This window comes from Salinarimonas sp. (assembly GCF_046292825.1).
Lineage (GTDB): Bacteria > Pseudomonadota > Alphaproteobacteria > Rhizobiales > Beijerinckiaceae > Salinarimonas.
This window is the reverse complement of sequence record NZ_JBKBQG010000027.1, coordinates 1-55307: the sequence shown is the minus strand read 5'-3', so window position 1 is coordinate 55307 and position 55307 is coordinate 1. Positions and strand designations below refer to the sequence as shown.

Here is a 55307-nt window from a genome sequence, read left to right as displayed (position 1 = left end):
CCCGCGAGAGCACGTAGAGCACCATGCCGACTGGTGGCGTGAGGAGCCCGATCATCAGGTTGAGCACCATGATCACCCCGAAATGCACCGGATCGACCCCGACCTGCACCGCGATCGGCAGGAGCACGGGCACCAGGATCGTGATCGCCGCGACCGTCTCGAGGAAGCAGCCGACGATGATGAGGATCAGGTTGATCAGGAGGAGGACGAGGATCGGGTTGTCGCTGATGACGAGGATGAGCGCGGCGAAGGCTTCTGCCGTGCGCGTCGAGGTGAGGATCCAGGAGAAGATCGAGGCGCCGGCGACGATGAACAGGATCACGGCGGTCGTCTCGATCGTGTCGATCGTCACCCGCACGAAGCGCTGCCAGCTGAGCGTCCGGTAGACGACGAGGCCGAGGACGAGCGCGTAGGCGCAGGCCGCGATCGCCGCCTCCGTCGGCGTGAAGATGCCGAACAGGATGCCGCCGACGATGATCACCGGCGTCATCAGGGAAAGGAAGGCGCCCTTGAAGGCGCGCGCCAGCACGAGCCAGCGGAAGGCCTGGTCGCGCGGATAGCCGCGCACGCGCGCGTAGTACGCGACCATGATCATGAGCGCGACCGCCATCAGGATGCCGGGGATGAGCCCCGCCGCGAAGAGCTGGCCGATCGAGGCACCGGCGACGACGCCGTAGATCACCATCGGCAGCGAGGGCGGGATGATGGGGCCGATCGTGGAGGAGGCCGCCGTGACGCCGACCGCGAAATCGGCGTCGTATTTGGCGTCCTTCATCGCCTTGATCTCGATCGCGCCGAGCCCGCCCGCATCCGCCACCGCCGCGCCCGACATGCCCGCGAAGATCACGGAGGCGCCGACATTGACGTGGCCGAGCCCGCCGCGCATCCAGCCGACGAGCGCGTTGGCGAAGGCGAAGATGCGGTTCGTGATGCCGGCCGAGTTCATCAGATTGCCGGCGAGGATGAAGAACGGCACCGCGAGGAGCGGGAAGGAATCGATGCCGTTGACCATCCGGTGGATGACGACGACGTCCGGCAGATTGCCCGCGAGCAGGATGTAGAGGAGCGAGGAGCCCGCGAGCGCGATGCCCACCGGCACGCCCAGGACGATCATGCCGAAGAGGGAGATGAACAGGATCGCGATCAGCACGAGGCTCTACTCCATGCCCGGTCGTTGCGGGGCCTGCAGCGGCTCGCCCATGCGGATCAGCGGGCTCGAGCCGGTGCGCCAATGTCGGATGGCGACGAGGATCGCGTAGAGCGTGCAGACCGCGAGCGCGGCCGTGATGCCCCAATAGATCCAGGATTTCGGCCAATCGATCGCCGTCATCGATTGGCGGGTGCGCTGGGAGAGCTGCACGCACAGATAGGTCATGTAGCCGTAGAAGGCGATTGACAGGAGATCGACGCCGACCGACAACCCGCGCCGCAGCCAGACTGGCATCCAGCGATAGAAGATCTCCACCGCGATGTTCGATTCCTTGCGCACCACCATGACGAGACCGATGAAGCCCGTCCACATCAGGAGATAGCGGGCGATCTCCTCCGTCCAGGCGAGCGAATCGTTGAGCACGTAGCGGGTGAAGAATTGCAGGAAGACGACGATCGCGAGCCCCCAGAAGACGAGGAAGACCGGCGCGTCGACGAGGCTCACGTCCGACAGATCGACTCGCTCGTCGCCTTCGTCGAAATGGATCGCGCTGTGCGGCTCGTCGTCTCGGGTGGGTTCGGACATTTCCGGGCTCGGTCGCGGGGGAGGGGGGAGATCCCTCCCCGTAGGGGAGGGTGGACCGGCGAGCGTCAGCGAGACGGGCCGGGTGGGGCCCGGCCGGGGGAGATCGTCTCCGAATCGTCGAGCCCCACCCGACCCCCGTCGCTCTCGCTCCGGGGGCCACCCTCCCCTATGGGGAGGGACTTGGGCGGGCGCGATCGCCCCTCAATCCGCCAGAGCCTGCAGACGATCGTAGGTCGCTTGGTCCCAGGTCGCGGCGGGGCCGAGATGGGCCTTGACGACGGCCTCGCGGAAGGGCGTGCGATCGACCTCGATCACCTCCTTGCCGCGATTGGGGAACTCCGCGACGAGGTCCTGCTCCAGGCGCACGATGTCGTTCGTGCAATTCTCCGCCGCTTCGCGGATGAGGGAGACGAGCGTGTCGCGATCCTCCTCGGCCATGGCGTCCCAGGTCGGACCACCGATGATCGTGAGGAGCGCGTCGGTGATGTGGCCCGTGAGGACGATGTAGTCCTGCACCTCGTAGAACTTCTTCGCGTCGATCGTCGGCAGCGGGTTCTCCTGCGCGTCGACGACGCCCTGCTGCAGCGCGAGATAGACCTCCGCGAAGGCGATCGGCGCGGGATTGGCGCCCACTTCGCGCGGGAACATCATGTAGAGCGGCGCGTCCGGCACGCGGATCTTGAGGCCGCGCATGTCCTCGGGCGTCTCGATGCGGCGGTTCGAGGTGACGTGGCGTTCGCCGTAATAGGTCAGCGAAACGACGTGGTTGCCGCTCGCGTCGCGATAGCCGTCCGCGAGCTCCTGGAAGAGGTCGCTGTCGCGGAAGGCCTGCCAATGGTCGAAATCGCGGAACATGAACGGCGCGCCGCCGATCGCGATGCGGCCATAGGAGCGCCCGGCGAAGAGCTGGCCCGTATAGATGATGTCGACCGTGCCGAGCCCGAGGCCCTCGTTGATGTCGGTCTCCTTGCCGAGCGAGGAGGCGGGGAAGACCTCGATTGTGTAGCGGCCGTCCGTCGCCTGCGCGAATTGCTCGCCGACCCACACCGCCCAGGTGTGGTACGGCTCGTTCGCCTCGTAGACGTGGGCCCATTTGAGCTGCTGTTGCGCGGCGGCGGGGCCGCCCATGGCGAGCGCGAGCAAAACCGCTCCGCTCGCCGCCAGCACGTGGCGTCGAGTCCCGGAAAGCATGGCGATTTCCTCCCATGACCCCGATATTGCCGGGGTTCTTCTATGTGGAGGTCGAGTGTCGGGACAGCACTCGCGCCTGTCAAGCGTCCGTCGTCGCGCGAAGGCCAACTTCTGCTTTCGCGTTCTGCTCGGGGACGGCGCCGATCGCCTCACATCTCCAGACGGACGCTGACGGGCACGTGGTCTGAGGGCTTTTCGAGGCCGCGCATGTGCTTGTGGATCGTCGTGCCCGCGAGCCGGTCGGCGGCCTCCGGCGAGAGCAGGAGATGATCGATGCGGATGCCCTTGTTGCGCTGCCAGGCGCCGGCCTGATAATCCCAGAACGTGTAGCGGCCCGCCGCCTCGTCGCAGGCGCGCAGCGCGTCGGTGAAGCCCAAGGCGAGGAGCGTGCGGAATTCGGCGCGGGTCTGCGGCAGGTAGAGCGCATCGCCCTCCCAGGCTGCCGGATCGGCGGCGTCGCGCGGCTCGGGAATGACGTTGTAGTCGCCCGCGAGCACGAGCGGCTCTTCGAGCGCGAGGAGATCGCGGGCGTGGCGCGCGAGGCGTCCCATCCAGGCGAGCTTGTAGGGATATTTGGCGCTGTCGACCGGGTTCCCGTTGGGAAGGTAGATCGAGGCGACGCGCACCACGCCCGCGTCGACGGAGATCACGCCCTCGATATAGCGCGACTGCTCGTCGTCGTCGGCCCCGGGCAGGCCGCGGCGCACGTCCTCGAGCGGGCGCTTGGAGAGGATCGCGACCCCGTTGAAGCCCTTCTGCCCGTGCACCGCGCAGGAATAGCCGACCGCCTCGATCTCGCCGCGCGGGAACAGATCGTCGGTCGTCTTCAGCTCCTGCAGGCACAGAACGTCCGGCGCCTCCTCGCGCAGGAAGAGGAGGAGATGCTCGAGCCGTTGGCGGACCGAGTTGACGTTCCACGTCGTGATGCGCATCGGCGACCTTCCAGGCAGACGAGGAGGGCAGGGGGCTCCTGTTTCCGGCAGGACGGGGCGGAAGGCAAGGGGGAGGGTGGGGGGAGGCCTAGCGGCGGAGCGCGCGACGCGTCTCCTCGACTTCGGCCAGAGCGCGATCGACTGCCGCCGCCACTTGCCTGTTGCTGTCCGCGAGCGCCGTTGCGAGGGCGGCGAGTTCGGCTTCCTGGGCTGGGTCGTAGGCTGCAATCGAACGACGGACGAAATCCTCGACCGAAATACCGGCCCGGCGTGCGCGCGAGGCGAGCTGCGCCCTCTCGGCCGCCGTGAGCACCGTGGAGACCTGCTCGGACGACCCCGCCGCCTTCAACCTCCTGGATGTCGACATTCGACATAAGCTCTAGCGCGCGGGCGCAACCGAGCCAAGCCCCGCAATGCGAACCCCGCCACTCCCCCCGCCGCGCGCGCGCGCTACAATCGGCTCGTCGCAATTCGACGAGGCCCCGTCATGGAACCGCGCGGCTGGTGCACGCCGATCGATCTCTATTGCGAGCGCGCGGACGCCTCGTTTTGGGCGGAGCCGGTGAACGCGCTCTCGAACGGCGCCTTCCTGGTGGCCGCCGGGCTCGCCTTCGTCGCCTGGCGCCGGCTGCCGGAGCGGGACTGGCCGGCGGCTTCCCTGATCGGGGTGACGGCGAGCGTCGGGATCGGCTCGTTCCTGTTCCACACGTTTGCCAATCGCTGGTCGTTGCTCGCCGACGTGATCCCGATCGCGATCTTCATCTACGGCTTCTTCCTCCTCGCGATGCGCCGCTTCCTGGGGCTCGGCCTCGTCGGGGGGATCGTCGCGACGGGCGCCTTCCTCGCGGCCTCGGCCGGTTTTCCGCGCCTTTGGGCGGCCCTGTTCGGGCCGGAGGCGACGCTGAACGGGTCGGTCGGCTATTTTCCGGCGGCGCTCGCGCTGATCGGCGTCGGCGGGCTCCTCGTGCTGATGGCCGGGCGCGAGGAGCGGGTGCTCGCCAACCGGAAGAACCGGAGCTGGGGCGGGCTCGACGAGACGGCGCGGGCGGCGCGGCACGAGACGGGCGTCGCGCTCCCGCATGCCCGCGGCACGCTGCTCCTCGTCGCGGCGGCCGTCTTCGCGACCTCCCTCGTCTTCCGCTCGGTCGATCAGGCCGTGTGCGACCTCGTGCCGATCGGAACGCACTTTCTCTGGCACGCGCTCAACGCGCTCGTGCTCTTCTTATGCCTGCGCGCGGCGCTGCTGCGGGAGGGCGACGCCGCGCGCGCGGCCCTCACGCCTTCGCCGCGCGCTGGCGCGCCCGGTCCTGCCGCAGGTTCCAGATGAAGATCGCGATCACGCCGATGCCGCCGATCACCTCGACGACGGGCGTGTTCGGCCAGATCAGCGCGACGCCCGCCGCGAAGAGGAGGATGCGCACGGGCCAATTGAGCGGCGCCTCCATGTGGCCCTCGATCGCCGCGCCGAGCGCGTAGACCGCGATCACGGCGATCACGAAGATCGTCGCGACCTCGAGCGGCGGGCCGCCCAGGAAGGCCGTGTAGGCGAAGAGGATCGGCATCAGATAGAGGCCCTTCGCCACCTTCCAGGAGACGATGCCCGTCGCCATCGGCGGCGTCTTGGCGATCGCCGCCGCGGCGAAGGCGGTGAGGCAGACGGGCGGCGTGACGTTCGAATCCTGGCTCAGCCAGAAGATGATCATGTGCGCGGAGAGGAGCGCGAGCTTGATCGTCGTGGGGTCGAGCACCTGCGGATAGACGACCGACAGGAGCTCCGGCGGCGTCGCCTCGAGGAGCGCCCAGGCCGCGTCGCGCGTCATCGGCGCGGCGAGCGCCATCATCGCGGCGGGGTCGGCGAGCATGAAGGTCGCGCGCGCCATCTCGGGCACCGTGCCGGCGACCATCGCGTCGACGAGCGCGTTGTTCTGGATGAGCGCGTGCAGCGCCGGCGCCGAGAGCGTCGCGAGCACGATGTAGGACGCCGTCACCGGCAGGCCCATGCCCAGCACGAGCGAGGCGAGCGCGATCAGCGAGAGCGCGATGAACAGGCTGTTGCCCGACCAGGCATTGATCATCAGGGAGAAGGTGTTGCCGATGCCGGTCATGGCGATGACGTTGACGACGAGGCCGACCGAGACGAGCAGCACCGCCGTCATGATCATGTTCTGCGCGCCGAGCGCGAGGGCGTCGAGGATCGCGCGCGGCCCCATCGGATTGGGCGTCAGCCAGGATGCGACGATGCAGGACGCGATGGCGAAGCCCGCGGCGTAGGTCGGCGTGTAGCCGGCGACCAGCAGGCCGATCAGCACGCCGATCGGGATGAGAAAGGACGGTCCGCCGCGCTTGAGTACCTGCCAGGCGGTCGGCGCGTCGGGGTCGGAGGCGACGAGGTTGAGCTTCTTGGCCTGGATGCGCACGAAGAACGCGACGGAGAGGAAGTAGACCAAAGCCGGCAGGAAGGCGACGGCGACGATCTCGAGATAGGAGATCTGGGTGTAGGTCGCCATCACGAAGGCGCCCGCGCCCATGATCGGCGGCATCAGCCCGCCGCCCGTCGACGCCGCCGCCTCGACGCCCGCGGCGAAGCGGGGCGGGAAGCCCGCGCGCTTCATGAGCGGAATGGTGATGACGCCGGTCGACACGGTATTCGCCACCGCCGAGCCCGAGATCGTGCCCGTCAGCCCCGAGGACATCACCGCGACGTAGCCCGGCCCGCCGATGAAGCGCCCCGCGATGGCGCGCGCGAGATCGATGATGAACTCGCCCGCCCCCGAGCGCACGAGGAAGGCGCCGAAGATGATGAACAGGAAGACGAAGGTCGCCGAGATGAGCGCGATCGAGCCGAACATGCCGTCGTCGGAGAAGATCGAGCGGAACATCAAGGTCTCGAAGGTGAGCCCCGCGAAGCGGAACACGCCCGGCGCCATCGGGCCCCACCAGAACACGTAGGTCAGCGAGACGACGATCAGGATCGGGATGATGATGCCCGTCGCGCGCCGCGTCAGCTCGATCGCGGAGGCGACCACCACGACCGAGAGCGCGATGTCGAGCGGCGAGAGGCGCACGCCGCGCGCGAAGATCGCGCCCTGGTTCGAGATCAGCCAGATCGTGGCGCCCGCCGCGACGAGCCCGAACAGGACGTCGAAGGCGAGGACCGCGCGCGTCGCGGCCGGGCCATGCGTGCGGATCAAGGGGTAGCGCAGCGCGCACAGGAAGGCGAAGCCGGCGAAATGGATCGCGGTCAGCCAGACCTGGTCGAAGCGCCCGAAGGTGTTCGCCCAGACGTGGTAGAGCGCGAGCGCGATCCCGACGCTCCACGCGATCCAGCCGACGATGCCATGGTCGAAGGGCCGCACATAGGCCTCGTACTCCCCGGCCTCCTCGGGAGCCTTCGTGCGATCGTCGCCGGCGGGATCGAGGCGCGGACCTGTGGTCATCGTGGTGTCTCGGCTCGTGTGTGTGGGTGCGGGCATGCGCGTGCAGCGAGTTGTCATCCCGGACGCTTGAGGGCGATCCGGGACTCATACGCTCAACGATCGGGTCGCAGCCTATAGGCTGCGTTTCTCCGATGACCGCTTCTCCGACGGTGCGACGCGAGCGCGGCATGCGCGCTCGGACTAGTCGTCGGAGCGTATGGGTCCCGGGTCCGTTTCGCGGCCTGGGATGACAGCGTAGAGGAAAATCACAAGAGGGGAGCGAAAACGCCCCCCCTTTCGCGACGACCCGTCGCCTTGCGACGACGGGTCGTGCGGGGCCCGGTGGACGGGCGCTTATCAGGCGCTCGCGCGCGGCATCAGGGGCGCAGGCGATCGGGGATCGTCAGGCCCGCTTCCTCGAAATAGCGCAGCGCGCCCGGATGCAGCGGGAGCGGCAGGCCGTCGAGCGCCGTCTCGAGGTTCATCTCGTTTGTCGCCGGGTGGATCGCCTGCAGGAAGGGCAGGTTCTCGAACATCGCCTGCGTGATCAGGTAGACCGTCTCCTCCGGCACGTCCGCGTTCACGGCGAGGAAGTTCGGCTGGCCGATCGTGACGATCTCCTGCGTCTGGCCCGGATAGGTGCCGGCCGGGATCGGATAGGCGACCCACAGATCGCCGAATTCGCCGTTCGCCTGCGCGATCTGCTCCTCGGTGAAGCCGAGGAGGCGCACGCCGTCGCCCATCGCCGCGAAGACGCGGGTGACGGCCGAGACGGGAACGCCCGCGGGCATCGAGGCCGCGGCGATCTGGTTGTTCTGCAGCGCGTCCGCCGAGGGGTTGTAGCCCATGAAGGCGAGCTCGAACTCGCTCAGCGGCATGCCGAGATTGGCCATCAGCACCTCGTTCGAGCCGAGGGTGCCGGAATTCTGAAGGCCCATCGAGACCGTCTGCCCGCGGGCATTCGCCATGTCCTCGATCGTGCCCGTGGGCGCGAGGTCGGCGCGCAGCACGAAATGCTCGACGTTGGGCCACAGCTGCGCGATGGAGCGCAGGTTCTCCTGCGGGCCGGCGTCCGCCAGATCGCCCGTGCCGGTGGCGGCATAGGCGCCGAACAGGCCCTGGAGAATCGAGAACTGGGCCTCGTTGTCGCGCATCAGGCGGATGTTCTCGCCCGAGCCCGCCGACGAGATCGCCGACATGTTGATGCCGTGCTGGTTCTGCAGGCGGACCTTGACCAGCGTCGCGATGGCGACGCCGACGGGGTAGTAGGTGCCGCCGGTCGAGGCGGTGGCGAGGAGGTAGTCCTCCTGGGCGCTCGCGCTCGCGGGCGCCATCGCGAGCATCGTGCCGGCCATCGCGGCGGCGAGAAGCGAGCGTCTGATCGTGTCGGCCATCGAAATCCTCCCGTACTTGCGACTTGTGTCGCAGCCAGGCCTCTTTTGATAAAGGCTCGACGCTTCCGGTCAACCGCGTATGCGGCAAAAGCGCGGCGGTTCTGCGACGTTTCCCTCGCGCGCGCGGCCCGTTGCGCTCAGCGGTTGCGCAAGAGCAGCTCCATCAGGCCGCGCGCCGCGTCGAGCGCGGGATCGCCGGTCGGCGCCGCGGCGGGGGAGGGGGCCGGCGGCGGAGGCGGTGCGGCGAGGTCCAGCGGGGCGCCCTCGACAGGAGGTTGCGACGCCGGCTCGGTGATGCTCTCCGGGACCGGCGGCGGGGCCACGAGCGGCACGCCGAGGAGGTCGCCGATGCTCTGCGCGGCCTCCCGCCCGATCGCGCGTTCGATCGCCGGCTGCGCGCTCGGCAGATCGCGCCCGAACAGGCCGCGGCCGGCGGCTCGCAGCTGTTCGTACGCGCCGATCGGATCCTGGAGGATTCCTGCGACGTCCGGATAGATGCGCGGACGATCCCACGGCCCGGCGATCAGGATCGGCGCGCCGAAGCCGACGAGCTCGACCGAATCGCCGCGGCGGCGCTCGAGCGCGACCCGCGGCTCGACGCGCAGATCGAGCCGCCGCGCGCCGATGTCGATCACGCCGCGCCCGGTCGTGTCGATCGAGGGGCCGACGAGGCGCAGGTCCGACGTCGTCGCGGCGCCGCCGGCGATGCCGAACTGCGTCTCGAAGGCGAAGAACTCGGTCGCCGACCCGTCCGCGAGGCGCCAGCCGTCGACGATGCCGGTCGCGAGCAGCCCCGCGACCTGCGTCGCGTCGAAGCCGCGGATCGCGCCGTCCCGCACCGAGAAGCGCGCGCTGCCCGAGAGCCCGCGCATCAGGGCGGCCTCGCTGGCGAGCGGCGCCGTCACGTCGAGGACGAGGCTGCCGCGTCCCTCGATCCGGCGGAAATCGACGGCGTCGGAGAGGAAGGGCCGCGCGTCGACGTTCTCGATCGTGAGCGCGGCGGCGAGGCTCGGCGCGCCGGCATCGAGGCCGATGCGGCCCGCTCCGTTGCCGCCATAGAGCGCCATCGCGTGCAGATCGACGTCGAGCCGGCCGGCGGCGAGCCGGGCCGAGAGCCGGGTCGGACCGGTGCGGATGTCGCGTACGACGAGGCTGCCGAGCGCGAGCTCGAGCTCGGCGTCGAAGGCGCGAAGTGCGGAGAGGTCGATCGGCGCCTCGCTCCAGCCGTCCGCGCCCGACGCCTGCGCCGTCGCGGCGCCGCGTGGCGTCAGGCCGAGATAGGGGTTCACGTCGAGCCGGTCGGCCTCGAGGCGCGCCTCGATGCGCGGCCGCGGACCGGTCGCGAGGCGGCCCGATCCGGCGGCGCTCGCGCCGTCGAGAGAGAGCCGGGCGTCGGTGAAGGCGAGGCTGCCGGGGCTCGCGGCGACGCGGCCGACGAAGGCGAAGGGGCCGAGCCCGTCGGGCGCCGCCACCGGCCGGCCGAGCCAGGCGAGCAGCGCGCGCAGCGACTCCGTCTCGAGCGAGACCTCCCCCGCCATCCGCCCCGCCGCGGAGACGTCGCCGCGAAGCCCCAGCGCGAAGCGCGGCGCCGTCAGACGCGCGTCGATCCGGCCGCTGTCGCCGAGCAGGATCGGGCGCGCCGCGACCGAGGCCGCGAGCGAGACCGGGTCGCCCCGCCAGCGCGCCGTGCCCGAGAGCGAGACGGCCGAGACGAGATCCGGGATCTCGATCTCGAGCGCGATCGCCTCGAGCCGGTCCGCCGCGGGATCGCCGATCGCCTCGGCGAGACCCGATCCGACGAGCGTGCCCTCCCGCCAGGAGACGCGGCCGGCGGCGTTCAGGCTCTCGACGAGCGCCGCGCGGGTCTCGCCGGCCATGGCGAAGCGCAGATCCGCGCCGATGCGTCCGCTCGCCGGGAGCGACGGCGCCAGCGCCCCGAGCGCGAGGTCGTGACCGCGCAGGCTCCCGTCGAGGCGCGCGCGCGAGCCGTCGAGCCCGAGCCGCAGATCGCCCGCGAGGCTGCCGCCGAGGAGCCCCGCCTGCGCGATCGCGATCTCGAGCGTGTCCTCGTCGAGCGCCGCCCGCGCGGCGAGCGGGGCGATCTCGCGCCTATCGACCACGAGCCGCGCGAGCGCGAGATCGAGATCGCCGACGAGGAGACCGAAGAGCGGCGTCAGCGCGCCGAAGGGGCGCGCATCGTCTTGCGGCGCGGCCTGCGAGGCGACGAGGAGCGCGTCGAGATCGAGGAGATCGCCCGCAAGGCGCGCGTCGAGCGCGGGGAGGGGACCCGCGACGAACACGTCCGCCTCGCCGCGCACCCGGCTCGCGCCGCTCTCGAGGGCGAGATCGCGCAGGGCGACGAGGCTCGGCGCGAGGCGCGCGCTCGCGCGCGCGGAGACGGGCGCGGCGAGGAGGCCGGGCGCCTCGATCCGGGCGGTCAGCGCCGCCGCCTCGCCGCCGACGAGCGCGAGCGGGCTCTCCACCTGCGCGTCGATCGCGAGCGGCAGAGCGCCGACGCGCCAGGCGGCGGAGAGCCGCGTCGGGCCGCCGGGATCGGGCATGGAGAGGGCGAGCTCGAGATCCTCGATGCGCGTCTCCCCGCCCTCGCCGCGCAGGACGACGAGCCCGCGGGCGATCGCGAGCCTGTCGATCGCCACGCCGGCGAGCCGTCCGAGCCCGCTCTCCCCCGCCTCGTCCGCGGGCGCGCGCGTCGCCGCCCCGCGCACGATGCGCATGACGGGGCGATCGAGCGCGATCTCGGTGATCCGCACCTCGCCCGACAGGAGCGGCGCCAGCGCGAGGCCGAATCGCACGGCCTCGATGTCGGCGGCGAAATCGTCGGCGCCGTCGCCCGGCCCCTCGATCCGCAGCCGCTCGGCGGCGAGCGCGATCGCGGGGAAGACCGAGAGCGAGACCGGCCCTTCGAAGGCGACGCGGAACCCCGTCCGCTGCGCGATCTCGGCCTCGATGCGCGCACGCACGGCATCGGCGGGCAGGAAGAACGGGAGGAGAAGGAGCGCGGCGCCGACGGCGAGGAGGGCGACGAGCGTGAGGCCCGTGCCGCGCAGCACACCCCGGCGCATGTCGCCCTCCCGTCCGCTCGCATCTCCGACGAAGACCTTAGCCGATTCGCGCGCTCTGGCGACCTGCCGCCACGCGTCGTCCACGGCGGAAGCGCGGGCGCTTGCATCGGGGTCGGATTGCGATATGCTTGCAAAGTGCAATCATATCGATGGAGCGCAGGATGACCGCCCTGATGTTCGCCGCCACCGCCTTCTTCTGGGGCTCGAGCGCCATCGTGACGACGAGTCAGGCGGTCGTCCTGCCGGCCGCGCTCTCGGTGGCGTATCGGATGCTCGCCGTGTTCGTGGTGATGCTCGCGGTCGCGGCGATCCTGCGCCGGCCGATCGGGGTCGCGCGCGGGGACCGGGCGATGGTGGCGGCGCAGGGCGTCCTCTTCTTCGGCCTGAGCTTCGTCGCCTTCTACGAGGCCACGCGGCTCGTCGAGAGCGGCGTGGCGGCGGTCGTCCTCTCGGCTTCGGCGATCGTCGCGGCGCTGCTCGCGCGGGTCTTCCTGAAGACGTCGCTCTCTGGGGCCGCGCTCGCGGGGCTCGGGCTCGGCGTGGCGGGGCTCGCGACGATCTTCTCGCCGCAGATCGCCGCGCTCGCGACGGGAGACGCGGGGGCGCTCGCGGGGCTCGCCTACGCCGCTCTCGCCGCGATCGCGGCGGCGGGCGGCACGGTGATCGGCGCGCGCAACCAGAAGCGGGGCGTGCCCGCGCTCGCGACGATGGTCTGGGGCGCGCTCGCCGGTGCCGCCTTCTGCCTCGCCTGGACCTTCGCGCCCCTAGTCGGTCCGCTGCTTGCAGGCGGTGAGCTCGCCTCGGCCCTGCCGCCGCTGTGGGACCCTGCGCCGGCCTATCTCGCGGGGCTCGCCTATCTCGCGATCGCCGCCTCCTGCGTGACCTTCCTCATGTATTTCGCCCTCGTCGCGCGGCTCGGGCCGGGGCGCGCGGCCTATACGCTGGCTACGATCCCGCTCGTCGCGCTCGCCTTCTCCGTCGCGTTTGAGGGGCTCGCGCTCGGGCCGAGCCTGCTCGCCGGGGCGGGCGCGATCCTCCTCGGCAACGTCCTCGTCCTCGGCGGCGGCGTGAGACTTCCCGAACGGCGGCTCGAACGGCGGCTCGCCACGAATCCGGCATCCTGATCGACGGCGCCTGCGTCGAAAGTCTGCGCCGCATCGAGCGCCATGCGACGCTTGCCGCTTTGCGAGAGGGCGCGCCATCCGCTATGACGCGGGTCATGACCCCGATCACCACCACCGCCGCGCTCGCCGAGATCTGCTCCCGCCTCGCCCGACATCCGTTCGTCACCATCGACACGGAGTTCATGCGGGAGACGACCTATTACCCCAAGCTCTGCCTCGTCCAGATGGCGAGCCCGGAGGAGGCGGTCCTGGTCGATCCCCTGGCGGAGGGCCTCGACCTCGCCCCCTTCGTCGCCTTGATGGCGGACGAGCGGGTGGTCAAGGTGTTCCATTCCGCGCGGCAGGATCTCGAGATCATCTGGATCCTCGGCGGGCTGATCCCGAAGCCGCTCTTCGACACGCAGGTCGCCGCGATGGTCTGCGGCTACGGCGATTCGGTGTCCTACGAGCAGCTCGCCAACGATCTGGCCAAGGCGCGCATCGACAAGTCGTCGCGCTTCACGGATTGGTCGCGCCGCCCGCTCAGCGAGGCGCAGCTCGCCTACGCGCTGTCGGACGTGACGCATCTCATCCCGGTCTACGAGGCGCTCTCCGCGCGGCTCGAGGCCACCGGGCGCCTCTCCTGGCTCGAGGAGGAGATGGCGATCCTCACCTCGCCCGAGACCTACGCCGCCGAGCCGGAGACCGCCTGGAAGCGGCTGTCGGGGCGCGTGCGCAAGGCGCGCGAGCTCGGGGTCCTCATGGAGATCGCCGCCTGGCGCGAGCGCGAGGCGCAGACCCGCGACGTCCCGCGCCAGCGCGTGATGAAGGACGACGCCGTCGTCGAGATCGCGATCTCCGCCCCGCGCGACGCGGACGGGCTCAAGCGCCTGCGCGCGGTGCCCTCCGGCTTCGAGCGCTCGCGGGCGGCGGATGCCGTCCTCGCCGCGGTGAAGGCCGGCCTCGCCCGCGATCCCGCGAGCATCGTCATGCCCGAGCGCAATCGCGGCCGCGGCGGCTCGGGGGCGACGGTGGAGCTCCTGAAGGTGCTGCTGAAGGCGGTCTGCGAAGCGGAGGGCGTCGCGCCCAAGATCGTCGCGACCGTCGACGACCTCGAGGCCATCGCCGAGGACGACGCGGCCGACGTGCCGGCGCTCGCCGGCTGGCGGCGCGTGCTGTTCGGCGAGAGCGCGCTCGCCCTCAAGCGCGGCGAGGTGATGCTCGGCCTCGCCGACGGCAAGGTCGTCGTCGACCGGCGGGGCTGATCCCGCTCAGCGCGGCCGACGGCGCGGCACGCGCTGCGGATTCTCGGCCTCCCGGGCCTCCTGATGGGTCATGTCCAGAAAATACGCGACGAGCGGTAGGCCCGCCGCGCGCGCCATGCGCGCGAGCTCGGCGGTCATGTCGGCCACGTAGCGCGCCGTCTCCGCACGCGTCGGCACCGTCGCCTCGCCCTCGAACGCCTCGCCTGCCTCGTCGGATCTGCCTGCCATCGTCGCCTCGCACTCGTGTCGGTCCCGCGGGAGCGGCTGCAACCTATCCGACGCGCGTTTCGATTTACAGCAGAAAGTTGATCACCTGTTGGATGTTTTCGAAGGCGCCGTACGGGAAACTAAAAAGCGAGCCAGGCGATCATCACCGGCATGGTCAGCATGGCGGCGAGGGTGTGGAGCGTGATGATCTCCGCCATCAGCGGGGCGTCCCCGCCCATCTGCTTGGCCAGCACGTAGCCCCCGCTCGCGGTCGGCACGGCGGAGGCGATCGCGACGACGGCGAGGTCGTCGCCGGCAACCCCCATGGAGCGCGCCACGAGGACGGCGACGATCGGCATCAGCACCATCTTCATCGCACCCGAGATCCAGTGCGCCGGCACGGGGCGCGCGAGGCGGCGCATGTCGAGCCCCGCGCCGACGACGAGGAGCCCCGCCGCCAGCGCCGCCCGCCCCAGGATCTCGATTCCGTCGAGGAGGAAGGAGGGCAGGACGAGGCCCGTGGCGTTGATCGCGATGCCGAGCACCGAGGACCAGATGAACGGGTTCGTCACGATCGCCTTGAGGATCGAGCGCGTCGATTGCGGCGGGCCACCGGCGAAGCGCACCAGCACGCCGATCGCCATGACGTTGAGGAGCGGGATCATCGCCGCGACAGCAACCGCCATCAGCGCGAGCCCGTGCGCGCCGTAGAGGCTGCCGGCGACCGCGAGCCCGACGAAGGTGTTCCAGCGCGTCGCTCCCTGGAACACCGAGGTGAAGGCCGGCCCGCCGATCCCGAGGCGGCGCTCCAGGGCGGGCCGCAGGCCGAGCAGGATCGCCCCGTTGAGGAGAATCCCTGCGACGAGCGCCCCCGCGATCCCCGCCACCGGCACCCGCGAGAGATCGGCGGTCGCGAGCGTGTAGACGATGATCGCGGGGAAGAAGACGACGTAGGTGATCTTCTCGAGCCCCGGCCAGTGCTTCTCCTCCACGAATCCCGTCACCCGCGCCGCCCAGCCGGCGACGATGACGAGGAAGACGGGCACGAGGGCGGCGAGAACGGGGGCCATGGACGGGCGATTTCCTGCGAGCGGACGCCCGTCACGTCCCGTGCGGGTGGCGTTCTGTCAAGGGCGCGTGGTGCGGATGCGGGTGTGGGTGTGGGTGTGGGGAGTGGAGTGGTGAATCTCGCGAACGCTGTCATCCCGGGCCGCGAAGCGGACCCGGGACCCATACGCTCCGACGATCGTTCGAGCGCGCATGCCGCGCTCGCATCGCACCCCTCGAGCGTCTACCGTCCGAGAAACGCAGCCTACAGGCTGCGACTGACACGTTGGGGTTATGGGTCCCGGATCGCCTTCGGCGTCCGGGATGACACCCGGGATAAGGGCTTTCAGCCCCCTCGGCGCACCGACGACTCGCCGGCTCCTGTCCTCCCCCCGTCCAGCTCCAACACCGCATCCGGAATCCACGCCGCCTCGCCGCGCACGCTCGCGAAGACGAAGCCGCTCTCGGAGAAGTGGAGGATCGCGCGGTCGCCGCGGCGGACGTCGTGCTCGAGGGCCGCGAAATCGCGGATCATGCGCATGACGCCGTCGGCATCCGCGCGCATCCACGCGTTCGGCACCCAGCCGCAGCGGCCGTCGGGCCCGGTGCACCAGGTCCAGCCGAGGAAATCCGTCGCGCGCGTGCGCTCGGCATCGGGCACGACCGCCTCGCCGGCGCGCACGCGGATCGGGTCGGGATAGGGCCGCGCGTAATCGGCGATCACCGTCGCGCTCGTGCCGGGCGGGAAGACGTACAGCACCGGCCATCCCCCCTCAATCGAGCCAATCCTGCGGCTCCGGGCCCGATTCCATGTAGCCGAGCCGGTCGAGCGCGCCCTGGAGGATGTAGGCGGCGGCCATCTTGTCGACGAGGGCGCCGCGGCGGGCGCGGCTCGCATCGGCGTCGAGGAGGGTGCGGGTCACCGCCATGGTCGACATCCGCTCGTCCCAGGGCACGATCGGGATCGACAGGAGCGGCTCGAGATTGCGGATGAAGGCGCGCGTCGCCTGGGCGCGGGGGCCGGACGTGCCGTCCATGTTGAGCGGCATGCCGACCACGATCGCGACGACGCCGTGGCGCTCGCACAAAGCCTTCATCTTCGCCGCATCCGCCTGGAGCTTGGTGCGCGGCAGGGTCTCGAGCGGGCTCGCGATGCGGCGCTCGACGTCCGAGAGCGAAAGCCCGATCGTCTTCGTGCCGAGATCGACCCCGATCACGCGCCCCTGCGGCGGCAGCTTGCCGGCGAGCGCCTCGAGCGCGGTGCTCATCGCATCCCTCCGAGAAAGGGCATGGCCCGGCGGGGGCCACGCGCGTTATGGTCGGCACCCGCTTTACGCCAACAGACGAGGGAGCGCGACCCCATGAAGATCACCTGGTTCGGCCATTCCGCCTTCCGGCTCGAATTCGGCGACAAGATCGTGCTGATCGATCCGTTCCTGACCGGCAACCCGGCTTTCGAGGGCGATGCCGAGCAAGCCTCCGCCGGGGCGACCCACATCCTCGTGACCCACGGCCACGGCGATCACATCGGCGACACGGTCGCGATCGCCAAGCGCACGGGTGCGAAGCTCGTCACGAATTACGAGCTGTGCATGTACCTGTCGAGCCAGGGCGTCCAAGCCTTCGACCCGATGAACACCGGCGGCACCACCGATCAGGGCGGCTTCACCGCGACCCTGGTGCGCGCCGACCATTCTTCGGGGCTCGTCGAGCAGGGGGTCGGCTTCCCGCTGGGGAGCGCGAACGGGTTCGTGGTCAAGGCGCCGGGGGAGCCGACGATCTACCATATGGGCGACACCGACATCTTCTCGGACATGGCGCTGATCGCCGAATTGCACGAGCCGGACGTCGTGATGGTGCCGATCGGCGACCGCTTCACCATGGGCGCCGAGGTCGCGGCGCTCGCGATGAAGCGCTTCTTCCCCGCCGCGAAGGTCGCGATCCCCTGCCATTACGGCTCGTTCCCGATCATCGCCGCCACCGCCGACGCCTTCGTCGCCGCGATGGGGCAGGGCGGCACGCAGATCATCGTGCCGCACAAGGGCATGCCCGTGCGCATCGGGCAGTGAGGGGAGGGGGGCTCCCCCTCCCTCGTGTCATCCCCGGCCGGAGCCGCTCCAGCGGCGGAGGGGAAGGGGACCCAGCGAGAGAAGATGCTTGCGGAGCAAGCACTTGCGGGCGGCGACGAGCCGCCTCGTCGGCGGCATTACGAGCGCCTGCGGCGCGTGGTCCCGCGCTGGGTCCCCTTTCCCTGCGCACGCTGCGCGTGCTCCGGCCGGGGATGACACGGGGGCGGGACCCCCGTGTCTACGAACCCTCGTCGATCAGCCGACGATCTCGTTGCCCGCGAAGAATTGCGCGATCTCGATCGCGGCGTTCTCGGCGCTGTCGGAGCCGTGGACCGAGTTCTCGCCGACCGAGAGGGCGAAGCGCTTGCGGATGGTGCCCTCGGCGGCGTTCGCCGGGTTCGTCGCGCCCATCACCTCGCGGTACTTCGCGATCGCGTTCTCGCCCTCGAGCACCTGCACGACGACGGGCGCCGAGATCATGAAGTCGACGAGCTCGCCGAAGAAGGGGCGCTCCTTGTGGACCGCGTAGAAGGTCTCGGCCTGGTCGCGCGTCATCTTGATGCGCTTCTGGGCGACGATGCGCAGGCCGGCCTCCTCGATCACGGCGTTGACGGCGCCGGTGAGGTTGCGGTTGGTCGCGTCGGGCTTGATGATCGAGAAGGTCCGCTCGAGGGCCATGGGAAAAATCCGTCCGTGTCGGAGTTGAGGTCGCCGCGCTTATAGCGGCGCCCCCGCCGACCCTCAAGCGCCGCGGCGCGGCGCGTGCGGATTTCCGTCAGGCGCGGGCGAGGAAGGCGCGCGCCTCGCGCTGGGCGCGGGCGATCTCGTCGCGGCTCATCTCGGCGGCGAGCTCGGCGCGCAGGCCCGCGGCCGCGGCGCAGCCCTTGACGACGGCGACGTTGAGCCATTTGTGGGCGGCGACGAGATCGAGCGGCACCGAGCGGCCGACCGCATGCATCATGCCCAGCTCGTAATAGCTCTGCCCGGTGTCGAGATTCGGCGCCAGCGTCGCGATCTCGTCCGCTCCCAGTTCCAGACGTGCCATGTTCCTGCTCCCCGTTCTTCACGACTTCATGAAGGGAAGCTTGCCGGGATCTTCTAAAAGCTGATCTAATGTTTGCGGTGAATGGCGCGGTAAGGCGAATGAACGCGCGTTTACGTGAACGGACCGTAAGCGCCGCGCCGTCGCCCCGCACTGACGGTCAGGACAGCTCCTTCTTGAAGCCGAATTGGGTGCGGTCGTAGCCGAGCCGCGCGTAGAAGCGGTGCGCGTCGACGCGCCGCTCGCCCGACGAGAGCTCGACGAAGCGCGCCCCGCGCGCGCGGCCCCAATCCTCCGCCGCCGCGACCATCGCCGCACCGATGCCGCCCGAGCGCGCCCGCTCGTCGACGACGACGGCTTCGAGGCGGATCCGCGCGGACGCCGTGCCCTTCAGGCAGGGCACGTAGGTCGCCTGCAGCGTGCCGACGACCGCGCCGCCGCGCTCGGCCACGAACAGCGCGTGGTCCTCGCTCGTCGCGATCCGCGCGAAGGCCGCCGAATAGGCGGCTTGGGTCTCGGGCGACCAGCGGTCGGGGCGGCTCGACAGGGTGTCCGTCTCGTAGAGGCGCACGATCGCCTCGAGATCGGAGAAATCCGCCTCGCGGACGACGAGGGCGCTCAAGCGGTGGCCCTCGACTGGGTCGGCAGGAGCGCCTCGGGCGTGCCGTAGCCCGGCAGCGCCTCGATACGGGCCATCCAGCGCGCGATTTGCGGGCGCTCGACGAGCGAGAAGCCGCCCGCCGGTGCGTAATGGACGACGCCGTAGAGATCGATATCGGCGATGCTCGGCGCCTCGCCCACCACGAAATCGCGCCCGGCGAGATGGGCGTCGAGCACCGCGAGCGCCGCCTCGCCCTCCGCGCGCCAGCCCGCGACGACCGCCTCGTCCGCCTTCCTGAAGCCGAGCGCCACGCCGCGGCAGCGATAGATCGGCACGGCGAGCCGGTCGTAATCCCAGTACATCCACTCGCGCACGCGCAGCCGCTCGTCGAGGCTCGCGCCGCCGAACCTGCCGGTGACGTCGGCGAGATATTCGAGGATCGCGGCGGCCTGGGCGAGCCGCCGGCCGTTCGACAGGTCTTCGAGCGCCGGCACCTGGCCGAAGCGGTTGAGCGCGAGGAAGGCGGGCGTCTTGTGCGCGCCTTCGCGCAGGGGAACGTGCTCGTAATCGAAGGCCTCGCCGCAGAGCGAGAGGCCGAGCGCGACCTTGTAGGTCGGGCCGGAGAGATGGATGCCGTGCAGGCGGAAGCGGGGTGCCATCGATTCGTCCTCGCGGGGCGGGACGACCAAGCTACCCTGCTTTACGGCAAGGAAAAGGCCCCGGACGGCTGCCCGGGGCCTCGTTCGTGCGGCTCTCGTCGCGCGCCGATCAGTGCAGGATCTGGCTGAGGAAGAGCCGCGTGCGCTCGTGCTGCGGGTTCTTGAAGAACTCCTCGGGCTCGTTCATCTCGATGATCTGCCCGTAATCCATGAAGATCACCCGGTCGGCGACCTGGCGCGCGAAGCCCATCTCGTGGGTGACGACCATCATGGTCATGCCCTCCTCGGCGAGGCTCACCATGGTGTCGAGCACCTCCTTGACCATTTCCGGATCGAGCGCCGAGGTCGGCTCGTCGAAGAGCATGATCTTCGGGTTCATGCACAGCGAGCGGGCGATGGCGACGCGCTGCTGCTGGCCGCCCGAAAGCTGGCCGGGATATTTGTGCGCCTGCTCGGGGATCTTGACGCGCGTGAGAAACTTCATCGCGATCTCTTCCGCGTCCTTCTTGGGCATCTTCTTCACCCAGATCGGCGCGAGCGTGCAGTTCTCGAGAATGGTCAGGTGCGGGAAGAGGTTGAAGTGCTGGAACACCATGCCGACGTCGCGGCGGATCTCGTCGATCCGCTTGAGATCGTTGGTGAGCTCGGTGCCGTCCACGATGATGCGGCCCTTCTGGTGCTCCTCCAAGCGGTTGATGCAGCGGATCAGCGTCGACTTGCCGGACCCCGAGGGGCCGCAGATGACGATGCGTTCGCCGCGCATCACACGCAGGTTGATGTCGCGCAGGACGTGGAACTCCCCGAACCACTTGTGCACGCCCTGCATCTCGACGGCGACCTCCGTCTTGGAGGCCATGCCGGCGACCTGATGCCCCGGATCGATGGAAAGAGTGTCGGCCATCGTCGTTCCCCTCGTTCTCAACGCTTCTCGCTCGCGGCGAGCCGACGCTCGACCGACATGGAATACCACGACATGCCCCAGCAGCACAGGAAGTAGAAGATCGCTGCGAAGGCGTAACCCGAATAGTTCACCGACGGCGCCGACCAGACGGGGTCGACGCGGGCGGATTCGACGGTGCGGATCAGGTCGAAGATGCCTACGATCGACACCAGCGTCGTGTCCTTGAACAGGCCGATGAAGGTGTTGACGATGCCGGGAATGACGATCCGCAGCGCCTGGGGCAGCACGATGAAATACATCATCTTGGGGTAGGAGAGGCCGAGCGACTGCGCGCCCTCGTACTGCCCCTTCGGGATCGCCTGCAGGCCGCCGCGGATCACCTCGGCCATGTAGGCGGAGGCGAACAGAGCCACGCCGACGAGCGGCCGGACCAGGCGATCGACCGTGACGCCCTCCGACATGAACAGCGGCAGCATCGTGTTGGCCATGAACAGGATCGTGATCAACGGCACGCCGCGGATGAACTCGATGAAGATCACGCAGACGAGCCGCACGATCGGCAGCTTCGATCGCCGCCCCAGAGCGAGCGCGACGCCGAGCGGCAGCGAGATGACGATGCCGACCGCCGAGACCACGATCGTGACGAGGATGCCGCCCCACAGGCCCGTCCCGACGGTGCGCAGGCCGATCGCGGGAAAGCCGTAGAGGAGCGCGTAGGAGGCGACCGGCACGAAGAGGAAGAAGTAGATCGCCGCCAAGCCCCGCTTGGGCGCGTCGAGCCACAGGAGCCAGACGATGCCGACGCCGAAGACGAGGAAGAACAGGTTCGGCCGCCAGCGCAGATCGGCCGGATAGGAGCCGTAGACGAAGAAGTTGATCTTGTCCCAGACGAAGGCCCAGCAGGCGCCGACCCGATAGCCGACCACTTCGTCGCGGCAGGCGTTGCCGTCGGTGCCGGTCCAGACCGCGTTGCCGATGAAATACGTGTAGAGCGGCGGCACCACCGTCACGACGACGTAGAGCGCCAGCAGGGTGGCGATCGTGTTGATCGGGCCCGAGAACAGGTTCTCGCGCATCCAGGCGACCGGCCCTCCGGTCGCGACGGGGGGAGGCAGCGCCTCCACGTCCTTCTCGCGGACGAAACGGTTTTGCGGCGTCGTGATCGCGTCCATGGCCGTCACCCTCAGCGTTCCACGAGCGCGATGCGCCGATTGTAGACGTTCATGAAGAAGGACGTGGTCAGCGAGATCGTCAGATAGACGAGCATCGTGATCGCGACGACCTCCACCGCCTGGCCGGTCTGGTTGAGCACGGTGCCCATGAAGACCTGCACGAGATCCGGGTAGCCGATCACCACCGCCAGCGAGGAGTTCTTCGTCAGGTTGAGGTATTGGCTCGTCAGCGGCGGCACGATCACGCGCATCGCCTGCGGGATGACGACGAGGCGCAGCACCTTGCCCGGGCGCAGGCCGAGCGAGGACGCGGCCTCGGTCTGCCCGCGCGAGACGGCGAGGATGCCCGCGCGCACCACCTCCGCGATGAAGCCCGCGGTGTAGGTCGAGAGGCCGATCAGCAGCGCCACGAATTCGGGGAAGAGCTGCATGCCGCCGGTGAGGTTGAAGCGGCCCTGCTCCGGAACGTTGAAGGTGATCGGATTGGCGCCGAACAGCGCCATCAGCCACCAGGCGAGGAGCGGCACGCCGAGCGTCAGCGCGAGGCTCACGAGGCCGGCGGGGAAGGGCTGGCCGGTCTCGGCCTGCCGCCGCCGCGCCCAGCGCCGCACGAAGAAGCTCGCCACCGCGCCGGCCACGGCGAGGACGAGAATGAACTGCGCGCCGGCCTCGAAGCCGGGCTGGGGCATGAACAGGCCGCGGACGTTCAGGTAGAAGCCGCCGCCGAGATAGATGCTGTCGCGCGCCTGCGGCAGCGTGGCGAGGACGGCGTTGTACCAGATCAGCAGCTGCAGCAGGAGCGGCAGGTTGCGGATCACCTCGACATAGACCGTCGCCACCTGGCGGACGAGCCAGTTCTTCGACAGGCGCATGATGCCGACGGCGAAGCCGAGCACCGTCGCGATGACGATGCCGATCGACGCCACGAGGAGCGTGTTCAGGAGCCCGACGACGAAGGCGCGGCCGTAGGTCGAGGTCGCCGCCGAATAGGACACGAGCTGCTGGTTGATGTCGAAGCCGGCGGTCGTGTTCATGAAGCCGAAGCCGGACGCGATCCGGGCGGCGCGGAGGTTCGCGATGGCGTTGTTCACCGCCTCGTAGGCGAGGAAGCCGATCGCCAAGACCAGCACAGCCTGAAAGAAGATCCCGCGAACCGTCGGATCGTAGATCAACGACGCTCGCGGCGGCGAATTCTCTGTTACGCTCGCCACCTCACCACCCTCCACTGCGACCGCCGTCGAGAGCGGTCAAGCCGACGCCATTCACGGGCTCCCCTCGAGACCGTGCGACCGCGCCTCCATCCGGCGCCGTTCGTTGGTTCTTCACGATGCAAGAAGAGCGCCGCGCCACGAGGGGCGCGACGCTCCGTCACGGGCCGATCAGCGGATCGGGTGACCGTATTGCAGACCGCCGTCGGTCCAGAGCGCGTTCAGGCCGCGCTGGATGCGCAGCGGCGATTCCATGCCGATGTTGCGCTCGAAGATCTCGCCGTAATTGCCGAGGGTGCGGATGATGTTCGCGCCCCAATCGTTGGAGACGCCGAGCATCTCGCCGAAGGTGCCCTCGACGCCGAGCATGCGGCGGATGTTCGGGTCGTCCGACTGCAGCATCTGGTCGACATTGGCCGAGGTGACGCCGTGCTCCTCGGCGTTCAGGAGCAGGAAGTGCACCCAGCGCGCGATATCGGCCCACTGGTTGTCGCCGTGACGAACGACCGGGCCGAGCGGCTCCTTCGAGATGATCTCGGGCAGGACCATGTGCTCGTCCGGATTCGGCGCGCGCAGACGCTCGGCATAGAGGCCCGAAGCGTCCGTGGTGAACGCGTCGCAGCGGCCGTTGGCATAGGCCTCGAAGGTCTCGGCCGAAGTGGCGAAGGCGACCGGCTCGTAGGTCATGTTGTTGGAGCGGAAGAAGTCCGCGAGGTTGAGCTCGGTCGTCGTGCCCTGCTGCACGCAGACCGACGCGCCGTTCAGCTCCTTCGCCGAAGCGACGCCGAGGTCGTTGCGGACGAGGAAGCCCTGGCCGTCGTAGAAGTTGATGGCCGGGAAGTCGAGGCCGAGGCTCGTGTCGCGCGACGCCGTCGAGGTCGAGTTGCGGACCAGGATGTCCACCTCGCCCGCCTGCAGCGCCGTGAAGCGGTCCTTGGCCGACAGGGGCACGAACGAGACCGCGTTCGGGTCGTTGAAGATCGCGACCGCGACCGCGCGGCAATAATCGACGTCGAAGCCGGTCCAGTTGCCCTGAGCGTCCGGAACGCCGAAGCCGGCGAGGCCGGGGTTCGAGCCGCAGATCAGCTCGCCGCGCTGCTGGACGCGCTCCAGCGTCGTCTGAGCGGCGGCGACGCCGGCGAAGGCGACGGTCGCGGCCAGACCGGCGGCGACGGTGGTGATGACCTTTTTCATGCTTTTTGCTCTCCCAAGGAAGGTTCGTACGCCGACCCGGTTTCACGCCGGCCCCAGCTCTGGTGCGCGACATCCGGGTTCGCTCGACGAGGTGACCTCGTGCGCCCGGGATCTCTGGCAAAACACGTATTGTGCGTCAATGCCAAAATCCCCTGCGGCGTGATGCCGGAGCGTTCCCGTGCACCGGCACGCCCGCATCACATGCCACGCGGCATGGCGGGTCAAGAGCCGATATGCGAAGTTATGCGCTTCGCAGGGCGCTTTTTTCGTGATGATCTCACGGTCGCAGCCCTCCTGCCGCGATATGATGCAAGCCGAGAGTGCAAATGACGACGGAACATGCAAAGTCGAAACTGCGCGAGCGTACGCGCCTCGTCCATGCCGGACGTGATCCCGACCAACAATTCGGCTTCGTCAATACGCCGATTTACCGCGGCTCGACCGTGCTTTATCCCGACCTCGCTACGATCGAGGGGCGTGCGCAGCGTTATACATACGCGACGCGGGGAACGCCGACGACGGAAGCGCTCGAAACCGCCTGGACGGACATCGCCGGCGCCGCGGGCACTGTGCTCGCGCCGTCGGGCCTCTCCGCCGTCGCGCTCGCTCTGATGAGCGCCGTCGAGGCGGGGGACCACATCCTCGTCACCGACAGCGTCTACCGGCCGACGCGCGAGTTCTGCGAACGTCTCCTCAAGCGCATCGGGGTCGAGACCGAGTATTACGATCCCTTGATCGGCGCCGGCATCGAGCGTCTGATCCGCAAGAACACGCGGCTCGTCTTCACCGAGGCGCCCGGCTCGCAGACCTTCGAGATGCAGGACATCCCGGCCATCGCCGAAGTCGCGCACGCGAAGGGCGCGCTCGTCGCGATGGACAATACCTGGGCGACGCCGCTCTACTTCCCGCCCCACGAGCGCGGCGTCGATCTCGCGATCGAGGCGGGAACCAAATATCTCTCCGGCGGCTCGGATCTGCTGCTCGGCCTCGTCTCGGCCAACGCCCGCGCCTGGCCGCGTCTGCGCGAGACCTTCGATCTGTTCGCCAATTGCGCGGGTCCGGAGGACGTCTTCCTCTGCCTGCGCGGCCTGCGCACCATGAAGCTGCGCATCGCCGAGCACGAGCGCCAGGCGCTCGAGATGGCGCGCTGGCTGCAGGGACGCCCCGAGATCGCCCGCGTGCTGCATCCGGCTCTGCCCGAGGACCCCGGCCACGCGATCTTCGCGCGCGACTTCCTCGGCTCGACGGGGCTCTTCTCGGTCGAGCTCGCGCCGGTCTCGCGCGAGGCGCTCGCGGCGATGCTCGACGGGCTCGCTCTGTTCGGGCTCGGCTTCTCGTGGGGCGGCTTCGAGAGCCTCGTCGTGCCCTTCGACTGCACGGCCTATCGCACCGCGACCCCGTTCTCGGCGAAGGGGCCGATGCTGCGCTTCCACATCGGGCTCGAAGATCTCGACGATCTCAAGGACGATCTCGATCGCGGCTTCGCCCGGCTTCGCGCGCGCGGGTGACCCGCTCCGCTCGCGGGTCGCGTCAGCGCAGCACCCAGTCCGCGAGAACCCCGCGATTGCGCCCGGCGGTGTCGTCGGAATCCGACGCCACCGCGACGCCGACGAGGATGCCGGGCGGCTCGCCGAAGGCGCGGGCGTGACCGGCGGCGAGATCGACGCTCTCGTCCAGGAAGCGGCCCCTCGGTGCGTCGGCGGGCCGCTTGACGATGGTGACGCCGCGCCCGCGCATATACGGGTTCTCGAGCAGCGTGCCCGGCGCCTCGGCGCCGCCGAACACGTAGACGAGGAGCCGCCCGCGCCCCGAGAGGAGGAGCGCGCGCAGGCTCGTGCGCCCCGCCGCCGCCGCTTCGCGCTCGCTCTCGGGCGCGAAGGCGAAATAGAGCGCGAGCGCGCGGTCGTCGCCGCCGCGACGGGCGAGATCCGTCGCGGGCACGCCCTCGTCGATGCGCCAGCGCCATTGCGATCGCGTCGCGTCGAACGCGCTCTCGGGTAGGCGCAGGGCGATCAGCGAAGAACTCGCGCGCGCGTCGAAACGCAGGCTCGTCGCGTCGAGCGCTTCGTATTCCGTGGCGGCGAGGGAGCGGAAGGTGATGCTCTCCCATGCGGCCGCCTCGAGGCTCGGGCCGAACGGGATCTGCACGGAAGCGCGCGCCGGCAGAATCGCGAGAGCGAGGACGGCGAGCGCGAGGAGGAGACGTGTCATGGCGGCTCCGGGCGAGCGAGGGCTTCAGAGGGACGTCCGCGACGCGACCGACGCGAGGTCGACGCGGCGCGGCGCTGTCCCCGGAGCTACGCACGCCCGAGGCCGAACGTTACGGCGGCCTCGAATCACGAGGCCGTGAGCCGCCTCAGGCCGAGTTCATGCGGCCGAAACGATCGAGCTCCTCGGGAGCCGCGTGGCGTGCGGTCGCGCTCGCGGGCGCCTGCGCCGACATCTCGTCTCTGCCGGGCTTGCGGAGCGCCGCACGCAGAGCGGGGAGGGCGACGGGCTTGAAGGCACGCGGGGCCGTTTCGCGGGCGACGGCGCGGTGCGGGAGGGGATCGCTGGTGTCGGGCATGACCATGACTTCTTGGTTGAGCGGCACACTCGCCGGCCGCCGGTCGACTCTGAAACGCGAGCCCGGTCACCGTGCGGCGCGATTGTGGCGCGCCGGCGACCCGGCCTCGCGCACTCCCTCGAGAGGAGTGAACGTGGTAAAGCGGCCACAGGTTCCACGTCGAACGAACGTGTATTGCCGCGGCCGGCCAGAACAGATCCGATAAGCCGCCTGCGTTACGTGAGGATTGCGTCGCTCGGGACGGCTCGTAACGCGAGAAAGCCGCGGCGTGGCGCGCCGCGGCTTTCCGAATGGACCGAGTGGAAACGGCCTGATCAGCGATCGGCGTCGTCGCTCATCGAGAGGGCGACGAAGCGGACCTCGCCCTGGCCGCTCGCGACGAGGAGCAGCGCCGAGCGCCGGCCCTCGTTGCGCAGGGCCTCCAGCCGGCGGCGGACGTCGGCGGGGTTGCGCACGACCTCCTGGCCGACCTCGACGATCACGTCGCCGGGGCGGATGCGCCGATCGGCGGCCGACGAGCTCGGCTCCACCTCGGTGACCACGACGCCTTCGACGTCGGCGGAGAGGTTGTAGCGGGCACGCAGGTCCGGCGTGATCGCCGAGAGCTCCATGCCGAGCGCACGGCGCACCGGCGTCTCCTCCTCCGGCTCGGGCTGCTGGAGACGGGCCTCGCGCACGCCCTCTTCGAGGCGCCCGACCATGACGGGAAGCGTCACCTCCTCGCCGCGGCGGATCACCTGCACGGCGACCTCCTTGCCGACGGGGGTGGCGGCGACAATGCGGGGGAGCTCGCGGGAATTGGCGACGTCGCGGCCGTCGAAGCGAACGATCACGTCCCCCGTCTCGATGCCGGCGGCACGGGCGGGACCCGCCTCGTCGACGCCGGCGACGAGGGCGCCGCGCGGACGGTCGAGGCCGAGCGCTTCGGCGGTCGTGTCGTCGATGTTCTGGATGCGCACGCCGAGCCAGCCGCGACGCGTCTCGCCGAATTGCTGCAATTGGTCGATGATCGGCACGGCGGTGGCGGTGGGCACCGCGAAGCCGATGCCGACCGATCCGCCGGTCGGCGAGAGGATCGCGGTGTTGATGCCCACCACCTCGCCGCGCATGTTGAAGAGCGGCCCGCCGGAATTGCCCTTGTTGATGGCGGCATCCGTCTGGATGTAATTGTCATAGGGGCCGCTGTCGATGTTGCGCGCTTGCGCCGAGACGATGCCCGCGGTCACCGAGCCGCCGAGGCCGAACGGATTGCCGATCGCCACCACCCAATCGCCGATGCGCAGGCCCTCCGAATCGCCGAAGGGCACGTAGGGGAGGGGGCCCTCGCTCTCGACCTTGAGGACGGCGATGTCGATCGCGGCGTCCTTGCCGATCACGGTCGCCTTGAGCGTGCGTCCGTCGGGGAAGACGACCTCGATGTCGTCGGCCTCGCCGATGACGTGGTTGTTGGTGATGATGATGCCGTCCGGATCGATCACGAAGCCGGATCCGAGCGAGTTCGAGCGGCGCTGCGGCATGCGGGGCATGCCCTCGCCGCCGCGACGATTGAAGAATTCCTCGAACAGGTCCTCGAAGGGCGTGCCCGGCGGCAATTGCGGCAGGAAGCGCTGGCCGGGATCGGCGCGAGTCGCGGCCGAGATGTTGACGACGGCCGGCATCACCCGCTCGACGAGATCCGCGAAGCTCTCGGGCGCGTTCGGGAAGGGGACGGGGGCGATCGCCTGGGCGGGCGCCACGGGCGCGGCCGTCTGGGCGAGCGCGGGCCCGGGCAGGACGAGCGCGGCGCCGAGCGCGAGCACGGCGAGGCGCGAGGATCGGCGCCCCCGCACAAGCGGGTGGCTGTGGCCGGAAACGGCAGACGCGGGATACGGCATCTTCATCCTCGCAAGAAGCGGCGGCAGGCGGCCCGGGAGCCGGCGACGGGTCTCGGGGCGCGGCCGGATCGATCCGGCCGGTCTCGTGATCACAAGATCTGCGCGGCGCGGGTGCGGGTCAAGGCGGTTCGACGCCCCATCCCGCATCAGCCCCGCATCAGCCAGATCAGGCCGACGCCGGCGACGGCGCAGACGATGCCCACGATCCGCATCGTGTCCGCGGGCGTCTGAGCGGCGGTGAGCATGGCCTTGCGCATGCCCTCCGGAAACGCCGCATAGAGAAGGCCCTCGACCGCGAGAACGAGGCCGAGGGCCGTGATCAGATCCGCCATGGCGGGATCGGTGTCGCCGCGCTCACTGCGCGACGACGGGGGCCGGAGCGATCGCGGCGGGGACCTCGCCGTCGACGGATGCGGTCGCCTCCGGCGTGCCGACGGGCAGAGCCGGCGCCGCCGGCGCCTCCGTCACCGCCGCCGGAGCGGGCTGAGTCGGCTCGATCCCGGTGATCGGACCCGGAGCCGGCGGCTGCTGGCCGCCGTTCGGCATCCCCTCGCCGTTCGGACGTCCCTGCGCGCTCCCGAAGAAGCGGAAGAACTCGTTGTTCGGCGAGATCACGATCCGGCTGTCGGCGAGATCGGTCCGGGTCAGCGCCCGCTCGTAGGCCGTCATCGACCGGTAGAAGGCGAAGAATTCCGGATCGGCCGAGAACGAGGCCGCGAGGATGCGGTTGCGCTCGGCGTCGCCGGCACCCCGCAGCTCTTCCGCGGTGCGGTTGGCTTCGGCCAGGATGACCACGACGTCGCGATCCGCACGGGCGGTGATCGCGGCGGCGCGCTGGGCACCCTGGGCTCGAAGGTCGGCCGCCTCGCGCTGACGCTCGGTCTGCATCCGCCGGAACACCGCTTCCGAGTTCGCCGGCGGCAGGTCGACGCGGGTGAGGCGCACGTCGAGCACCTCGATGCCGAGCTGCTCGGCCTGACGGTCGACGATCTCCTGGATGCGGGCCATGAGCTCGACGCGGTTCGTCCGGATGATCTCCGGGAACGAGGCGTTGGCGAGCACGTTACGCATCGCGGAGTTCACGAAGCTCTGCAGGCGCGCGTTGGCATTCTGCAGGTTGTTGACCGTCTGGTAGAAGCGCAGCGGATCGACGATGCGGTAGCGCGAGAAGGCGTCGACCTCGAGGTTCTGCCGGTCGGCGGAGAGGACCGTCTGCGGCGGAATGTCGAGGGAGAGAACGCGCTTCTCGATCGGCAGCACCGTGTCGATGAACGGCGCCTTCAGGTAGAGGCCGGGCTCCGTGATGACGTTGCGGACCGCGCCGAAGCGCAGCACGACCGCCTGCTGGGTCTCCCGGACCGTGAAGAGCGAGGCATACAGAACGATCGCGACGAGGCCGAGAACGATCAGAATGCCGAGACGGACAGCCGGATTTCTCATCGGGCGGCTCCCTGGACGCGCGCGCCACCGTCCAAGCGGCGCTGGATTTCAGGCAGAGGCAGGTAGGGGATGACGTCTTGACCGGCCTGATCGATGAGGACCTTGTCGGTCTGCGAGAAGACCCGCTCCATCGTCTCGAGGAAGAGACGATCGCGCGTGATCTGCGGAGCCTGAGCGTATTCCGCGTAGATCTGGTCGAAACGCGCGGCCTGACCCTGGGCTTCGTTGACGACCTGCTCGCGATAGGCTTCCGCCTGCTGCACGATGCGGGCGGCCTCGCCTCGCGCCTCCGGGACGACCCGGCTCGCATAGGTCTCGGCCTCGTTCTGCAGACGCACGAGGTCCTGCTGGGCGGCGTTGACGTCGAAGAACGCCTCGCGCACCTGGGCCGGCGGCACGGCCGCCTGCAGCTGCACGACGCGCACGATCACGCCGGCGCCGTAATTGTCGAGCGACGCCTGCATGAGCTGCTGAACTTCCTGGGTGATCTCCGCCTGCTCGACGGTGAGGATCGCCTGGATGTTGCGCCGGCCGATGACTTCGCGCATCGACGATTGCGCGATCGAGTTGATCGTGCCTTCGGGGTCGGCGATGTTGAAGACGAAGTCGCCCGCCCGCGCCGGGTCGATCTGCCACTGAACGTCGAAGTCGATGTCGACGATGTTCTCGTCGCCGGTCAGCATCAGGCTCTCTTCGAGCACGTCGCGCGTCTGCCCGGTGCCCACCGAGCGATAGCCGATCTCGGTGCGGTTGACCTGGGTGACGTTGGGCCGGACGACCTCGCCGATCGGATAGGGCAGGTTGTAGTTCAGGCCCGGCGCCGTCTGGCCGATGAAGCGACCGAAGATCAGGTTGAGGCCGACCTCGTTGGGACGGACGGTGTAGAAGCCCGTCAGAAGCCAGACGGCGATGACGGCGACTAGGATCAGCGCGATCCCCTTGCCGCCCATGCTGCCGCCGCCCGGCACCATGTTGCGCAGCCGGTCCTGGCTGCGACGTAGGATTTCCTCGAGATCCGGCTGGCCGCCGCCGGGACCGCCGCCGGCACCGCCGCCGCCGCTACCCCAAGGGCCGCCACCGCCGCCGCTGCCGCGCTGTCCCCACGGCCCGCCGCTCTGGTTGCTCCAAGGCATATCGCGCCTTCCCCTTCAGTGATGATCCTCGATTATACGGTTTCTCCGCGCGTTTTCGGGAACCAATCCCCGTACTCGCGCGATGACCCCTTCGAACTTCGCAAGTGGGTGTTTACACAGGCGAAGTCAACCGGAAACGGCCGCGTCGCGTCGTACCAGGTCCACGAAAGCGAACGCGTGATCGTCGTCGGGACCGGCCGCATGCTCCTCCCGGACGATCTCACGAAACGCCGCGCGATCATAGGGCGGAAAGACCGCGTCGCCCGCAGGCGCCGCCCTCACCTCGGTCAGCCGCAGCCGGTCCGCGTGCGGAATCGCGAGCGCATAGACCTGGGAGCCGCCCGCGACCACGATTTCGGGGGCGTTCATCCGCTCTGCGAGCGCTTCCGCCAGTTCCCGTGCCGCGTCGAATGACCGCGCCGCGTGGACGCCCTCGGCGGAGAACGAGGGGTCGCGCGTCATCACGACGGTCTCGCGGCCCGGAAGCGGCTTGCCGATGGATTCGAAGGTCTTGCGGCCCATGATCAGCGGCTTGCCGAGCGTGATCGCCCGAAAGCGCTTGAGATCGCTCTTCAGACGCCAGACGAGCCGGTTGTCGTCCCCGATCACGCCGTTCTGCGCGATCGCGGCCACGATGACGATGGGCCTCACGTTCTCTCTCCTCCCCGGCTCGGCTTCACCCGCAGGCGGTCCCGGTGATCGTCATCGCCCGGCGCGACCAGGCGCCCTCGGCGATCGCCCGCAGACACGCGTCGGCGCAATCGGCGCGGCTGATCGTCTGGCCCGGCATCGGCTCGTCAACGTCGATCGCCGTCCAGGCGCCGGTATAGGGTCCGTTGGTGAGGAGGCTCGGGCGGAGAATCGTGAAATCGCGGTCGCTGTCGCGCAGCAGCTCCTCCTGGCGCGCCTTGTCCGCATAGATCGCGCCGAGCGCGAGCGGCATCGCGAGGCTGCGCGTCAGGAGCCCGGCCTGGCCGCGGCTCTCGGCGGTGCCCACCCCCGTGATCGCGACGACGCGCATCGTCCCCGCCCCGCGCATCGCCGCGAGGAGGAGGGCGGTGGCGCGAGAGAAGATCGTCACCTCGCGCCGCCCGAGATCCGGCCCGTAGGCGTTCGAGCCGAGGCAGATCGCGAGCGCGTCCGCTCCCTCGAGCGCGCGCTGCGCGACGTCCTCCTCCAGGATCGAGCCGTTGATCGGGGTGAAGCGGGCCCGCGCGGCGCCCTCGGGGATCGAGCGCCCGACGGCGACCACGTGGTGGCCGAGCGCGCGCGCCTGTTCCGACAGAGCCTTGCCGATGCCGCGCGTCGCGCCGACGATGGTGATGCGCATGTGCCCTCCGAATAGGCGGGCGAGGGTAGGGCGGGGGCGGGGAGGGATCAAGCGGCCGAGGCGACGCGACGGTCGTTCGGGTCCGATTTCGCCTCGGGGGGCACGGCGACCGCCGGCAGCGCGTTCATCACGCGGTTCGCCGGCAGCGTGACGATGACCTCGGTGCCTTCGCGCGGCTTCGAGCGGAGCTGGAACTGGCCGCCGTGCAGGTCCACGAGGCCCTTCACGATCGGCAGGCCGAGGCCGGAGCCCTGCTCGGCCGTCTTGAGCGCCCAGGTGCCGCGGCCGAAGGAGGACATCACGACGGGGATCTCCTCCTCGGGAATGCCCGGGCCGTTGTCCTTGACGGAGATGTACTGCCCGCCCGACGAGGTCCAGCCCGCCTTGACCAGGATCTCCCCCGCCTGCGGCGTGAACTTGACGGCATTGGACAACAGGTTGAGCACGATCTGGCGGATCGCGCGCTCGTCGGCCCAGATCCGCGGCAGCGTCTCGTCGGCCAAGACCTTGATCGTCTGCTGCTTGCCCTTGGCGCGCAGGGTCATCATGTGGCGGCATTCGTCGATGACGTGGCCGAGATCGATGCCCTCCTCGTTGAGCTCGTAGCGCCCCGCCTCGATGCGCGAGAGGTCGAGGATCTCGTTGATCAGGGTCAGGAGATGCTGCCCGGAGGCGTGGATGTCGGCGGAATAGTCGCGATAGGCGGGGATCGCGTGCTTGCCGAAGCTCTCGTTCTTCATCACCTCGGAGAAGCCGAGGATGGCGTTGAGCGGCGTGCGCAGCTCGTGGCTCATGGTGGCGAGGAAGCGGGACTTGGCGAGATTCGCCTCCTCCGCCCGCCGCCGCGCCTCGTCGGAATTCGCCTTGGCCTGCTCGAGCTCGACGAAGAGCGTGTCCTTCTCCGCGCGCGATTGCAGCGCCGCGACCGCGCTCGCATAGAGCCGGCGGGTGAGGAGAACGAAGAAGACCTGCGCCGCGAAGACCATGCCCGAGAGCATCATCGCCTCGGGCGTGCCGACTTGGAGCGGATAGAGCGCGACGACGAGGACGATCGGCGCGAGGCCGGCATAGACGGCGGTGGGGATCGTCGCCGACAGGGTCGCCATCACGGCCGTGACCATGACGGCGCAGAACAGCGTGAAGATCCGCGCGTCCTCCGACACGCCCTGGCTCAGGAGCTGGAGGACGTAGGCCCAGGCGAGGCCGTGCAGGAGCTCGCCGAGCACGAACACGCGCCGGTAGACGTGCAGCTTGTCCTCGGGCTGGCGATCGTTGATGAAGCGCCGCGCGAGGCCGAGCATGATGCCGATCACGCAGCTCGCGATCGCGAGCCAGAACAGCATGCTCGTCATGCCGATCCAGGTCGTCGCCGCGCCCGCGATGGCGGCTGCGAGCAGGAAGAGGAGGATCGCGGCGCCGACGCGGTTCTGCGCGAAGATGCGCACGAGCTCGATCTCGAAGGCGCGCTCGAGCCCCGTCGAGGAGGTCAGCTTCTCCCGTGCGGCGCGCAGGTCCTGCGCAACCTTGCGCCGGCGCCGGGAATCACTCCCGCCGGCGGCGTCGATCCGCCCCGTCTGCCCCGTGCCCTCGATCATGACGCCTATACGACAGCCCCCGCGCTCCCCGCGCCTGTGCCCCGGACGCGAGGCCCCCAAAGTGCCACCGATTCGTTAACGGGGGGCTCACGCGATCGTCGAAGGACGAGGTCCTCTCCGGTCGCGCTCCCTCAGGGGCTTGTCGCGTGCGGGGCTCTCCCGTAAGCCGACGGCCATGAATCTCTGGCTGCGCCTCCTCCTCGTCGTCCTCGCCGCCTGGCGCGCGCCGCGCAAGCATCCGGTGGCGGAAGCCTCCGTCCTGTCGTTCCGGGTGATGCCGCACGATCTGGACGTCTCGCTGCACATGAACAACGGCCGCTATTGGTCGCTGATGGATCTCGGCCGGCTCGACCTGATGATCCGCTGCGGGCTCGCGGGCGCGGTGCGGCGGCACGGCTGGATGCCGGTGGTGAGCGCGGGCAAGATCCGCTTCCGGCGCGAGCTGCGCTTGTGGCGCGCCTTCCGGCTGGAGACGCGCATCCTCGCCTGGTCGGACGCCTGGCTGGTCATCGAGCACCGGGTCGTGACCCGCGCCCGCGACGGCTCGGAGATCCTCTCCGCCATCGCCCTCGTGCGCGCGGGCCTGTACGACCGCAAGGAGAAGGCCTTCGTGCCCGTCGAGCGGCTCTTTTCCGAGATCGGCATCGCCGAGATGGCCTCCCCGGCGATGTCCCCGGAGGTCGCCGCCTTCATCGCGGCGGAGGACGCGTTGCGCAAGGCGGGGTGAGCCCCCCCGCTCACCCGCCCGCCATCGCCGCCTCGATCTCCCTGCGCGTCGGCGGATCGCAGCCCTCGCGGGTGCAGTTGAGGGCGGCGGCGGTCGTCGCGAAGGCGAGGACGTCGCCCAGAGCCTGGGCGTCGAGGCGCGCGAGGTCGTCGGCGCCCGCGACGCCGCGCGCGGAGAGGCGGGCGAGCATCGCGCCCATCAGCGTGTCGCCCGCGCCGACCGTGTCGCGCACGACGACGCGCGGCGCGGCGATCTCGGCCTGGCCCGCGCGCGTCCACGCGACCGCGCCCGCACCGCCGCGGGTGACGACGACGAGACCCGCGCCGCGCGACAGCCGCGCGCGGGCGAAGTCCTCGGGCCCGGTGCCTGGCGCGAGGAAGGCGAGGTCCTCCTCGGAGAGCCGCACGATCGCCGCCGCATCGAGGAGGCGCTCGATGCGCGCCTGCCAGACGGCGCGCGCGCGGATCATGCCGGCGCGCACGTTCGGATCGATCGCGAGCATGAGGCGCGGCGCGAGCGCGAGCGCGAAATCGGCGGTCGCGTCCGCGCCGGGGCTCTCGATCAGCGACAGGGAGCCGATGTCGAGGATGTCGTGCGGGGCGGGCTCGATCGTGCCGAGCGAGGGCGTCATGTGCACGACCGCCGAGCCCGCGTGGAAGAAGGCGTAGCGCGCCTCCCCCTCGGCGAGGTCGACGAAGGCGAGGGTGGTCGCGAGCGGGCTGCGCTGCGCGACCTCGATCGAGACGCCGGTCTCGACGAGATGGGCGGCGAGACGATCGCCGAACAGGTCCGTCGAGAGGGGCCCGAGGAAGTAGCTCGCCGCCCCCGCCCGCGCCGCCGCCTTGGCCGCGTTGTAGACGGAGCCGCCGGGGACGGGCCGGTAGCCCTGCGTGCCGTCCGCGCCCGTCATCGGCACGAAGTCGATCAGCCCCTCGCCGCAGAAGAACAGCCGCGCCATGGTCTTCCCCCTCGTCTGGTCGGCTTCCGTTTAGCAAAGCGCCGCTGCCCGCGCATCAGCCGCCGGCGGCCGGCTCCTCCGGATGCTGGCGCAGCATCCCCGCGACCGTGCGGAACGCCTCGACGAGCGCCGCCCGCCGCTCCGGGTCGAGCCCCGCGAGCGCGGCGAGCGCCGGTCCGGGAAGGAGGGTGGGGGCCTCCGCGAGCGCCCGGTCGCCGAGCGGGGTCAGGCGGGTGTGCACGATCCGGCGATCGCTGACGTTGCGATAGCGCTCGACGAAGCCGCGCTCCTCGAGCTTCTCCAGGATGGAGACGACGGTCGCGGGCGTCAGGTCGCAATGGCGCGAGAGCGAGCTCGTCGTCACCTCGCCCTGCGCGCGCACGGCGCCGAGCACCACGATCTGGGGGATCGTCAGCCCCGAGGCGCGCGAGACCGCCTTGGAGCGCGTGTCGATCGCCTGGGCGATCTCGCGGATCGCCTTCATCAACGCCTCGATGTCCGCCGCGCTGCGATCCTGCCGTCCATCGCCTGCGGACGGGCCAAGCGTGGCGGGAACGAAAGCCGCGTCGTCGCCGTTCGTCATCCCGAATGACCTCCGGAGGTGATTTGACATCAAATCATTCGACCTGTAAAGATTTGATCTCAAATCAAATCGGAGAGAGAGCCCCGACCGCGTCGGCGGGGGCACGAGAGGCGAGCTGACCATGTGCGGAATTTGCGGCGAGATCACCTTCGACGGGCGTCCGGCTTCGGCCGACCTGACCCAGAGGATGACGGAGGCGATGACCCGCCGCGGGCCGGACAGCGGCGGCGTCGTCGCGCGCGGGCGCGTCGCGCTCGGCCATCGCCGGCTCAAGATCATCGATTTGTCGGAGAAGGCCGAGCAGCCGATGGTCGATTCCGAGCTCGGGCTGACGATCGCCTTCAACGGCTGCATCTACAACTACCCGCAGCTGCGCAAGGAGCTGGAGGAGAAGGGCTATCGCTTCTTCTCGACCGGCGACACCGAGGTGATCCTCAAGGCCTATCACGCCTGGGGCACGGATTGCGTGAGCCGCTTCAACGGCATGTTCGCCTTCGTCATACACGAGCGCGAGAGCGGGCGGGTGGTGATGGCGCGCGACCGCTTCGGCATCAAGCCGCTCTATCTCGCGGAGAGCGAGGGCAGCCTCCTCTTCGCCTCCTCGCTGCCGGCGCTCCTCTCGGCGCCGGGCGTCGATCGCTCGATCGATCGGGTGGCGTTGCAGTTCTACATGAGCTTCCACGCCGTGGTGCCTGCGCCCTATACGATGATCAAGGGCATCCGCAAATTTCCGCCCGCCACGATCCGCGTGATCGAGCCCGACGGCGCCTTCCACGACACCCGCTTCTGGAGCCTCGACTTCACCCGCTCGCGCGAGGACGAGGAGCGCCCCTTCGAGGAATGGCGCGATCTCGTGCTCGACGAGCTGCGCCGCGCGGTCGACCGGCGCATGGTCGCGGACGTGCCGGTGGGCGTGCTCCTGTCGGGGGGCGTCGATTCGAGCCTGATCGTGGGCCTCCTCGCGGAAGCCGGGCAACAGGGCCTGCGCACCTATTCGATCGGCTTCGAGGCCGCGCACGGCGAGAAGGGCGACGAATTCGTCTATTCGGACATCATCGCAAGGCATTACGGCACGCAGCACACGAAGACCTTCATCCCGTCCTCCGACATGCTCGACGCGCTGCCGGACACGATCCGCGCGATGTCCGAGCCGATGGTCTCCTACGACAATGTCGGCTTCTACCTGCTCTCGCGCGAGGTCGCGAAGCACGTGAAGGTGGTGCAATCCGGCCAGGGTGCGGACGAGGTCTTCGCCGGCTATCACTGGTATCCGAAGCTCGACGGTTCGAACGACCCCGTCGGCGATTATGCCCGCGCCTTCTTCGACCGCCCGCATTCCCGTCTCGCCGAGGAGCTCGGACCCGATTGGCATGTCGGCCGCGACGAGGCGCGCGCCTTCGTCGAGGAGCATTTCGCCATGCGCGGGGCGAGCGACCCCGTCGACAAGGCGCTGCGGCTCGATTCGACGATCATGCTCGTCGACGATCCGGTCAAGCGCGTCGACAACATGACGATGGCGTGGGGGCTCGAGGCGCGCGTGCCCTTCCTCGATTACGAGCTCGCCGAGCTCGCCGCGCGCATCCCCGCCCGTCACAAGCTCGCCCATGGCGGCAAGGGCGTGCTCAAGGAGGCCGCGCGCAAGGTGATCCCGGCCGACGTGATCGACCGGCCGAAGGGCTATTTCCCGGTCCCGGCGCTCAAATATATCGAGGGCCCGACCCTCGATCTCGTGCGCGACGCGCTCGAGAGCCGCGCGGCGCGCGAGCGGGGGCTGTTCTCGCGTGCCTATCTCGACCGGCTCTTCGCCGATCCGCGCTCGGCGATCACGCCGCTGATGGGCTCGGAACTCTGGCAGGTCGCGCTCCTCGAGATGTGGCTGCAGACGAACGAGGTCTGAGGGCCGCTCGCGCCGTCGCACGCGATCTCACTCTCGAACCCGCAACGGAAGATTGGGGGCCGACATGACCGATCTCGACCAGAACCCGAGCGTCGAAGGGCAGGGCGCCGGAGCGCCGCCGGTATTTCCGATGCCGAACGCCGTCATCGATTGCGGCTGGGGGCGCCTCCTCTTCGGGCAGACCTTCGCCGATCTCTCCGAGCTCGCCGAGGCGATGCGCGACGAGCGTCCCGACCGGCGCGACATCGCCGTCTACGTGCTCGAGCCGCACGTCGCGCTCGCGGCCGCGCCGCAGGAGATCTTCCTCGATCCCTCCCACACCTTCCGGCTCGATCTGTCGCGCTACGAGGCGGCCGATCGCGGGCCGACGGGCTTCACGATCCGCCGTCTCGCCTCCCGGGCGGACGCGGACGCGGTCAATCGCATCTATGCCGCGCGCAACATGGTGCCGGTGCCGCCCGAATTCTTCTGGTCGCGGCGCGACAGCCGCACCCTCGTCCATCTCGTCGCGGAGGACGACGCGACGGGCATCGTGATCGGCACGGTGACGGGCGTCGATCACGCGAGCGCGTTCCGCGATCCCGAGGGCGGCTCCTCGCTCTGGTGCCTCGCGGTCGACCCGCAGGCCACCCATCCCGGCATCGGCGAGGGCCTCGTGCGCGCGCTCTCCGAGCTGTTCAAGGCGCGCGGGCTCGCGACGATGGACCTCTCGGTCATGCACGACAACGAGCACGCGATCGCGCTCTACGAGAAGCTCGGCTTCGAGCGCCTGCAGGTATTCACCCTCAAGCGCAAGAACCCCATCAACGAGAAGCTCTTCGTCGGCCCCGGCCCCGAGGTGGACCTCAACCCCTACGCGCGCATCATCACCAGCGAGGCGCGCAGACGCGGCATCGACGTCGAGGTGACGGATGCGGAGGGCGGCTTCTTCCGGCTGACCTATGGGGGGCGCTCGGTCCATTGCCGGGAATCGCTGTCGGAGCTGACGAGCGGCGTCGCCGTCTCGATCTGCGACGACAAGGCGGTGACGCGCCGCGTCGTGGCGCGCGCAGGCGTCGCCGTGCCCGAGCAGATCAATGCCGGCGAGGAGGCGGAACTCGCCGAATTCCTCGAGCGCCACGGCTCCGTCGTGGTCAAGCCCGCGCGCGGCGAGCAGGGCAGGGGGGTCGCGGTCGGGATCGAGACGATGGAGGATCTCCACCGCGCGATCGAGGTCGCCCGCGAGCAATCCGAGCGCGTCCTCGTCGAGCAGCGGGTCGAGGGCGAGGATCTGCGCCTCGTCGTGATCGATTTCCGCCTCGTCGCGGCGGCCGTGCGCCGCCCGGCGCGCGTGATCGGCGACGGAATCCATACGATCCGCGATCTCATCGAGCGCCAGAGCCGGCGTCGGATGGCGGCGACTGGGGGCGAATCGCGCATCCCGCTCGACGGCGAGACCGAGCGCTGCGTCGCCAAGGCCGGCTTCTCCCTCGACGACGTGCCGCCGGACGCGACCGAGATCGTCGTGCGCCGCACCGCGAACCTGCATACCGGCGGCACGATCCACGACGTCACGGGCCAGGTCCATCCCCGTCTCGTGGAGGCGGCGGTGAAGGCGGCGCGGGCGATCGACATCCCGGTCGTGGGCATCGACTTCATGGTGCCCTCGCCCTACGAGCCCGATTATGCTTTCATCGAGGCGAACGAGCGCCCGGGGCTCGCCAATCACGAGCCGCAACCGACCGCCGAGCGCTTCGTCGATCTCCTCTTTCCGCTCTCGATCCCGGCCTCGGCCCGGATCGCCGCACAGAAGACCTGATGTCCGACGCCCAAGATTATCCGCACCGCCTCTCGATCGACACCGCCTATCTGCGCGAGCGGCTGCGCGAGCTGCTCTCGATCCCCTCGCCGACCGGCTATACGGATTCGATCGTGCGCCATACCTGCCGCGAGCTCGAGCGGCTCGGGCTCGATTACGAGATCACGCGTCGCGGCGTCGTGCGCACGAAGCTCGCGGGCGAGGAGCACAAGCCCGCCCGCGCCCTCGTCTCGCATCTCGACACGATCGGCGCGCAGGTGAAGCAGCTGAAAGAGAACGGCCGGCTCGAGCTCGTGCCGATCGGCAATTGGTCGGCGCGTTTCGCGGAAGGCGCGCGCGCGACGATCTTCTCCGAGAAGGGCGCCTATCGCGGCACGATCCTGCCGCCCAAGGCCTCCGGCCACGCCTTCAACGACGAGGTGGACACCGCGCCGGTCGGATGGGCGCATGTCGAGCTGCGCGTGGATGCGCTGAGCCGAACCCGCGCCGATCTGTGCCGGCTCGGGATCGACGTCGGCGACATCGTCGCGATCGATGCCCAGCCCGAATTCCTGGAGAACGGCTACATCGTCTCGCGCCACCTCGACAACAAAGCGGGCGTCGCCTCGATGCTCGCCGCCCTCAAGGCGATCGGCGAGGCGGGGATGCGGCCGCCGGTCGACACCTATTGGCTGTTCACGATCGCCGAGGAGGTCGGCATCGGGGCGACGGTGGGCCTCGGCGAGGACGTGGCGGCGATCCTCTCGATCGACAACGGCGTCACGGCGCCCGGGCAGAACTCGGACGAGTTCGGCGTGACGATCGCCATGGCGGATCAGACCGGGCCGTTCGACTTCCACCTCACCCGCAAGCTCGTGAAGCTCGCCCGCGAGAACGACATCCGCTTCCAGAAGGACGTCTTCCGCTATTACCGCTCGGATTCGGCGGCGGCGCTCGTCGCCGGCCACGACGTGCGCGCGGCCTTGATCACCTTCGGCGTCGACGCCTCGCACGGCTACGAGCGCATCCACATGCACGCTCTGCGCTCGCTCGCCGAATTGATGACGGCCTATGTCGGCAGCCCGGTCGAGATCGGCCGCGACGTCAACGAGATCCAGCCGGGCCTGCGCGGCTTCACGCACCAATCCCTCTCGAAAGCCGACCAGAAGGGCCCGCTCGCGAGCGACGACATCGACATCGAGCTGTGAGCGGGTGAAAGGATCCCAGGGCTGTCATCCCGGACGCCGAAGGCGATCCGGGACCCATAACCGCGACGTGTCGGTCGCAGCCTATAGGCTGCGTTTCGCCGACGATCGATGCGGCAAGGGTGCCGAGCGAGCGCGGCATGCGCGCTCGGTCGATCGTCGGAGGTGATGGGTCCCGGGTCCGCTTCGCGGCCCGGCATGACAGCCTCCTCGCTCTTCGAGCTCGACCCCCGCTCTCAACCCCCACCCTTCCGCGCGATGCGCCGCTCGAGATGCGTCATCAGCGCGACGCCGAACAGCGGGGCGGCGAGGTTGAGGATGGGGATCAGCAGGAACCCGGCGATCAGCCCGCCCGCGAGCCAGACCCGCGCCCGGTTCGCGCGCCGGAGCGCCCGCGCCTCGGGGACGGAGCGGCGGCGGGCGGCGGCGAGCTCGAAATATTCGCGCCCGAGAAGATAGGAATTGGCGAGGAAGAACGCCGCGACGTTCACCACCGGCACCAGGAGCAGCGCCAGCGCCACGAGGTTGACGAGGAGCACCACCCCGAAGAAGCGCAGCGATCCGAGAAGCGAGGGCCCGAGCGGCAGATCCTCCCCCGGCGGATCGGCGGGGAAATCCGTGCGCTCGACGATCGCCGCCGCCTTGTCGAGGAAGAGCCCGGCGACGAGCGCCGAGACGGCCGGCAGGAGATAGACGAGCCCGACGAGGAAGCCCGCCCCCGCGATCACCTGCAGCCCGGTCTCGAGCCAGGGATTGTCCGCGAGCACGGTCTGGCGCGACAAGAGCGCGGCGAGCGCGGCGTTGAGCGCGAGCCACAGCGCGATGAGCAGCGCGAGCGTCGTCGCGAGCACCCGCACGAGCACCCCGCGCATCGCCGGCGAGAGCGCGCGCGAGAGGCCGGCGGCGGCGCTCGCGAGGATCATGCGGCCGCGCCGCCCTTCGCCGCCGCGATCATCGCGAGCGCCTCGCGCGGATCGATGCGCCCGTCGTAGAGCGCCCGGCCGGTGATGGCGCCCGCGAGCGCCGCGCAATCGGGCTCCAGCAGACGCGCCACGTCCTCGATCGAGGCGAGGCCGCCCGATGCGATCACCGGGATCGACACGGCCTGCGCGAGCGCGAGCGTCATCTCGATGTTGAGCCCCTTGAGGATGCCGTCGCGGGCGATGTCGGTATAGACGATCGCGGCGACGCCCGCGTCCTCGAAGCGGCGGCCGAGCTCTTCCGCCGTGAGGGTCGAGGTCTGCGCCCAGCCCTCGACCGCGACGCGTCCGTCCTTGGCGTCGATGCCGACCGCGATCCTGCCCGGATGCAGCCGCGCGGCCTCGCGCACGAAAGCGGGATCGCGCACGGCGGCCGTCCCGATGACGATGCGCGCGACGCCCTTCTCGAGCCAGCCGTCGACGATCTTCATGTCGCGCACGCCGCCGCCGAGCTGGACGGGGATCGACACCGTCTCGAGGATCGCGTCGACCGCGCCTGCGTTCATCGGCTCGCCCGCGAAGGCGCCGTCGAGATCGACGACGTGGAGCCAGGAGAAGCCCTGCGCTTCGAAGGCGCGGGCCTGATCGGCGGGATCGTCGTTGAAGACGGTCGCCTGCTCCATGTCCCCCTGCACGAGGCGCACGCAGCGCCCCTCCTTCAGATCGATCGCGGGGAAGAGGATCACGGGCGCCACCTCAGGAAATCGGCGATGAGGGAGAGGCCGAGACGCTGGCTCTTCTCCGGATGGAACTGGGTGCCGGCGACGTTGTCGCGCGCGACGATCGCGACGACGGGGCCGCCGTAATCCGTCACCGCGACGACGTCGGCGGGATCCTTCGGGGTGAGCGCGTAGGAATGCACGAAATAGGCGTGCAGGCCCTGCGGACCGAGCGGCATGTCGGCGATGAGCGGATGGGAGCGGCGCGCGTCGAGCGTGTTCCAGCCCATGTGCGGGATCTTGAGGGCAGGATCGGCGGGGCGGATCGCGGCGACGTCGCCGGGGATCCAGCCGAGGCCGTCCGTCGTCTCGTGTTCGAGGCCGCGGCTGGCGAGGAGCTGCATGCCGACGCAGATGCCGAGGAAGGGGGTCGCGCGCTCCCGCACCGCCTCCGTCATCGCCTCGACCATGCCCTCGACCGCGTCGAGCCCGCGCCGGCAATCGGCGAAGGCGCCGACGCCCGGCAGCACGATGCGGTCGGCCCGGCGCACGCGCTCGGGGTCGCTGGTCACGAGGATCTCCGTCGCGAGCCCGGCCTCGAGGGCGGCGCGCTCGAAGGCCTTGGCGGCCGAGTGCAGGTTGCCCGAGCCGTAATCGACGATGGCGAGGCTCATCCTAGGCTCCCTCGGGACGCAGAGCGGGCTCCGGCCGCTGCGGAGGCTCGGGGCGAACGTCGGGCTCGGGCGCCGCGCCGGAGACGAGGCCGAAGGGCGCCACCTCCTCGACGCGATCGCGCGCCGCGCCCCGGCTCTCGACGAAGCGCGCGCAGGCCCGCGCGTCGGCTTCCGTGTAATCGCTCGCCGCGACCACGTCGACGAGATGCCAGCCGCGCCGCGCATAGGTCCAGCGCCGCAGGCTCGACGCCTCGAGCCCGATCAGGATCGCGACCATCAGCTGGATCAGGAAGGCCGCGAAGGCGGTGATCTCGAGCCGCTCGAGGGCGAAGCCGACGCCCACCAGGAGGACGAGCGTCAGCACGGCCGCGAGCCACAGCCGGTGATAGAGCATCCACAGCACGGAGAAGAAGAACGCCGCGAAATTGAAGCCGTCGCGCACCAGCAGCGCGCGCTCGAAGGCGCGCGGGTCGCGCGGGTCGGCATCGGGCGGCAGGTGAATCGTGTAGACGCGCATTCTCGACCCTTCAGAGCGATCCCTTGGTGGAGGGAACGCGGTCCCCCTCGCGCGGGTCCGTCGCCGCCGCCGCGCGCAGCGCGCGCGCGAGGCCCTTGAAGCAGCTCTCGGCGATGTGGTGGCTGTTTTCGCCGTAGAGCGTCTCGACATGCAGCGTGATGCCGGCATTCGAGGCGAAGGCCTGGAAGAACTCGCGCACTAGCTGCGTGTCGAAGGCGCCAATCTTCTCGGTGGGGAAATCCACGCGGAAGACGAGGAAGGCGCGGCCGGAAATGTCCACCGACACGCGGCTCAACGCCTCGTCCATGGGCAGATGCACAGTCGCATAGCGTGAAATGCCGCGCTTGTCGCCGAGTGCCTTGGCGAAGGCCTGGCCGAGCGCGATGCCGACGTCCTCGACCGTGTGGTGGTCGTCGATATGGGTGTCGCCCTTCGCCGCGACCTCGAGGTCGAACAGAGCGTGCCGTGCGAGGAGGTCGAGCATGTGGTCGAAGAAGCCGACGCCCGTCGCGATCGTCGCCTTGCCCGTCCCGTCGAGGGCGAGCGTGAGGGCGATGTCGGTCTCGGAGGTGCGGCGTTCGACGCGCGCGTCGCGCATGATCGTGGTTCCTGAACGAAGGGCGTTTCGTGGACGAGGGGCCGCGGGCGTTCTAGCAAGCGCCGCGCCGAAGCGCCATCCCTTCTCCCGCGCGACGCCCCGCGCAGGTCTCGCACCCATGCCGTCCATGAGGCTTCCTCTATTCTTCGCTCGGCTCCAAGCTTCGCGATTGTATCCCGCGATGTCATCCCGGACGCCGAAGGCGATCCGGGACCCATATCCACGACGTTCCAGTCGCAGCCTGCAGGCTGCGTTTCTCCGACGAAAGCTGCTCGAAGGGAGCGGCACGAGCGCGGCATGCGCGCTCGGACGGCCGTCGCGGTTATGGGTCCCGGGTCCGCTTCGCGGCCCGGGATGAAAGCCGTGGGACGACCGGCAGACTCTCGGGCTGAAGGGAAGGAGAAATCGGCAACGCTCCCTTAACCGCCCGTTCACCAAGATCGGGGCCAAGATCGAGGCGATATGGTCGGCGAGCCGGAGCTCGGCTCGAACGGGAGTGCCCCATGGTCTCGCGCGCGCGACGCTCGTTTCTCGGCGATTGGTGGTGGACGGTCGACAAGCCGCTGCTCGCGGCCTTCGGCGTGCTGATGCTGTGCGGCGTCGTCTTCCTCATGGCGGGCGGGCCGCCGGTGGCGCAGCGGCTGCGGCTCGATACCTTCCACTTCGTCAACCGCCAGGCGCTGTTCCTCGTGCCGGCGATCGCGACGATGCTGTTCGTGTCGCTCCTGACCCCGCGGCTCGTGCGGCGCTTCTCGCTCCTCGCCTTCGTCGGGTCGCTCGCCCTCGTCTGGGCGGCGCTTCGCTTCGGGCCGGAGATCAAGGGCGCGCATCGCTGGATCTTCATCTTCGGCATGGGCCTGCAGCCCTCCGAATTCCTCAAGCCCGCTTTCGTCGTCCTCGCCGCCTGGGCCTTCTCGGAGAAGGCGCGTTCGGACATGCCGGGCCCGGCGCTCGCGCTCCTCCTCCTGCCGATCTCGATCGTGCCGCTGATCCTGCAGCCGGATTTCGGGCAGACGATGCTGATCACCGTGGTCTGGGCGGCGATGTTCTTCGTCGCGGGGCTGCACTGGTTCTGGGTGATGGGGCTCGGCGGCGCGGGCATCGCGGGGATCCTCGCCGCCTACCAGTTCCTGCCGCACGTGCGCGGGCGCATCGAGCGCTTCCTCTCGGAGGACGGCGGCGATCGCTTCCAGGTCGAGGCGGCGCTCAATTCCTTCACCTCCGGCGGCTGGCTCGGCCGCGGGCCGGGGGAGGGCACCTTCAAGCGCATCCTGCCGGACGCGCACACGGACTTCATCTTCGCGGTGACGGCGGAGGAGTTCGGGATCGCGATCTGCCTGTTCATCGTCGCGGTCTATCTCTTCATCGTGCTGCGCGGGCTCTCGCTCGCGCGCCGCGCCGAGGACGCCTTCTCCCGGCTCGCCGTGACGGGTCTCCTCTTGATGTTCGGGCTCCAGGCGGCCATCAACATGGCGGTGAACGTTCACCTCGTCCCGGCCAAGGGCATGACCCTGCCCTTCATCTCCTATGGCGGCTCCTCCTTGATCTCGCTCGCTTTCGCCACCGGCTGCATCATCGCGCTGACCCGCCGCCGCCCCGGAGCCGACGGGCTCGAGGCCTCCGTCGAGGCGCGCCGCGAGGCGCCGCGCGGCTACGTGGTGCGTCCGGCATGAGCGGACGGGCCCCTCTGATCCTGCTCGCCGCCGGCGGCACCGGCGGGCACCTCTTCCCGGCCGAGGCGCTCGCGACCGTCCTGCGCGGGCTCGGGCTGCGCACCGCGCTCGTGACCGACGAGCGCGTCGGCGCGCTCGCCGATCGCTTTCCCGCCGAGGAGGTGGTGTCGGTGCCGGCGGCGACCCCGTCCGGGCGCTCGCTCGTGCGGGCGATCGAGGCGGCGGGAACGCTCGCGCGCGGGGTCGCGGCCTCGCGGGCGCTGATCCGCCGGCTCGAGCCCGCGGCCGTGGTCGGCTTCGGCGGCTATCCGACGGTGCCGCCCCTCGTCGCCGCCTGGCTCGCGGGCGTCCCGCGCGTCATCCACGAGCAGAACGCGGTGCTCGGGCGCGCGAACCGCTTCCTCGCCAAGCGCGCCTCCCTGGTCGCGACCGGCTTTCCCGAAGTGCGCGGATTGCCGAGCTTGCCGCAGGGCCGCGTCGTCCACACCGGCAATCCCATTCGGCCCGCAGTCATCGAGGCGGCCGGGGCGCATTATCCCGCCTACCATCCGGGCGGGACGATGCGCCTTCTCGTGTTCGGCGGCAGCCAGGGCGCGCGGGTGATGTCCGAGATCGTGCCCGACGCGATCGCCAAGCTCCCCTCCGAGATGCAGCGGCGTCTCGCCATCGTCCAGCAGGCCCGCGACGAGGATCTCGCCCGCGTCGCCTCGACCTATCGCGCGCTCGGCGTCGAGGCGGAGGTCGCGCCCTTCTTCAAGGACCTGCCGCAGCGCATCGCGAGTGCGCATCTCGTCGTCTCCCGGGCCGGCGCCTCGACGGTCGCCGAACTCGCCGTGATCGGCCGGCCCTCGATCCTCGTGCCGCTGCCGGGCGCGCTCGATCAGGACCAGGCGGCGAACGCCGCGACGCTCGCCGATCGCGGCGCCGCCCTGATGCTGCCGCAAAAGGACTTCACGCCCGATCGGCTCGCGGCCGAACTCGAGCGGCGCTTCTCGAATCCGGAGCTCCTCGCGAGCGCCGCCCTCGCCGCGCGCGAAGCGGGGGTGACGGACGCCGCCGAGCGGCTCGCGGCGGCGATTTTGCGGCTCGCGCGCATCGATCCGGCGCCATCCGCGTTGAAGCCTGGCATATGAAGCGGAGCCGGCGGCCTGTTCGAGCCGGCCCGTCGGACGAGAGAACCCGGTCCAGAGGTCCTGACAGATGAAGCTCCCTCCCAAGCTCGGGCCCATCCATTTCATCGGCATCGGCGGCATCGGCATGTCCGGCATCGCCGAGGTGATGCACAATCTCGGCTACAACGTGCAGGGCTCGGACGCCTCCGACAACGCCAACGTCAAGCGGCTGCGCGAGGCGGGGATGCGGGTCGCCGTCGGGCACGACGCGAAGAATCTCGGCGAGGCGGAGGTGGTCGTCGTCTCGACCGCGATCCGCCGCGACAATCCCGAACTCGCCGCCGCCCGCGAGGCCCGCCTGCCCGTCGTGCGCCGTGCGGAGATGCTCGCCGAGCTGATGCGCCTCAAGACCTGCGTCGCGGTCGCAGGCACCCACGGCAAGACCACGACGACCTCGCTGGTCGCGACGCTGCTCGACGGCGGCGGCTTCGATCCGACCGTGATCAACGGCGGCATCATCAACGCCTACGGCACCAATGCCCGGCTCGGCAGCAGCGACTGGATGGTGGTCGAGGCCGACGAATCGGACGGCACCTTCCTGAAGCTGCCCTCGGATTACGCGGTCGTCACCAATATCGACCCCGAGCACCTCGACCATTTCGGCAGCTTCGACGCGATCAAGGCCGCGTTTCGCGCCTTCATCGACAACATCCCCTTCTACGGCTTCGCGGTGATGTGCATCGACCATCCGACGGTGCAGGATCTCGTCGGGCGCATCGAGGACCGGCGCATCGTCACCTACGGCGTCAACCCGCAGGCCGACGTGCGGCTCCTCGACGTCGATCTCTCCGGCGGCGTGAGCCGCTTCAACGTGCTGATCCGCGACCGCAAGAACGATCGCGCCGCCGTCATCGACGACGTGATGATGCCGATGCCCGGCCTCCACAACGCCCTCAACGCCACCGCGGCGATCGCGGTCGCGCACGAGCTCGGCGTCTCGGGCGCGACGATCCGGCAATCGCTCGCGGGCTTCGGCGGCGTCAAGCGGCGCTTCACGCGCACCGGCGAGTGGAACGGCGCGACGATCTTCGACGATTACGGCCACCACCCGGTCGAGATCGCGGCGGTGCTGCGCGCCGCGCGCGCCTCGACGAAGGGCCAGGTGATCGCCATCGTGCAGCCGCACCGCTACACGCGCCTCTCCGCGCTCTTCAACGATTTCTGCACGTGCTTCAACGATGCCGACGTCGTGCTCGTGGCGCCGGTCTATGCGGCGGGCGAGGCGCCGATCGAGGGGGCGGATCGCGACGGGCTCGTCGCCGGCCTCAAGTCGCGCGGCCATCGCCACGCGATCGCGCTCGACGGCCCGGAGGCGCTGCCGGGCCTCGTGCGGCAATACGCCAAGCCCGGCGATTTCGTCGTGTGCCTCGGGGCGGGCACCATCACGCAATGGGCGAACGCGCTGCCGGGCGAGCTCGCCGCGCTCGAGGCCCGGGTCGCGTGAGCCTGCCCGACATCACGGACGAGATCCGCGCCGCCGCCCCGAACCTGCGCGGATCGCTCAAGGCGAACGCGCCCTCCGCGCCGCTGACCTGGTTCCGCACCGGCGGGCCCGTCCAGGCCCTGTTCGCGCCGGAAGACGAGGAGGATCTCGCCCATCTCCTCGAGAACCTGCCCGAAGAGATCCCGGTCACCGTCGTCGGGCTCGGCTCGAACCTGCTCGTGCGCGACGGCGGGCTGCCCGGCGTGCTCGTGCGCCTCGCCAAGGGTTTTTCGGACATCGCGGTCGACGCGGCCACGCACGAGGTCCGCGCGGGTGCGGGTGCGCCGGACGTGAAGGTCGCGCGGGCGGCGGCCGAGGCGGGAATCGACGGGCTCGCCTTCCTGCGCGGCGTGCCCGGCGCGATCGGCGGGGCTCTGCGCATGAATGCGGGCGCCTATGGCGGCGAGGTGAAGGACGTGCTCGTCGAGGCGCGCGGGCTCGACCGGCGCGGCCGCCGCGTCGCCTTCGACAACGCGCAGATGGGTTTCGCCTATCGCGGCTGCGCGGTCCCCGACGACGTGATCTTCACGCAAGCCGCCTTCCGCGGCACGCCGGGCGATCCGCAGACGATCCTCGCGCGCATGAACGAGATCACCGACGCGCGCGCGGCGACCCAGCCCGTCAACACCCGCACCGGCGGCTCGACCTTCAAGAACCCGCCCGGCGCCAAGGCCTGGGAGCTGATCGACGCCGCCGGCTGCCGCGGCCTGCGCATGGGCGACGCCCAGGTCTCCGAGCTGCACTGCAACTTCCTCGTCAATCACGGCGGCGCCAGCGCGTCCGAGATCGAGGCGCTCGGCGAGGAGGTGCGCCGGCGGGTGCGCGAGGCGAGCGGGGTGGAGCTCGTGTGGGAGATCCGGCGCATCGGGTTGCCGAGCTGAGGATTCGCGCGTCCCTCGCAGCGCGAGTCGTTCCGGGCGCCGGAGCCGCGATCTCCCGCACGCGCGGGGCGCGGCTCGCGCCAGAATTGCTCCAGATTTGAATACAATCGGATGCGAGCCGGAAGCATCTCGCCTCGCAACGAAGTCCGCCAGGCTCTAGCGACGTAACGTCCCGCCCGTTCCGGCGGGCCGTGGAGCGTGAGGCGTGCGATGAAGTCCGGCGTGAGGCGACGTGCGAGCAAGGAGCGGACGCTCGACCTCGATCGCGAGATCTTCGCCCACAATCTCTGGCAGGCCATCAAGTGCCGCGGCCTCACCTATCGCGAGGCGGCGCGGCGCGCGCAGCCCCATCTGCCGCCGGGCGTGCGCCTGAGCGATGTCAGCGTGTGGTCGTATGCCAAGGGCCGCAGCGTGCCGCGCCGGCTCGATTGCGTCGCGGCGCTCGCGCGGGCGCTCGACATGCCCGTCGAGGCCCTGACGGGGGGCCAGAGCCGCGACAGCGGGGCGAGCGAGCAGGGTGTGCGCATCGAGGCGCGCGGCGAGGGTCGCGTTCGCCTCGCGGTCGACGTCGAGACGTCCTGGCAGACCGCCCACGCCGTTTTGCGCCTGCTCGAAGGGGAGGGGGCCCGCCCGGGCTGAGAGCGCGCGGGCGAGGGCGCCGCGCGCTCACCCCAGCGTGCGCTCGAGGCTCGACAGGTAGCGCTCGACCTTGGCCCTTCCGTCGTCGGTGAGGCCGACGAGCACGCGGCGGCCGTCGGTGAGGTCGCGGCGGCGGGTGACGAGGCCGGCCTCGGCCATGTCGTCGATGCGCCGCAGCGCCGTCGTCGTCGAGACGCCCGAGACGAGGCACAGGCTCGTCACCGGCACCTCCCGCCCGCGCGCGTCGGCATTGGCGAGATCGAGGAGCATCTCCCAGACCGGGTCCTCGAACAGGTCGGCGCCGAAGATCTTCTTGCGCTCCTTGCGCAGCGCCATCAGCGAGCCGATGCGCTCCTGCGGCGGCTTCTGGCGCGGCTCGCCCCCGGCCGGGTTCGACGGCAGGCCGGCGGCGGCGTCGGCGGCGGCGTGGATCGCCTGCGCGACCTCGGAGGCGTCGACGGGCTTCTGCAGGAAGTCGACCGCGTCGGCCCGCAGCGCGGCCACCGCGCGCTCGAGCGTCGCCTCGCCGGTGAGCACGATCGCGGGCAGGGGCCGCTCGCGCCGCCGGCTCTTCAGCTTGCGGATGAGCTCGAGCCCGTCGATTCGCGGCAGCCCGACATCGACCACGATGACGGCGATCTCGGCCCGGCTGTCGAGCAGCGCGAGCGCCTCCGTGGCGTCGCCCGCGCGGCACGCGCGAATGCCGAGCGGCGCGAGCCCCTCCGCCAATTCCTCGAGGAATACGTCGTCGTCGTCGACGAGCAGCGCGACGACGTCCAGACGAGGCTCCTGACGAAACGCTAATCCGGACATGGGACTACCCGCTCGGAAACGATCGAATACGAACCTAGCATAGTTCGCATCCGTCAAGAATGGCTTGAAGCGATGCTCAGGATGCGGAGGAGCTCCTCCTCCGAGACCGGCTTGCGGATGACGGCGGACGCGCCGGCGGCGCGCGCGGCCGAGAAGCCGCTCTCGCCCGCGTGCCCGCTCATGACGACGAAGCGACGCCCCTGCGGAGCCCCGGGCGCATGGCGCGCCCCCGTCATCAGCGAGACGCCGTCGAGCCCCGGCATCGCGAGGTCGGTGAGCACGAGGTCGATCTCGGGCTCGCGCGCGAGGCGATCGAGCGCTCGCGTGGGGTCGCTCTCGCCCGTCGCGGAGAGCCCCCGGCGCGCGAGCGTGTCGAGCACCTCCTCGAGGAATTCCGGCTCGTCGTCGACCACGAGGATCATGCCGCCTCCTCCGTTCGCGCGCGCTTCTCGGCGGGCTGCGCGGCGGGGAGGGGGGCGGCGGCGGCCGCGTGGAGCGGCAGCGCCACCTCGAAGAGGGCGCCGCCGCGATCGTTGCGCCCGGCGATGCGTCCGCCCATGTCCGCCACGATCTTGCGGCACAGGGACAGGCCGAGCCCCGTGCCCTCGCCGGGGGGCTTCGTCGTGACGAAGGGTTCGAACAGCCGCTCCAGCACCTCCGGCGCGATGCCGCCGGCATCGTCCCTGACGAAGACGACGACCTCCGAGCCGACGACCTTGGCGCAGACGCACACGCGCCGCGGCGCGGCCCACGGGTCCTCCCCCTTGATCCTGCGGGCGGCGTCGTGGGCATTGGTCAGGAGGTTGACGAGGACCTGCTCGAACAGGGTCCGATCCCCGTCCACGAGGAGGTCCGGCGCGGCCTTCAGCGAGATGACGAGGCCGATGTCGCTGCGGCGGAAATGCTCCGCCATGACGCCCACCGCGACCTCCGTCGCCTCGACGATCGGGAACGGCGCCTTGCGCCCGTCCGAGCGGCGCACGAGGCGTCGGATCTGATCGGTGATGCGACGCGCCCGATCGATCTGAGCCTCGATTCGCACGAGCTTGGCGATCACCTTCTCCGGCTCGCCCCCGCTCTCGGCGATCGCACGCGCATTGGCGCTCGCCATCTTGATCGTGGCGAGCGGCTGGTTGATCTCGTGGGCGATGGCGGCGGCCATCTCGCCCATCGTGGCGAGCGTCGAGGCCTGCATCGCCATGCGCTCGTCGTGGCGCACCTGCCCGGTCTCGACGATGGCGATCAGGAGCTGCTCGCGCCCGCCCCAGACGATCCGGCTCTCGAAGACGTCGCAGCTGATGGGCCCGCCGAGGGGATGGATGAGCGTCACCCGGGCGTGCGCCGTCTCGCGACTATCCGCGGCTTCGCCGAGCGAGGCGGCGCGCACGGCCGCGCGCGCGCGGGCGACGCAATCGCGCCAGGCCGGGTGGGTCGGGCTCGGGTGGATGAGGCAGCCGGCCGCGCGGTTGAGGAAGGTCACCGCGTGCGAATAGGGGTCGACCACCGCGAAGGCCGTCGGCGCCGCCTCGACGACGCGCGTGAGGCTCGCATCGTTCTCGGCGGCCTCCGCGCGGGCGCGCCGCATGGCGTCGAGCCGCCGCTCGGCGCGCGAGGCCTGGATCAGCAGCATCGCGACGAGGATCGAGCCCGAGAGGACGAGCGACAGGAGCGGCAGGATCGCCGTGGTCTTGCCGAGTTCGCGCTCGCGGCGATAGACGCGGTCGTTGTAGGCGACCGCCTCCTGGAGGATGCGCTGGAGCTCGACCGCGTAGGGCGCGAGCGTCTCGCGCCACGCCGCGAGCCGTATGGCGTTCTCCGGCGCGCCCGGCGCCATCATCGCGAGTTCGTCGAGGACCGCCTCGACATCGGCGCCGAGCGCGTCCGCCACCCGGGCCACGCCCTCGATCTCGACGAGCGTCGCCGCCTCTTCGGACTGCGCGAGGATCGGCAGGCGCGACATGAGGATTTCGAGGCGCAGCGCGAGGGTGGACAGGCGCTCGGGGCTCGGATGGTCGAGCGCCGTCTCGAGCGCGGCCATGGAGCGCACGTATTCGAGCTGCGTGTGGTAGGAGACCCAGCCCGAGCTGCGCACGGATTCCGCAAGCAGCGTCTTCTGCTCGATCTGGGCGCGGTACACCCAGGCCGTCGCCGCGATGAACACGCCGCAGGCGAGGACGAGAACGGCGACCAGGGCGAGGCGACCGCGACCGATCATTCGGGCTCCACCACGAACGTGACGGCACGAACCTGCCATATCTTGCGCGCCATGTACATTTGGCGGCGCAGCTCGGGGTGCTCGTCGAGCGGGTAGACCAGCCACAGGGGGCCCTTGTCGCGCACCCGCATGCGGGTGCCGTCGCTGCGCGAGGCCAGCACGATGGGCCAGTTCCGCCAATCCTCGGCCGGAACCGTGATGGAATAATCGTTGAGCGCGACGAGCCGCGCTTCGATCGCGGGCCGCGGACCGCTCTCGGCGAGCGCCGCGAAGAGCGCGCCGTCGAAGCGGACGGCCCGCTCGTTCCAGGGCGTGGTCGTGACGATGCCGGCGGGCTCGATCGCTTCGATCTCGTCGAGCGACAGGGTCCGCCGCTCGAGTTCACTGCCGTCGGGGAGCGTCCAGACGACGAGGAGCTCGCCCGGCATCTGCGCCCGCGCCGCCGCCGGCGCGACGGCGATCGCGACGAGCGCGAGGAGGATCGCGCCGAGGCGCAGGCGGGAGGGGAAATGGATACGCATGTCCGATGCTTCCGAATGCCACGCGAGCGGCCCGCGACCGCGGCGACCGTCTCGTCGCGAGATCTAGTCGAGAAGCATCAACGAGTCATTGGGACGATCTTCGACGTCGCCACCAATTTCGGCTGCGATCGCTTGCGAATGGTTCCAGAAACGGAGCGATCAGCGCGGCGGCTCGGCGTCTCTCGGCGCGATGCCGGGCGGCGCGCAGCCGAGGCGCTCGAGCTCGGCGATGCCCTCGGCGAGGAGCCGGTTCGACGCCGCCTCCAGCCGCTCCTGAAGGAGCTGGAACACCGCCTCGGGACGCTCGCCCGGCGCGATCGGCTCGAGCACCTCGACGAGGATCGTGCCCGGCCGGCGGATCGCCTTGCGGCGCGGCCAATAGAGGCCGGAATTGAGCGCCACCGGAACGACGGGGACGCCGAGGCGCTGATACAGCTTGGCGATGCCGAACTTGTAGGCCGGTTCCGCGCCGGGCGGGCGGCGCGTGCCCTCGGGGAAGATGATGATCTGCCGCCCGTCGGCGATCTCCTCCGCCGCACGCGTCGTCATCAGCGAGAGTGCGCTCGTGCGGCCCTTGCGATCGACGGGGACCGAGCGGGCCTTCCAGGCGTACCAGCCGAAGAAGGGGATCCACATCAGCTCGCGCTTGAGCACGTAGACCGGGTCGTCGAGGATGACGAGGAGCGCGAACGTCTCCCAGAGCGACTGGTGCTTGGAGGCGACGATGCAGCCGCCCTTCGGCAGGCGCTCGGTATGGCGGAACTCGACCTTCGTGCCCGCCACGACGCGCAGGAGCCAGAGCGAAGAGCGCGCCCACGCCTCCGCCACCCGCCGGAACACGTGCCGCTCCATCGCGAGGCTCGGCAGGAAGACGATCATCCAGACGATCAGGTTGAGATAATAGAGCGCGTTGAAGGCGATCGAGCGGGCGACGAGCATGGGCGACTTCTGAGCCTGGCTTCAGCCCGCGACCTGCGGGCGGCCACTCTCTAGCGGGTTTCGGCGCGGCGGCAAACGAGGACGCGTGGAAAAATGGAAAGCCGCCCCGGGCGGCGGCCCAGCCACTAGGGCTCGTGTTGATTTCCGAGCGCAGCTGTGAGAAAATGTCTCACAAGTTTAACGACTTGCGAGGCATTCTTCATGGCAAAGGCCCCGAAAAATAATTCGGCGTTGCGGCT

General features: G+C 70.1%; 55 protein-coding genes (1 of these 55 running past the window's edge). 14 read left to right on the top strand and 41 right to left on the bottom strand.

Annotated elements, in window-relative coordinates:
• The 5 genes from ACK4UM_RS13895 to ACK4UM_RS13875 all read right to left on the bottom strand — a co-directional run.
• Positions 1-1144, bottom strand: the 5' portion of a protein-coding gene (locus tag ACK4UM_RS13895; protein WP_409800121.1) for a TRAP transporter large permease. It extends 131 nt beyond the left edge of the window; only the first 1144 of its 1275 coding nucleotides appear in the window; it begins with the start codon at positions 1142-1144; its stop codon lies beyond the left edge, outside the window.
• 12 nt (positions 1145-1156) lie between these two features.
• A complete protein-coding gene (locus tag ACK4UM_RS13890; RefSeq protein WP_409800113.1) occupies positions 1157-1735 on the bottom strand; it encodes a TRAP transporter small permease in 579 nt (192 codons plus the stop codon).
• A gap of 201 nt (positions 1736-1936) precedes the next feature.
• Positions 1937-2926, bottom strand: a complete 990-nt coding sequence (locus tag ACK4UM_RS13885; protein WP_409800110.1) for a sialic acid TRAP transporter substrate-binding protein SiaP — start codon at positions 2924-2926, stop codon at positions 1937-1939.
• A 149-nt stretch (positions 2927-3075) separates the two neighbouring features.
• The gene (xth, locus tag ACK4UM_RS13880; protein WP_409800108.1) at positions 3076-3858 is read right to left on the bottom strand and encodes an exodeoxyribonuclease III; all 783 of its coding nucleotides are present in this window, start codon (positions 3856-3858) and stop codon (positions 3076-3078) included.
• Positions 3859-3946: 88 nt separating this feature from the next.
• Complete coding sequence (locus tag ACK4UM_RS13875; protein ID WP_409800105.1) at positions 3947-4225, bottom strand: plasmid mobilization protein; 279 nt, start codon at positions 4223-4225, stop codon at positions 3947-3949.
• A 120-nt stretch (positions 4226-4345) separates the two neighbouring features.
• Between ACK4UM_RS13875 and ACK4UM_RS13870 the strand changes: the two genes are divergently transcribed.
• Complete coding sequence (locus tag ACK4UM_RS13870; RefSeq protein WP_409800102.1) at positions 4346-5185, top strand: hypothetical protein; 840 nt, start codon at positions 4346-4348, stop codon at positions 5183-5185.
• Here ACK4UM_RS13870 and ACK4UM_RS13865 read toward each other — a convergent pair.
• The 3 genes from ACK4UM_RS13865 to ACK4UM_RS13855 all read right to left on the bottom strand — a co-directional run bounded on the left by ACK4UM_RS13865 (position 5133) and on the right by ACK4UM_RS13855 (position 11751).
• Positions 5133-7295 (bottom strand): TRAP transporter permease, encoded by a 2163-nt coding sequence (locus tag ACK4UM_RS13865; RefSeq protein WP_409800100.1) that lies wholly within the window; start codon positions 7293-7295, stop codon positions 5133-5135. The two genes, ACK4UM_RS13870 and ACK4UM_RS13865, sit on opposite strands and share 53 nt — an antisense overlap.
• Positions 7296-7651: 356 nt before the next feature.
• Positions 7652-8668: a TAXI family TRAP transporter solute-binding subunit gene (locus tag ACK4UM_RS13860; protein ID WP_409800098.1), complete on the bottom strand. Its 1017-nt coding sequence runs from the start codon at positions 8666-8668 to the stop codon at positions 7652-7654.
• Between the two features lie 137 nt (positions 8669-8805).
• Positions 8806-11751, bottom strand: a complete 2946-nt coding sequence (locus ACK4UM_RS13855) for an AsmA family protein (protein WP_409800095.1) — start codon at positions 11749-11751, stop codon at positions 8806-8808.
• A gap of 161 nt (positions 11752-11912) precedes the next feature.
• Here ACK4UM_RS13855 and ACK4UM_RS13850 point away from each other — a divergent pair, with 161 nt between their 5' ends.
• Both ACK4UM_RS13850 and rnd read left to right on the top strand, forming a co-directional pair.
• Positions 11913-12875 (top strand): DMT family transporter, encoded by a 963-nt coding sequence (locus ACK4UM_RS13850; RefSeq protein ID WP_409800092.1) that lies wholly within the window; start codon positions 11913-11915, stop codon positions 12873-12875.
• A 95-nt stretch (positions 12876-12970) separates the two neighbouring features.
• A complete protein-coding gene (gene rnd / locus ACK4UM_RS13845) occupies positions 12971-14119 on the top strand; it encodes a ribonuclease D (protein WP_409800090.1) in 1149 nt (382 codons plus the stop codon).
• A 6-nt stretch (positions 14120-14125) separates the two neighbouring features.
• On the opposite strand, the gene ACK4UM_RS13840 is transcribed toward rnd, so the two are convergent.
• From ACK4UM_RS13840 to ruvX, 4 genes are all read right to left on the bottom strand, one after another.
• On the bottom strand, positions 14126-14347 hold the full coding sequence (locus tag ACK4UM_RS13840) for a hypothetical protein (protein WP_409800087.1): 222 nt from the start codon (positions 14345-14347) through the stop codon (positions 14126-14128).
• A gap of 119 nt (positions 14348-14466) precedes the next feature.
• Positions 14467-15396, bottom strand: coding sequence for an AEC family transporter (locus ACK4UM_RS13835; protein ID WP_409800085.1), 930 nt, complete (start codon positions 15394-15396; stop codon positions 14467-14469).
• 323 nt (positions 15397-15719) lie between these two features.
• Positions 15720-16133, bottom strand: a complete 414-nt coding sequence (locus tag ACK4UM_RS13830) for an SH3 domain-containing protein (RefSeq protein ID WP_409800082.1) — start codon at positions 16131-16133, stop codon at positions 15720-15722.
• 13 nt (positions 16134-16146) lie between these two features.
• On the bottom strand, positions 16147-16641 hold the full coding sequence (gene ruvX / locus ACK4UM_RS13825; RefSeq protein WP_409800079.1) for a Holliday junction resolvase RuvX: 495 nt from the start codon (positions 16639-16641) through the stop codon (positions 16147-16149).
• 93 nt (positions 16642-16734) lie between these two features.
• On the opposite strand from ruvX, the gene ACK4UM_RS13820 reads away from it, so the two are divergent.
• Complete coding sequence (locus tag ACK4UM_RS13820) at positions 16735-17442, top strand: metal-dependent hydrolase (protein WP_409800077.1); 708 nt, start codon at positions 16735-16737, stop codon at positions 17440-17442.
• A gap of 255 nt (positions 17443-17697) precedes the next feature.
• On the opposite strand, the gene ndk is transcribed toward ACK4UM_RS13820, so the two are convergent.
• From ndk to ACK4UM_RS13780, 8 genes are all read right to left on the bottom strand, one after another.
• On the bottom strand, positions 17698-18120 hold the full coding sequence (ndk, locus tag ACK4UM_RS13815; RefSeq protein ID WP_409800074.1) for a nucleoside-diphosphate kinase: 423 nt from the start codon (positions 18118-18120) through the stop codon (positions 17698-17700).
• A gap of 97 nt (positions 18121-18217) precedes the next feature.
• A complete protein-coding gene (locus ACK4UM_RS13810; RefSeq protein ID WP_409800072.1) occupies positions 18218-18487 on the bottom strand; it encodes a sel1 repeat family protein in 270 nt (89 codons plus the stop codon).
• A gap of 157 nt (positions 18488-18644) precedes the next feature.
• Positions 18645-19106, bottom strand: a complete 462-nt coding sequence (locus ACK4UM_RS13805) for an N-acetyltransferase family protein (RefSeq protein WP_409800069.1) — start codon at positions 19104-19106, stop codon at positions 18645-18647.
• Complete coding sequence (locus tag ACK4UM_RS13800; RefSeq protein WP_409800066.1) at positions 19103-19744, bottom strand: glutathione S-transferase family protein; 642 nt, start codon at positions 19742-19744, stop codon at positions 19103-19105. Before ACK4UM_RS13800 ends, ACK4UM_RS13805 begins: the two co-directional genes overlap by 4 nt.
• A 109-nt stretch (positions 19745-19853) precedes the next feature.
• On the bottom strand, positions 19854-20645 hold the full coding sequence (locus ACK4UM_RS13795) for an amino acid ABC transporter ATP-binding protein (RefSeq protein ID WP_409800063.1): 792 nt from the start codon (positions 20643-20645) through the stop codon (positions 19854-19856).
• A 17-nt stretch (positions 20646-20662) separates the two neighbouring features.
• On the bottom strand, positions 20663-21817 hold the full coding sequence (locus ACK4UM_RS13790; RefSeq protein ID WP_409800060.1) for an amino acid ABC transporter permease: 1155 nt from the start codon (positions 21815-21817) through the stop codon (positions 20663-20665).
• 11 nt (positions 21818-21828) lie between these two features.
• On the bottom strand, positions 21829-23043 hold the full coding sequence (locus ACK4UM_RS13785) for an amino acid ABC transporter permease (protein ID WP_409800057.1): 1215 nt from the start codon (positions 23041-23043) through the stop codon (positions 21829-21831).
• A 153-nt stretch (positions 23044-23196) separates the two neighbouring features.
• The gene (locus tag ACK4UM_RS13780) at positions 23197-24219 is read right to left on the bottom strand and encodes an amino acid ABC transporter substrate-binding protein (protein WP_409800055.1); all 1023 of its coding nucleotides are present in this window, start codon (positions 24217-24219) and stop codon (positions 23197-23199) included.
• A gap of 326 nt (positions 24220-24545) precedes the next feature.
• Here ACK4UM_RS13780 and metC point away from each other — a divergent pair, with 326 nt between their 5' ends.
• Positions 24546-25727 (top strand): cystathionine beta-lyase, encoded by a 1182-nt coding sequence (gene metC, locus ACK4UM_RS13775; RefSeq protein WP_409800052.1) that lies wholly within the window; start codon positions 24546-24548, stop codon positions 25725-25727.
• 22 nt (positions 25728-25749) lie between these two features.
• Here metC and ACK4UM_RS13770 read toward each other — a convergent pair whose 3' ends face one another.
• The 9 genes from ACK4UM_RS13770 to ACK4UM_RS13730 all read right to left on the bottom strand — a co-directional run bounded on the left by ACK4UM_RS13770 (position 25750) and on the right by ACK4UM_RS13730 (position 34157).
• Positions 25750-26430 (bottom strand): DUF3047 domain-containing protein, encoded by a 681-nt coding sequence (locus ACK4UM_RS13770; protein ID WP_409800050.1) that lies wholly within the window; start codon positions 26428-26430, stop codon positions 25750-25752.
• Between the two features lie 145 nt (positions 26431-26575).
• Positions 26576-26785, bottom strand: coding sequence for a hypothetical protein (locus ACK4UM_RS13765; RefSeq protein ID WP_409800048.1), 210 nt, complete (start codon positions 26783-26785; stop codon positions 26576-26578).
• Positions 26786-27099: 314 nt separating this feature from the next.
• Positions 27100-28659 carry a DegQ family serine endoprotease gene (locus ACK4UM_RS13760; RefSeq protein WP_409800045.1) on the bottom strand — a complete coding sequence of 520 codons (1560 nt, stop codon included), beginning with the start codon at positions 28657-28659 and terminating at the stop codon, positions 27100-27102.
• Between the two features lie 146 nt (positions 28660-28805).
• Positions 28806-28991: a DUF2065 domain-containing protein gene (locus ACK4UM_RS13755; protein ID WP_409800042.1), complete on the bottom strand. Its 186-nt coding sequence runs from the start codon at positions 28989-28991 to the stop codon at positions 28806-28808.
• A 22-nt stretch (positions 28992-29013) separates the two neighbouring features.
• On the bottom strand, positions 29014-30099 hold the full coding sequence (locus ACK4UM_RS13750) for an SPFH domain-containing protein (protein WP_409800039.1): 1086 nt from the start codon (positions 30097-30099) through the stop codon (positions 29014-29016).
• Entirely contained in the window at positions 30096-31232 is a 1137-nt protein-coding gene (hflK, locus tag ACK4UM_RS13745; protein WP_409800036.1) for an FtsH protease activity modulator HflK, read from the bottom strand. Before hflK ends, ACK4UM_RS13750 begins: the two co-directional genes overlap by 4 nt.
• A 126-nt stretch (positions 31233-31358) precedes the next feature.
• Positions 31359-31883 (bottom strand): dihydrofolate reductase, encoded by a 525-nt coding sequence (locus tag ACK4UM_RS13740; RefSeq protein ID WP_409800034.1) that lies wholly within the window; start codon positions 31881-31883, stop codon positions 31359-31361.
• Positions 31884-31908: 25 nt separating this feature from the next.
• A complete protein-coding gene (locus tag ACK4UM_RS13735; protein WP_409800031.1) occupies positions 31909-32562 on the bottom strand; it encodes an NAD(P)-dependent oxidoreductase in 654 nt (217 codons plus the stop codon).
• A 47-nt stretch (positions 32563-32609) separates the two neighbouring features.
• Entirely contained in the window at positions 32610-34157 is a 1548-nt protein-coding gene (locus ACK4UM_RS13730) for a sensor histidine kinase (protein ID WP_409800028.1), read from the bottom strand.
• A 175-nt stretch (positions 34158-34332) separates the two neighbouring features.
• On the opposite strand from ACK4UM_RS13730, the gene ACK4UM_RS13725 reads away from it, so the two are divergent.
• Positions 34333-34884 (top strand): thioesterase family protein, encoded by a 552-nt coding sequence (locus tag ACK4UM_RS13725; protein ID WP_409800025.1) that lies wholly within the window; start codon positions 34333-34335, stop codon positions 34882-34884.
• Positions 34885-34894: 10 nt separating this feature from the next.
• Here the strand turns inward: ACK4UM_RS13725 and ACK4UM_RS13720 are convergent, their stop codons facing one another.
• The gene (locus tag ACK4UM_RS13720; RefSeq protein ID WP_409800022.1) at positions 34895-35842 is read right to left on the bottom strand and encodes a PfkB family carbohydrate kinase; all 948 of its coding nucleotides are present in this window, start codon (positions 35840-35842) and stop codon (positions 34895-34897) included.
• A 55-nt stretch (positions 35843-35897) separates the two neighbouring features.
• Positions 35898-36425 carry a MarR family winged helix-turn-helix transcriptional regulator gene (locus ACK4UM_RS13715; protein WP_409800019.1) on the bottom strand — a complete coding sequence of 176 codons (528 nt, stop codon included), beginning with the start codon at positions 36423-36425 and terminating at the stop codon, positions 35898-35900.
• 121 nt (positions 36426-36546) lie between these two features.
• Between ACK4UM_RS13715 and ACK4UM_RS13710 the strand changes: the two genes are divergently transcribed.
• The 3 genes from ACK4UM_RS13710 (at position 36547) to ACK4UM_RS13700 (ending at position 41307) form a co-directional block, all read left to right on the top strand.
• Positions 36547-38322 carry an N-acetylglutaminylglutamine amidotransferase gene (locus tag ACK4UM_RS13710; RefSeq protein ID WP_409800016.1) on the top strand — a complete coding sequence of 592 codons (1776 nt, stop codon included), beginning with the start codon at positions 36547-36549 and terminating at the stop codon, positions 38320-38322.
• 130 nt (positions 38323-38452) lie between these two features.
• The gene (ngg, locus tag ACK4UM_RS13705) at positions 38453-40120 is read left to right on the top strand and encodes an N-acetylglutaminylglutamine synthetase (protein ID WP_409800119.1); all 1668 of its coding nucleotides are present in this window, start codon (positions 38453-38455) and stop codon (positions 40118-40120) included.
• Complete coding sequence (locus tag ACK4UM_RS13700) at positions 40120-41307, top strand: osmoprotectant NAGGN system M42 family peptidase (protein ID WP_409800013.1); 1188 nt, start codon at positions 40120-40122, stop codon at positions 41305-41307. Before ngg ends, ACK4UM_RS13700 begins: the two co-directional genes overlap by 1 nt.
• Before the next feature lie 233 nt (positions 41308-41540).
• Here ACK4UM_RS13700 and ACK4UM_RS13695 read toward each other — a convergent pair whose 3' ends face one another.
• The 5 genes from ACK4UM_RS13695 to hisB are packed head-to-tail and all read right to left on the bottom strand — an operon-like array spanning position 41541 to position 44732.
• Positions 41541-42227, bottom strand: a complete 687-nt coding sequence (locus ACK4UM_RS13695) for a sulfate transporter family protein (RefSeq protein ID WP_409800010.1) — start codon at positions 42225-42227, stop codon at positions 41541-41543.
• The gene (gene hisA, locus ACK4UM_RS13690) at positions 42224-42970 is read right to left on the bottom strand and encodes a 1-(5-phosphoribosyl)-5-[(5-phosphoribosylamino)methylideneamino]imidazole-4-carboxamide isomerase (protein WP_409800007.1); all 747 of its coding nucleotides are present in this window, start codon (positions 42968-42970) and stop codon (positions 42224-42226) included. Before hisA ends, ACK4UM_RS13695 begins: the two co-directional genes overlap by 4 nt.
• Complete coding sequence (gene hisH, locus ACK4UM_RS13685) at positions 42967-43617, bottom strand: imidazole glycerol phosphate synthase subunit HisH (RefSeq protein ID WP_409800004.1); 651 nt, start codon at positions 43615-43617, stop codon at positions 42967-42969. The genes hisA and hisH overlap by 4 nt, the downstream gene beginning before the upstream one ends.
• Position 43618: 1 nt before the next feature.
• A complete protein-coding gene (locus tag ACK4UM_RS13680; RefSeq protein ID WP_409800001.1) occupies positions 43619-44134 on the bottom strand; it encodes a DUF2628 domain-containing protein in 516 nt (171 codons plus the stop codon).
• A gap of 10 nt (positions 44135-44144) precedes the next feature.
• Complete coding sequence (hisB, locus tag ACK4UM_RS13675) at positions 44145-44732, bottom strand: imidazoleglycerol-phosphate dehydratase HisB (RefSeq protein ID WP_409799998.1); 588 nt, start codon at positions 44730-44732, stop codon at positions 44145-44147.
• 503 nt (positions 44733-45235) lie between these two features.
• Between hisB and ACK4UM_RS13670 the strand changes: the two genes are divergently transcribed.
• The 5 genes from ACK4UM_RS13670 to ACK4UM_RS13650 all read left to right on the top strand — a co-directional run bounded on the left by ACK4UM_RS13670 (position 45236) and on the right by ACK4UM_RS13650 (position 50580).
• Positions 45236-46405 (top strand): FtsW/RodA/SpoVE family cell cycle protein, encoded by a 1170-nt coding sequence (locus ACK4UM_RS13670; RefSeq protein WP_409799995.1) that lies wholly within the window; start codon positions 45236-45238, stop codon positions 46403-46405.
• On the top strand, positions 46402-47538 hold the full coding sequence (murG, locus tag ACK4UM_RS13665; protein WP_409799992.1) for an undecaprenyldiphospho-muramoylpentapeptide beta-N-acetylglucosaminyltransferase: 1137 nt from the start codon (positions 46402-46404) through the stop codon (positions 47536-47538). The genes ACK4UM_RS13670 and murG overlap by 4 nt, the downstream gene beginning before the upstream one ends.
• Before the next feature lie 67 nt (positions 47539-47605).
• Positions 47606-49021 carry a UDP-N-acetylmuramate--L-alanine ligase gene (gene murC, locus ACK4UM_RS13660; RefSeq protein WP_409799989.1) on the top strand — a complete coding sequence of 472 codons (1416 nt, stop codon included), beginning with the start codon at positions 47606-47608 and terminating at the stop codon, positions 49019-49021.
• A complete protein-coding gene (murB, locus tag ACK4UM_RS13655; protein WP_409799986.1) occupies positions 49018-49941 on the top strand; it encodes a UDP-N-acetylmuramate dehydrogenase in 924 nt (307 codons plus the stop codon). The genes murC and murB overlap by 4 nt, the downstream gene beginning before the upstream one ends.
• Positions 49942-50163: 222 nt before the next feature.
• Complete coding sequence (locus ACK4UM_RS13650) at positions 50164-50580, top strand: hypothetical protein (RefSeq protein WP_409799983.1); 417 nt, start codon at positions 50164-50166, stop codon at positions 50578-50580.
• A gap of 27 nt (positions 50581-50607) precedes the next feature.
• Here ACK4UM_RS13650 and ACK4UM_RS13645 read toward each other — a convergent pair whose 3' ends face one another.
• From ACK4UM_RS13645 to ACK4UM_RS13625, 5 genes are all read right to left on the bottom strand, one after another.
• Positions 50608-51393, bottom strand: a complete 786-nt coding sequence (locus ACK4UM_RS13645) for a response regulator (RefSeq protein ID WP_409799980.1) — start codon at positions 51391-51393, stop codon at positions 50608-50610.
• A gap of 53 nt (positions 51394-51446) precedes the next feature.
• Positions 51447-51815: a response regulator gene (locus tag ACK4UM_RS13640; RefSeq protein ID WP_409799978.1), complete on the bottom strand. Its 369-nt coding sequence runs from the start codon at positions 51813-51815 to the stop codon at positions 51447-51449.
• On the bottom strand, positions 51812-53608 hold the full coding sequence (locus tag ACK4UM_RS13635) for a sensor histidine kinase (protein WP_409799975.1): 1797 nt from the start codon (positions 53606-53608) through the stop codon (positions 51812-51814). The genes ACK4UM_RS13640 and ACK4UM_RS13635 overlap by 4 nt, the downstream gene beginning before the upstream one ends.
• Positions 53605-54129 (bottom strand): hypothetical protein, encoded by a 525-nt coding sequence (locus ACK4UM_RS13630; protein ID WP_409799972.1) that lies wholly within the window; start codon positions 54127-54129, stop codon positions 53605-53607. Before ACK4UM_RS13630 ends, ACK4UM_RS13635 begins: the two co-directional genes overlap by 4 nt.
• 159 nt (positions 54130-54288) lie before the next feature.
• On the bottom strand, positions 54289-55068 hold the full coding sequence (locus ACK4UM_RS13625) for a lysophospholipid acyltransferase family protein (RefSeq protein ID WP_409799970.1): 780 nt from the start codon (positions 55066-55068) through the stop codon (positions 54289-54291).
• Positions 55069-55307 lie beyond the last annotated feature (239 nt).

Bases quoted from the DNA above. Each gene is read 5' to 3' on its own strand.
- ACK4UM_RS13890 (WP_409800113.1), bottom strand. From the start codon at position 1,735: ATGTCCGAACCCACCCGAGACGACGAGCCGCACAGCGCGATCCATTTC.
- ACK4UM_RS13885 (WP_409800110.1), bottom strand. From the start codon at position 2,926: ATGCTTTCCGGGACTCGACGCCACGTGCTGGCGGCGAGCGGAGCGGTT.
- xth (WP_409800108.1), bottom strand. From the start codon at position 3,858: ATGCGCATCACGACGTGGAACGTCAACTCGGTCCGCCAACGGCTCGAG.
- ACK4UM_RS13875 (WP_409800105.1), bottom strand. From the start codon at position 4,225: ATGTCGACATCCAGGAGGTTGAAGGCGGCGGGGTCGTCCGAGCAGGTC.
- ACK4UM_RS13870 (WP_409800102.1), top strand. From the start codon at position 4,346: ATGGAACCGCGCGGCTGGTGCACGCCGATCGATCTCTATTGCGAGCGC.
- ACK4UM_RS13865 (WP_409800100.1), bottom strand. From the start codon at position 7,295: ATGACCACAGGTCCGCGCCTCGATCCCGCCGGCGACGATCGCACGAAG.
- ACK4UM_RS13860 (WP_409800098.1), bottom strand. From the start codon at position 8,668: ATGGCCGACACGATCAGACGCTCGCTTCTCGCCGCCGCGATGGCCGGC.
- ACK4UM_RS13855 (WP_409800095.1), bottom strand. From the start codon at position 11,751: ATGCGCCGGGGTGTGCTGCGCGGCACGGGCCTCACGCTCGTCGCCCTC.
- ACK4UM_RS13850 (WP_409800092.1), top strand. From the start codon at position 11,913: ATGACCGCCCTGATGTTCGCCGCCACCGCCTTCTTCTGGGGCTCGAGC.
- rnd (WP_409800090.1), top strand. From the start codon at position 12,971: ATGACCCCGATCACCACCACCGCCGCGCTCGCCGAGATCTGCTCCCGC.
- ACK4UM_RS13840 (WP_409800087.1), bottom strand. From the start codon at position 14,347: ATGGCAGGCAGATCCGACGAGGCAGGCGAGGCGTTCGAGGGCGAGGCG.
- ACK4UM_RS13835 (WP_409800085.1), bottom strand. From the start codon at position 15,396: ATGGCCCCCGTTCTCGCCGCCCTCGTGCCCGTCTTCCTCGTCATCGTC.
- ruvX (WP_409800079.1), bottom strand. From the start codon at position 16,641: ATGAGCACCGCGCTCGAGGCGCTCGCCGGCAAGCTGCCGCCGCAGGGG.
- ACK4UM_RS13820 (WP_409800077.1), top strand. From the start codon at position 16,735: ATGAAGATCACCTGGTTCGGCCATTCCGCCTTCCGGCTCGAATTCGGC.
- ndk (WP_409800074.1), bottom strand. From the start codon at position 18,120: ATGGCCCTCGAGCGGACCTTCTCGATCATCAAGCCCGACGCGACCAAC.
- ACK4UM_RS13810 (WP_409800072.1), bottom strand. From the start codon at position 18,487: ATGGCACGTCTGGAACTGGGAGCGGACGAGATCGCGACGCTGGCGCCG.
- ACK4UM_RS13800 (WP_409800066.1), bottom strand. From the start codon at position 19,744: ATGGCACCCCGCTTCCGCCTGCACGGCATCCATCTCTCCGGCCCGACC.
- ACK4UM_RS13795 (WP_409800063.1), bottom strand. From the start codon at position 20,645: ATGGCCGACACTCTTTCCATCGATCCGGGGCATCAGGTCGCCGGCATG.
- ACK4UM_RS13790 (WP_409800060.1), bottom strand. From the start codon at position 21,817: ATGGACGCGATCACGACGCCGCAAAACCGTTTCGTCCGCGAGAAGGAC.
- ACK4UM_RS13780 (WP_409800055.1), bottom strand. From the start codon at position 24,219: ATGAAAAAGGTCATCACCACCGTCGCCGCCGGTCTGGCCGCGACCGTC.
- metC (WP_409800052.1), top strand. From the start codon at position 24,546: ATGACGACGGAACATGCAAAGTCGAAACTGCGCGAGCGTACGCGCCTC.
- ACK4UM_RS13770 (WP_409800050.1), bottom strand. From the start codon at position 26,430: ATGACACGTCTCCTCCTCGCGCTCGCCGTCCTCGCTCTCGCGATTCTG.
- ACK4UM_RS13765 (WP_409800048.1), bottom strand. From the start codon at position 26,785: ATGCCCGACACCAGCGATCCCCTCCCGCACCGCGCCGTCGCCCGCGAA.
- ACK4UM_RS13760 (WP_409800045.1), bottom strand. From the start codon at position 28,659: ATGCCGTATCCCGCGTCTGCCGTTTCCGGCCACAGCCACCCGCTTGTG.
- ACK4UM_RS13755 (WP_409800042.1), bottom strand. From the start codon at position 28,991: ATGGCGGATCTGATCACGGCCCTCGGCCTCGTTCTCGCGGTCGAGGGC.
- ACK4UM_RS13750 (WP_409800039.1), bottom strand. From the start codon at position 30,099: ATGAGAAATCCGGCTGTCCGTCTCGGCATTCTGATCGTTCTCGGCCTC.
- hflK (WP_409800036.1), bottom strand. From the start codon at position 31,232: ATGCCTTGGAGCAACCAGAGCGGCGGGCCGTGGGGACAGCGCGGCAGC.
- ACK4UM_RS13735 (WP_409800031.1), bottom strand. From the start codon at position 32,562: ATGCGCATCACCATCGTCGGCGCGACGCGCGGCATCGGCAAGGCTCTG.
- ACK4UM_RS13730 (WP_409800028.1), bottom strand. From the start codon at position 34,157: ATGATCGAGGGCACGGGGCAGACGGGGCGGATCGACGCCGCCGGCGGG.
- ACK4UM_RS13725 (WP_409800025.1), top strand. From the start codon at position 34,333: ATGAATCTCTGGCTGCGCCTCCTCCTCGTCGTCCTCGCCGCCTGGCGC.
- ACK4UM_RS13720 (WP_409800022.1), bottom strand. From the start codon at position 35,842: ATGGCGCGGCTGTTCTTCTGCGGCGAGGGGCTGATCGACTTCGTGCCG.
- ACK4UM_RS13715 (WP_409800019.1), bottom strand. From the start codon at position 36,425: ATGACGAACGGCGACGACGCGGCTTTCGTTCCCGCCACGCTTGGCCCG.
- ACK4UM_RS13710 (WP_409800016.1), top strand. From the start codon at position 36,547: ATGTGCGGAATTTGCGGCGAGATCACCTTCGACGGGCGTCCGGCTTCG.
- ngg (WP_409800119.1), top strand. From the start codon at position 38,453: ATGCCGAACGCCGTCATCGATTGCGGCTGGGGGCGCCTCCTCTTCGGG.
- ACK4UM_RS13700 (WP_409800013.1), top strand. From the start codon at position 40,120: ATGTCCGACGCCCAAGATTATCCGCACCGCCTCTCGATCGACACCGCC.
- ACK4UM_RS13695 (WP_409800010.1), bottom strand. From the start codon at position 42,227: ATGATCCTCGCGAGCGCCGCCGCCGGCCTCTCGCGCGCGCTCTCGCCG.
- hisH (WP_409800004.1), bottom strand. From the start codon at position 43,617: ATGAGCCTCGCCATCGTCGATTACGGCTCGGGCAACCTGCACTCGGCC.
- ACK4UM_RS13680 (WP_409800001.1), bottom strand. From the start codon at position 44,134: ATGCGCGTCTACACGATTCACCTGCCGCCCGATGCCGACCCGCGCGAC.
- hisB (WP_409799998.1), bottom strand. From the start codon at position 44,732: ATGCGCGACGCGCGCGTCGAACGCCGCACCTCCGAGACCGACATCGCC.
- ACK4UM_RS13670 (WP_409799995.1), top strand. From the start codon at position 45,236: ATGGTCTCGCGCGCGCGACGCTCGTTTCTCGGCGATTGGTGGTGGACG.
- murG (WP_409799992.1), top strand. From the start codon at position 46,402: ATGAGCGGACGGGCCCCTCTGATCCTGCTCGCCGCCGGCGGCACCGGC.
- murC (WP_409799989.1), top strand. From the start codon at position 47,606: ATGAAGCTCCCTCCCAAGCTCGGGCCCATCCATTTCATCGGCATCGGC.
- ACK4UM_RS13645 (WP_409799980.1), bottom strand. From the start codon at position 51,393: ATGTCCGGATTAGCGTTTCGTCAGGAGCCTCGTCTGGACGTCGTCGCG.
- ACK4UM_RS13640 (WP_409799978.1), bottom strand. From the start codon at position 51,815: ATGATCCTCGTGGTCGACGACGAGCCGGAATTCCTCGAGGAGGTGCTC.
- ACK4UM_RS13635 (WP_409799975.1), bottom strand. From the start codon at position 53,608: ATGATCGGTCGCGGTCGCCTCGCCCTGGTCGCCGTTCTCGTCCTCGCC.
- ACK4UM_RS13630 (WP_409799972.1), bottom strand. From the start codon at position 54,129: ATGCGTATCCATTTCCCCTCCCGCCTGCGCCTCGGCGCGATCCTCCTC.
- ACK4UM_RS13625 (WP_409799970.1), bottom strand. From the start codon at position 55,068: ATGCTCGTCGCCCGCTCGATCGCCTTCAACGCGCTCTATTATCTCAAC.